Here is a 57,671-nt window from a genome sequence, read left to right as displayed (position 1 = left end):
TGCTCTTTCTCGGATTCTTGGCAGGAGCTACGATCGTCCTGTACAATACGTTCGAGATCCAGACGAGCTATCCAACACTACTCGCGACGGGCGGGCTTCTCGGCGGCCTCGGATTCGTTCTCTTTGCCGAGTTCATGTACTCGTTCGACCGTGTCAACGCCGAACTCTCCTATCGATCTAGCGGCGGTGCTGTTTACCTCGAGGGGATGCAGTACTCCTCCTGGCTCGACTTCCTCGTCGCCGCTCCAGGCCGAGCGATCTACTTCCAATTCGCGCCGTTCCCGATGCACATCGAGACGGTGTATCACGCACTCGCGTTCATCTCGACAGTGTACATCGTTGTCTTCGTCATTTCCGCTGCCCGATCGCTGTACGTGTGTGAAACCGACGAAGTCGTACTCGTTATACTCCTCGTCGTCTATCTCGCCGGTATTACCGGCTATGGGCTCATCAACTCTAACTTCGGAACGAACGTCCGGCACAGAATCCCGTTTACGTTTTTACTGCTCGTCTTCGCCGCGCCGGTGATCCAGCGCTGGGAGCTATCCGTTCGTCACCGGCTCAGTGTATGGCCAGACGAGAACCAACAACACGGTCCCAAGCAACGCGAAGCTGAGAAACTGGATGGTGACGTGTAGTCCCGACATCAGTATCCGAGCGAGGCTCACTAACACGAACAAAATTGCGCCCGACAGGAGCACACGCTGGTTGGAAAGTGCGGACCCGAGCGGACTCGAAGCGGCCCGTCCCCAGATGGATGCGATTCCTTTGCAGAACAGAGAGTTTGAGACAATGATTTGGAGGGGTACGCGGGATTCGTCATCTGCTTCGGAATCGTTCCCTGTTTCGGAGTTGTGCTTGTCTATCGGCAGAGCAATCGCCTGATACAGATGCGATTTCTTCAGTGCACGTTTCAGAACGGAATCCGCTGCCATGATATCACTGTTCCCGACTGTTCTCTTAGCGGTTACGGTCGGGTATGTCGAACCGAGTCGGGTTTCAGTACGAACTCGCGAGCTCGTTCCGGCAAGACATCGCAGGAGAGCCAGTTACCGTCTGGGGCAGGCCAACACGCACACTCTTTCTAATGTCACGTCGATTGTAGCGAATACAGCTGCGAGTACTGCCCATCATTAGAAACCAGGTTTCCGTGTGGCCCCGATTCGACGATCTCGCCGTCTTTCATCGCGTAGATACAGTCCGCGTTCGTCACTGTCGACAGACGATGGGCGATGACCAACATCGCGTACTCCCGATCCATAGCCTCAATTCCCTCGTGGACTTCTTTCTCGAGCGACGTATCCAAATCACTCGTAGCCTCGTCCAAAATCAACAGATCGGCGTCCTTCAACAACGCTCGAGCGATCGCGACCCGCTGGCGTTGTCCGCCGGACAGTTTCACGCCCTGATCGCCGAGTTCCGTGTCGTATCCGTCGGGGAGGTCCTCGAGGAATTCGGTCACCTGTGCGATCTCGCAGGCTTCTTCGATCTCAGCTTGGGACGCATCACGGTTCCCGACCGTCACGTTTTGGCGAAGCGTATCGTTGAACACGTGTGGATCCTGTCGTACGATGGTCACTCGAGACCGCCAGTCTCGGATATCGAATTCGTCTATCGGAACTCCATTTGCTGTGATGTCACCGTCAGTCGGTTCGTACATCCGTGCCAACAGTGACGCAATTGTCGATTTTCCAGCGCCAGATGGTCCGACAAATGCAACGAATTCTCCCCGATCAAACCCGAACGAAACGTCGCGAAGGACCGTCTCGTCGTCCGGATTATAGCTGAAGCGCACCTCGTTAAATTCGGTTCGTTCGATCGGAGTTGGCACCTCTTTTGCGTCAATATCTGGTTCACTGTTGTGCTCCAGTTCGTCGATAAACTCCTGTGTTCGGACCAGATGCGGCAGCTCACTCTCAACACGATACACGTACTTATTGAGATTACTGACTTTCGGCCCGAGTTGGAACATCGCAAACAGGAAGACGCCCAATTGACTGAGATTCATCGCTGAAAAGGTGAGAGCAAGATAAATCAGAACAAAAACTGTCACCGCAGTCGTGAGCTGGTAAAAGTTGGTAATCGCTGCACTATTGCGTTGGACTTTGATTCGGTTCGTTTCGAACTTCTCAGCAGATTTAGAGAAACCGCTTCGAAGTTCGTCAACGATACCAAACAACTTCACTTCTCTCACACCCTGGGTTCCAGCCTGAGCATTCGACTGAATGCCCTCCTTCGCATCGGCAACTTTGTCCCCGAGTGAATACCCGGTATCGAGAACGGACCGGAACAGAATCGTCACGCCACCCAACAAGACGATCGTGAAAACAGTCAGCGAAGGTGAGAGAATCATCGCGATCGCCAGATACATTGCCGCTAACAGTCCCTGTTCGATGACGTTGATTACATACCTGATGACTTTCCCTGCGTATTCCGCTTGCGTTACGATTGCGTTGAGAATATCATCGGACCCCTCCTCATCGAAGTACGCGATTTCGGCATCGAGTGCGTGGTTAAACGCTTCTTCTTGTAAATGTCGAACATACTTCGTCTCGATCGCCGCTCGAAGCCATCCTACTAAAAAGGAGGTCGTGTACCGAACGGTCATGATCACTGCGACGCCAGTAACAAGGTAGCCGAGGGAGAACGGGATTCCAAGAAACTCGTAGACAGTCAAAAACGCCTCGAGAATCCCATCCGCATCCTCCGGTTGGCCACCGGACTCCGCAACCTCGACGATCGGCATCAGGAAACTCAGCCCGATCCCCTCGAGCAGTGCCGCAATCACAGCCAACACGATAACGCCGGCTGCGAAGAACGGCTGGAACGTCGCGACTCGATACAGGGCCTGGCCTTTTTCGCGCCAGGTCAGATCTAGGGTGCCGTCATCAGTCTCGGACATTGGAAGAGAGCTACCCGCGCGGGGTCGCACGAGTTGAATTAATCGATATTCGCGTATCGCAGTATAAAGTCTCGTCGTTCTTTTTGGGATTGAAACGAGAAGGGGGAATCCTACCGAATTGTAATTCCAGAAACGATTCGACTACTCGAGCAAGTTTCCACTCACTCGACAGCCACAGGGGTTGGCTTCGTGGTCGTGCGGACCGCGACTCGTGACGAGAAGTACGGGCTCACCACAGCGGGGACAGAGCGGAAACGGACAGTCGTCCTCGCTCTGCTCTTCGCCCTCACTCATCGCGACGCACCCGTGTTTCGTCGGGAGTCACAACCAGCGGAATCCCCTGCACCTCGAGTCGGACTTCAATTGACTGATCGGCAGAACAAACCAACCGCTCGAGTGCCTCCGGATCGAATTCGGTTCCGAGCTGGTAGGCGTCTCGAGCAAGCCCATGTTCCTCGAGGGTCCGCACGATATCCACAACAAGAGTATCAGTAGTTGCGGTCATGCCTCAGCAACCCTCGTAGCGTACCGAGAGCGTGCGGCAGTGGTTCGACTTCGATTCGTCTGTCGGACGGGATGTTTAAGCCCGCGGAGAAGATATCCAATCATGGCAACCGATCCTTCATGGGGTTGGAAGCCACGTCTCGGGTGTCATGAGCACCCGGGGCATTTCAACGGAAACGCCCATCTGCGCTATTCATGGCTTCCGTTTGACCTAATGCCCTGTAGTGTCATATAACTACTGTTATCGGTTGGAAATTATCTCTCGAGAACAGCCATTCGAGTCCGAATCGTCGACAACAGAAAGTTAGTCCTCTGACTCAAGTTCCGAAACGTCGAGGTTGCCTGCCAAATAAGCTTCTCCGTTCGAACTGATCGCATAATAGCCAGCCTCGTCGACTTTCTCGATCAGGCCGTAGTCCTCGAGGACACCCAATCGTTGCCGAACCGTCGAGTAGCCGATCTCGTGGCCGTGGCGATTGAGATTCCGATAGAGTGGCTTCGCTGGTAGTTCGAGATCGTGCTCAGCGAGGAACTCGAGGATGAGCCCGTCTTTCAACGACATCCATTCTGGTCGAGGACGCATTCGGAGCAGTGGTCCCACCGACGCGCATTAACTTGATTTGGTTTTGTGATATCGTAGCTCATTCAGTACCTAATAATAGCGTAAATACGCTAGTCTATAAGTGGGTGGGATTTGTTGGGCAACTGTACGGAAGCTACCGCTCGGACTCATCGCTCAACAGTCCAGATAACGGACTGGTGTTAGCCCCACCAGTCCGCGAAAAGCTCCCGTAACCACTCTACGGAAGCCATGTCAGATGACAACCCACGGGGTAATGAAAGCCCCGACCGACAAGACGCATCGAGCGAGACTGACCACGCGACGCGACTCTTTCGAGAACGCCTCGAGACCATCGATCACCTCACAAACATCCTCCTCGAGGAGACGACCCGACCAACAGCACTCGAGCACCTCGAGTCGGCCGAACAGAGAGCTGTCCGCAGACGCCTGCGCGAGATCAGCGCGGAGACGAACCGCACTCTCTGTCTCGTGGTCGGCCCCGAGGCGACGATTCCAGAGCCCGACAACGACCCGCGAGGTGAGCGAGATGAGTGACGACCGATTCGCCGCCCTCGAAAAGCGCGTCGAACGCCTCGAGGCCGAACTCGAGACCAAAACCGACCGTATCGACGACTTAGAGCGCGACCGCAACCGATTAACGGAGCAGGTCCAGTCCCTCGAGGAGCAACTCGAGGCGTGCGAACGCGAGCGCACGCGCTGTGAGAGCGCCGTCGATGCGGCGTTGAACAAGGCCGGGACCAACAAGGAACGGATCGAGGAACTCCAGGCGAGAGAACTCGAGAAGGGTGCCCACCTCCGCGCCGATCGCGTCGACGCACACGAACTCGACGTCTCCGGCGATCAACTCGAGCGGATTACCAAGGAGGGCGGGGAATCCCACGTCCGTCTTCCCGAAAGCGCCGACCCGCTCGAGAACGGAGGGGTCTCGCTCGCCTACGCCGACCTACTGCCGATCCAGCAACTCGCCAGGATGGACGAGGACATGCGCCGCTCGACGGCGAACGCCTTGCCCTCGAGACTCGCCGCGAAACTCTGGGAGGCCCGAACCGATCCGAGCGTCGGCGACGATCCCTGGAAATCCGGGTGCAAGAGCGTCGCGGAGTACGTCACCGCGAGCGATTTGAAACACTGGATCCGACGACGGGAGCCGGGCACGAGCGAAACCTATGCGAAGAAACTCGTCTCGAGAACTATCGACGCGATACTCGAACTCTCCAAGCACCGCCTCGCGGTCCGCAAGCGAACCGAACGAAAGAACGGCCTCGAGTACACCGAACGGCGGGTAGTGCTTCCCGCAGATGCACAAATCCCGGGAGAGTAACAGCCGGTGACAGGGAGAGCAACAGCCGGTGACAGCTGGTGTCCTCGGATGACCGAGGACAGCGGGGAAGCGGTGGCCTCGAGAGGGGTTGAGTAAGTCTCTCCGACACCGATCTCACCGGATACGCGGGTGTAGAAGGGGCGGGTAGTCGTGGGTCTATCCCTCGAGTGGTCGTCGCTGGTCACACTGACGGACAGGAAGTGAAGGGGATCCTGAAGACAACAGCTGTCACTGGAGCCTAAACTTGTTGTTCAGCTCGAGGTCACACTATCAGTGGTTGGTAAGGCGATTTCTTTATTCAGACCAGCTCATGAAACTCGCGGTAAGTACACCTGCTTACCGATCACCGTTGACTCTATGAATTCCTAGTGGTACAGGGACTGATGCGCTGAATAGAAGGCGCGAATGAATGTTGCATGAGTTGAGGTCGATTTGCTAAGAGTGGTGATCAGTCAATACAGGCGATTTTTAGATTACCGATTGGAAAGAGCCATGTTAATTGAATCGTAAAGAGCGGGCTCTAATCCGCTATCCCGGTACCCTGCGGCGAGATTGATGTCTACGGCCCAGAATTGGTCTTCGTTATCTTTGACGAAATCAACCCCGACGCCCCGGAGATCGAGTCGGTTGACGAGACGACGCAAACGTCGAGTAAGCGTCAGTCTGGGGCGCACCTGAGTTAGGAATCGCTTGGGGCCGTAGAGTTTCGAGGTGACGACCTTGGCTGCCGTCTGGACTCGTGTTCCATCGTTTACCGCGTAGTATTTGTAATCGACAGGCATCGTGTGGATCAACTGTTGATAGAAATCCCCTTCGCTGTTCAGTTCGGGATTGCCGTCCCAGATATAGTAGGGTTTTGCAACGTATTCAAACTCGGGTTTCTCGAAGGATAGCCGAGGAGTGCGAAACCCGACTGCCTCGAGCGCTCGTAGCCCGATTAGTCGTGAGCTCAAGGCCATCGTTGCGAGGAGGTTGTTCCACAAGGGCGTTCCCTTTTGTCGTGCAAACCTGAGAGCGGGGAGATTGAGTGGGAATACCTGCTTATTGACGAGCAAAGCGAGATCGTTGATCTGACTCGGAGAGAGTTCGGATCGCGGCTCGAAGAATCGAACGGTATATCCCGCGTCCCGAAGTCGGCTGGCGACGGCAGTGAAGACCGGCTGATCATCCTTACAGAGAATCCCGATTTGCTCCGCGTTAGCCGTCTTCATCGATAGCAGATGTATGTGTGTCAGGTAGAATAATCCTCCGTGCAGTCTCGCCGCCTGCTACTTCAGTCAAAACAACCAGCAACTGCGTCGTCTGTACTTACCGTTCGTCGGGTGGTCGCAGAGAGGACACGCAAACATTCTTACTGACTGCCAGCCGCAATCTCGAGGAGCTGTGTAGTGAACTGGACGCGCATCTCGAACGCTTTGAAGTTCCAGCAGTGGGCGTTCCGAGAAATCCAACGTCGAGTCGAATACAAGGCCGAAGAATACGACATCGAAGTCGATACAGTTGCGCCCCAATTCACGTCGCAGCGGTGCAGTCACGGTGAGTATGGGTTCACGCACGAGGATAACCGTGATGGCGACGAGTTCGAGTGCTTGAAGTGTGGAAAGGAGTTGCACGCGGATTACAATGCTGCTCGGAACGTCGCGTGGCGTCTTGTCCAAAATTGGCTCAAGTCTGGTTCTGGACGGGCTACCAGTCAACGAGCCCTGAAGTCAGGAACGGTGAACGCGAACGGCGATTTCAACGCCTCCGCAGTATAGCGCCAGAGCGGGAGTTCACTGACAAGTCCCGACCCTTGAGGTCGGGGTTGTTGACCGGATATGGGACGGTAGTGACACGCCCAGTGAGTTAGACTCCGAGTGAGTGTGAAGCTGACGGCTATTTTTGAGAGCTTTTCGAACCGTCTTGAGGGATTCGTCGACAAGCGTTACTCCCTGCGATTTCCTGCCCGGCACCCTTATTATGCACACGATCATATGATCGCATGCATAATGATTGACCGCGACGAAGAACTCGAGTGGATTACGTCTCATCTCACTCGAGACGAGCGACAGCTGCTCGTCGTCTATGGTCGACGGCGGGTTGGGAAGACGACATTAGTGACAGAAGCGCTCGAAACGCTTCAGTCGGAGTCTGTGTACTACCTTTGCGATCAGCGCGGATCAGCACACAACGCCGCGCAGTTTGCAACGCACTGTGCGGAGACGTTCGATGATATCTCGCCGAATGTCGACGGGTTTGTTGATGCGTTCCAGTATCTCAAAAGTCGGGTTGAAGGGCCGTGCATCGTCGCTCTGGATGAATTTTCATACCTCGTTGAGGCCGATGAAACGATTCCGTCTGTGTTTCAAACGATCGTCGACGATGTGCTCGCGGAGACGGAGATATCGCTTGTGCTCCTCGGATCTTCGATTTCAATGATGGAAGAGGGAGTATTGAGCTACGAAAGCCCACTGTACGGTCGACGGACGGGACAATGGGAACTGGCCCCGCTTTCGTTCGCGGATATGCGGGCGTTTTTCCCTGCCAAAGATATTGATACGCAAATCCAGATATACAGTGTTCTTGGCGGAATTCCGGCGTATCTAGAACAGTTCGATCCCGAGCAACCGCTCATGCAAAGTATCGAGACACACGTTCTCTCGAAAGGTGAGTTTCTGTACGGAGAGCCCGAATTCCTCTTGCGACAGGAACTCCGCGAACCAGCAACGTATATGGCCATCCTCGAAGCGATCGCCGGGGGTGCAACCCGCGTAACGGACATCGCGAACGCTATCGGAAAGAATTCGAGCGGGATTTCTCGCTATCTCAAAAACCTCTCGAAGCTAGCACTCGTCAACCGAGAGACGCCGGTGACTGATCCAGACGGGCGTGGCGTCTACCGGATAGCGGATGATTTTCTTCGGTTCTGGTTCAGATTTGTCGCTCCAAACAGAGGGACGCTTGAACAGGGACGAACGGAAACAGTTCGAGACTCCCTCGCAGATTCGCTCCCGATACATACGAGCCAGACGTTTGAGGAGGTCTGTCAACAGGCGGTCCAGACAGCTTCGTTTCCGGTCGGGTGCTCGCGTGTCGGTCGGTGGTGGTACAAGGAAGCCGAAATCGATGTCGTCGGACTCAATCCACAAACGAATACGCTGTTGCTCGGCGAGTGCAAGTGGACCAATACTCCTGTCGGAACCAGTTTGCTAACCGATATCGAAGCGCTCGAATCGGACGTGCAGTGGAACGGCAGTGATCACACTGTTGAGTACGCGCTATTTTCGCGTTCTGGGTTCACCGACGAGTTGGAAACGCTTGCTAACGAACGTCCGGACCTTTATCTGTACTCTCCGGGAGAACTCGCTGCTGTCTTTGCGTCGGATTGAGCTTGTGTCTCTGCCTGTTGTGCGGCCAACAAACCATAGACGCGCTTTTGGATCTCTCGAAGAATCCCCCTCGCGGTGAGACGGAACCGAGGCCCGGACGAAGGAAAACTCCCTCTCAACGCCGTCGGTAGGCGTTCGCTAATTATGGTGATCGAGAGTGGCGGTACGGTATGTCACCGCAGAGCCCGTCACCACGCGGGACACGCCGTTGTCGAAGCGCCGACAACCAAACTCCCGGTCGCTCGATACCGCGACCGCTGACACCACGCGACTCGAGAGAGCCATGCCACTGATCGACGACAATGGGAAGCTCTTCGGCGCGGTGAACATCATCGACGCGCTTGTCGTCTTGTTACTCGTCGCCGTGCTCATCGCGGGAGTCGCGATCATCTCGGGCAGTGGTTCGGACGAGCCCGGGGAATCGCCCGAGTCGGAAACGAGATACGCGACTATCGAACTCGGCGAGCAACCCGAATACGTCCTCGAGGACCTCGACGAAGGCGACGTCCTCGAGACCAGCGGCTGGGACGGGGACGGCACAACCGCGGACGGAACGGTAACGGGGATCTACGACACCGCCACGGTCGAAACCGAATCGAACGCCTCGCTGGCAAGCGGCGCGAACGCCTCGCTCGCGGACGGTGCGAACCTGACGATCCACCTCGAGATCGAGGGGGTCGCCTCCGAGGACGATCACGGGAGAGAGCGGTTCGAGGTCGACGGCGAGCCGATACTCCTCGGGACCAACCTCACGCTGGAGGGCGGCACCTACGTAACCAACGGCACGTTGACCGCCCTCGAGCGGGACGAATCCACTACCAACCTCGAAACGACCACGACCGAGGCCGAACTCGAGGTCCGGAACGTTTCCCCCGCAGTTGCGGCCGAACTCGAGGAGGGGCTCTCCGAAACCGCAAGGGGTGAGACGGTAGCGACGATCCAGTCTGTCGAAACCGAACCCGCAACTGTCGTCCTCGAGAGCGATGACGGGGAGCTTCACGAACGGGAACATCCCCGGAACGAGGACGCGACGATAGCGGTCGAACTACACACCACGGAGACCGGGGCGGGGCTCTCCTATCAGGGCGATCGACTCGAGATTGGTTCCTCAATCGTTCTCGATTTCGACATGGTGACCGTCGAAGGTGAGGTCACCAGCCTCGAGTGAGGCTACCGTTTGACTTTGAGGAACAACTCTGAAAGCACTCGAGGAGAGTGATCTTCCGGTACCGATAGCGAGTGTCGACAATAGTGAGACAACGCACAGCGTCTACACGACCTCTCCTCCCACTTCTACTCGAGCGGATACAGTTGGACTGGGGTGTGTCCATCCCCCTCCAGAATACAGTTGGAACGAAGTGTCCCCCAACCTGGAAGGCTAGCCGTTAGATTTCACTGCACCACGCGAAGCGAGCGCGACACCCTCACTTCGTTCGCATCTCGGATAACGAGGGGGACGTACGAGACTCGGCCTTTCCCACGTCTAGAGATCTGGACCTCAGTGGTACCGAGATCGCTAAATTATTCCGCCCAACCAGAATCGAACCGTTCCTACTACCAACGGAAACATACCGAACCAAACCATCTGTCAAGCATCCAGACAGCTCCGAGACAAAAAGCCACAGGAGTTATCTACACTCACTCGTGAATAAATTCCAATGAACAGTGAGGAAACGTGACTGTCATCGACGAAGACGGGAATCTCTTCGGTGTCGTCAACGTCGTCGACGCCCTCGCCATCGTCCTCGTACTCGCGGTCCTCGTCGCAGGCGTCGCGGTCGTCGGCGTCCTCGGAATCGGCGACTCGAGCGAGCCCGATGAATCCTCGATCGACCCCGACGAAGACCTCGAGACCAGACACGTCACGATCGACCTGGGCGACCAATCCGAGTACGTCGTCGATCGAATCAACGAGGGCGATACCGTCACGCATGAAGACAGCCCACACAACCTCACGATTACGGATGTCTACGTCACGCCGAACCTGTCGAACAACGTCGAACCCACCGTTACGATACGAACCGAAATCAACGGCGAACTGACAGACTCCGACGACGACTCCTCGAACATCCAGTACGCCGGCGAGGAACTCCGCGTCGGAACCGACCTCCAACTAGCCACGGCCGAGTACACCACGCAAGGAGAAGTGACGGACGTCGACTTCGACAACCCGGCCCTCGAGACCGACACAACCCCGGTCCTTCTCGAAACGACGGTAGACGACCGAACTGCGGCCGAACTCGAGTCCGGCGACACGGTCGCGCTCGGGCCGCACGAAACTGCCACCGTAACCGCCGTCGATCTCTATCCAACAGGCGGCGATCAGTACCGGGCGTTCGTCGGAGCCGAACTCGAGACACTCACCGAGGGCACCACGCCGACATACGGCACCCAACCGGTAACCATCGGAACCCAACTCACGCTCCAGACCGACGCCTACGACCTCGAGGGCGAAATCCGCCAGCGAGGAACCGACGAGCAGGCCGGCGAGCCGACGACGACTCGGGCCACGATCGAACTCGACTCAGTCAGCCCGAACGTCGACGAAAGCCTCGAGGTCGGACAGACCGAAACGGTCCGCGGGGAAACCTTCGCGACGGTCGAGTCCGTTCGAAGCGAACCCGCCGAAGTCGTCCTCGAGAGCGACGACGGGAACATCCACCTCCGCGAGCATCCAACGAACCGAGACGTGACCCTCGAGGTCGAACTTCGGACCCTCGAGACCGACACGGGCGTCAGGTTCCACGGCGACCAACTTCGAGAGAACGAATCGATCACCCTCGAGTTCAACCGGATCGATGTGAACGGGACGGTTACCGAATTCGAGTGAGATTTCGCCACCAACGCGGTCCTTTATTCGTCTCCCTGCCGCTCGGGAGTCCCGTCCGATCATGCCATGCGTGCGCTATCGTCGGCCTCAAATCGTCTCGCCATCGGTCTGAGAAACGCCTCTCTCTCGATGCCGGATGGAGGGCCGACTGGTGAAGTGCCTCGAGGTCAAGCCCCGTAGCATTCGCCTTGAAGATCTGTAAATCACGTCGCGTTCTCGAAGACGTGACTGTTACCGCCTCGAGCCCCTCTCGAATCTCAGAATGCTAACTGCGGGGAAAGCATAATCACGCCGCGTCAGGTCGTAGGCGTAATGGCCGAGGATCCGGGCCCCGCCGAGGTTGCCACCGCGGCAGCCACCTTCCGTGAGGAGCGCGTCGACGGCGAAGAGACGCTCGAGACGCTCCTCACCGTCGACGACGAGCACGAGACGTGGGTGTTCGACGACCTGCCCGTCGATTCGGGGACCTTCGGCGAACTGGTCTCTCGAGGCCTCGTGACCAAGATCGACGGCGAGTACCGGGTTTCGAATCGCACGGGGGTTCGAGCTGGACTCGAGGGGGAGGAGGTGGTCGGCGACGGTAGCGAAAACGACAATGGATTCGAACTGCGGGCCCCGATCGCGTTCGATCCGCGGGCCGCGCTGGCCCTGGGCGGCGCGCTCGTGGTTCTGTTCTTCATGCGGATCGTGAACTACCAATCCGTGTTTCAAGGTGGAGAGGTCGTCTCGCCGGAGAACGATCCCTACTACTATCGCCACTGGATGGAGGAGTTGTTGAGCGAGTCTGACGGCGTAACGGATTTCGGCGTGATCGCTGACATGCCAGACCGGGCCGCAGACACGCGACCGTTCACGCACGCCGCGAACTGGTTTTTTGCGGAACTGGGGGGCGGCGGTCAGTGGGCGGCGGACGTAGTCGCCGCCTGGTTACCGGTCGCGATGGCACTCGTCCTCGGGGTCGTCGTGTACTGGCTCGCGATCGTCGTCACCGACGACGTTCGCGTCGGCGTCGCGTCAGTCATCTTGCTTGCACTGACCCCGATTCACGCTGTCTACTCCGGAATCGGCTTCCTCGAGCATCGCCCGCATCAGTATCTCTGGCTCGGGGTGACTCTGGTCACTCTGGCTTGGCTCGCCGTCGATCTCGAGTCTTGTCGAGAGTCTCGGACGGAACAACGGACTTCCTCGCGGATCCCGGGCCTCTCTCCTGCGATCCGCGCTCACCTCCGGTCGCCCTGGACGTGGGTCGCGGCGGTCGTCCTGGGGATCGCGCTGACCGTCTCCGCACACACGTGGGGTGGCTCGGTGTTGCTGTTCATCCCGGCCGCAGCCTACGTCGGCTTCAAAGTCGCCATGGATGCGCGAGCGGATCTCTCGCCCGCGCTCGCGAACGCGCCGGTGGTGCTTGGGCTTCTTATCGCGGGCGTGTGTTCCGCCAGCTTACACGTTCGCTGGGGCTGGCACGACTCGTTCATCGCGATTATTCCGATGCTCGTCTTCGCCGGAGCCCTCGGCGTGATCGGGCTCGGCGAACTCTGGCGGCGTCTCGAGTGGCCTGTCGGAAGATTAGTCGGCCTCGAGGGCGTGTTGGTTGCTGGTAGTGTACTCGCGTTCAGTTATCTGCGCCCGGAGAACTGGGCGACCCTTCGGGCCCGTGCCGACGACGTCGTTTTCAGGGAGGGTGCGACTGAAACGGCGTCGCTGTTCGCGTTGGATCAAGCGGTGGTTCAGGGGCCGTTGGCGCAACTCGGCGTTCAATTTTACGTCGCAGTCGTCGTGTTGGGGTGGGCCTGTTGGATCGCGTATCGACGGTACGAGCCGGCCTGGTTGTTGCTTTCGACGTACGTCGCGTTCTGGCTTGCGATGGCTACGTTCCAGGTTCGATTCGCGGCGCAGTTGGCGGTACCGCTCTCCGTGCTCGGCGGCTTCGGACTCGTGTATCTGATCGCGTGGCTCGATGTCGGTCGCCTCCCGGCGCCGTTTCGCGAGCGTGATGAAACGACCGAACGGAGAAGGCGCGACCTCACCGCCGACGGTGGAACGAAAAAACCGTCTATCGTCCTGCCGCGTGACCTCTCGACGGTAGCTCACCTGGCCCTGATCGGGCTGATTATCTGCGGGATGAGCCTGGTCTTCGCGCCGTCGTTTGCCGCACAGACGGCCTACGACGACGCGCAAGTCGAGGCGACGATCGCGATCGCCGAGCACGCCGAGGACGTCGACCGAGAGTATCCCGAGAGTTACGTGCTGAGTCAGTGGGGCGACAATCGGATGCACAACTACTTCGTCAACGGACACGCTGACGGGTACAGCTACGCCGACAGAAACTTCCAGGAGTTCCGAACCGACGACGATCCGGACGGCTGGTACGACCAGTTCGAGGACGACGATGTCGGTTACGTCGTCTTGACCGATTCTGCTGGGGAGTCTCCGGACGGTTCCGCACAGGCAACACTGCACGAGGAACTCGGCGCAGGCGGCCACGAAAATGACGGGCTCGAACACTACAAACTACTCTACGCTGACGACGACGCGACGGCGTTCGCGATCGTTCCGGGTGCGACGCTCGAAGGACCCGTCGAGGCGACCGACCACGTCACGGTGAGTACCGAAGTGGAGGTCGACGGGGAAACCGTCGAGTACGAGCGGGAAGTCGACGTCGGAGACGACGGGGAACTCGAGGTCGTCGTCCCGTACGCTGGCGACTACGCGGTCGACGGGACGGAAGTGACCGTGGATGAAACTGCCGTTCTCGACGGGGAAGTCGTCGAATTTGAATGAGACGGGCCGACGAACCGTACGGAACGGCGGGGAACCGACCAATCGAGCGCGGCGTTCTCCCAGGGGATCGACGGCGAGCCAAGCCAGAGTGGATACACCGCGACCACGCCCTGTCCCTGGTACGCTTCGTGCCAACGGCAACCCGAACTCGGAGGGGTGGCCTGAGTCTCGTCGGTCGACACATAACACTTCGTGAATTAGGGTTAAGCCCGTCTCTGACAATCTTCTTGAATATGAGTTCCCGCGTGCCGCTCTACAAAGTCGAGAACGTAATCGGAGACGAAGTCCTCGAGCCGATCGGAGAGGTGTTGCAATCGGGTTGGCTGACGCTTGGGCCCTGGACGGAGAAATTCGAGAAGCGCTTTGCGGCCCGTCACGACGCGGCCCACGGGGTCGCCGTCAACTCGTGTACCTCGGCGCTTTACGCCAGCCTGCGCGCGGGAGGCATCGGTCCCGGTGACAACGTGATCGTTCCCGCGATCACCTTCGCCGCAACCGCGAACGTCGTCCGGCACCTGGGTGCGGAAGTGATCGTTTGCGACGTCAAAGACAACGGAAATATCGACCCCGCCGTACTCGGTGACCTGCTCGAGCGATACGACGTTTCCGCGATCGTTCCCGTCCACCTCTACGGACTTCCCTGTGACATGCACGAAATCGTCGCGCTGGCGAGGGAACACGACGCGACGGTGATCGAGGACTGTGCGCACGTTCCGGGTGCCGAATTCGATGGAAAGGCGGCGGGGTCGTTCGGGAAGGCGGGCTGTTTCAGCTTCTACGCGACGAAGAATATGACGACCGGTGAGGGAGGAATGATCGTGACGGACGACGAGGAAGTTGCCAACGAGGCGAAACGAATCAGAAATCACTATCAGACGAAGTCGCCGGCAGAGAAACGAGAAACCTGGGGGTACGACGTCGATGGGATCGGGCTCAATTTCAGGATGAGCGAAATAGAGGCGGCGATCGGTCTCGGTCAGTTGGACCGCCTGGAGTCGATGAACGAAAGCCGTCGAACCGTTGCGAACGCCTATATCGATGCGATAGAGGAGATTCCGGGGATAACGTGGAACGGCGGAACGCCCGAAAAAACGCACGTGTTCCACTTGTTCGTCGTTCAGGTGCTCGAGGACCATCCGTTGGACAGAGATCAGGTGTACGACCGCCTCTCAGACGCCGGAATCACGACCGGCGTCCATTACCCACCGATCCCCGCACTGTCGTCGTACTCGGCGGTCGAAGGCGAGTACGGAAACGCCGAACGGTTCGCGGAGCGAATCCTTTCGGTCCCGATGTATCCGGATATGAGCGAGGATACCCAACAGCGGGTAGTTCAGGCGCTCGAAGCAGTCTGACTCGTTCGCGACGGAACGGATCGGCACCCGGTGTCCGCGACGAGTCGAGTCGGCCGGGACATCGTAGAAACTCGACCGGCAGAACGTGTGGCTACGAAAGGTGGGCGAAAGGTGGGACTAATACGAAAAATTTTCAGGAAAATCGCTCTGATAGCGTCGCCACGGCGAGGAAATATATCAGTTTTCGTGGTCCCCGGGGTACTTTTTTACCGGTTGTTATGGTACGTCGTTTCATGGTAAAAGTACACACTCTGTTGACATATTGGATTTCGGTTATCAAAACGGGTACGTCCCTGGTGAGGAGGGGAGGCGATGTCTATCAGGAAGAAGGGCTCCGAGCGGTGCTCAAGAAGATCCCGCCGACGGTACGATCCTTTGCGGGCACCGTTTTCCGCGATATCAAAGCGATGTTCGTTGATTCGGAGGAGATTCGAGAAATCTGGGTATCGAAGGAAGGCAAGTACTCGCCGGAGTACTACGCATCGAAGGGAATCGACGAGACGAGCGAACTCGTTTTAGACGTCATCGAGTCCGCCGCCGAGCCGGACGACCACATTTTAGAAATCGGGTGCAGCTCGGGACGGCACCTCGCCCACCTCTATCACAACGGTTACGAAAATCTATCGGGGATCGAAATAAACGAGAGATCGGTCGAGGTCATGGGCGAACATTTCCCGCAACTGTCCTCCGACGCTCGGATTCACACTCGTGCGGTCGAAGACATCGTAGAGTCGTTCGAAGACGGTGAATTCGATGTCGTCTACTCCGTAGAAACGCTCGAGATAATTCCGCCGAAGAACGATTGGGTCTTCGGCGAGATAGCACGAATCACCGACGACGCGCTGATAACGGTCGAAGAAGAGCCGGCGAATCCGACCGGACGCCCCATTCAGAACCGTCCGGTTCGAGAAACCGACGGGTTCCCCGTCTTTCGAAGACGGTGGAGCGATATTTTCTCCGAGTACGGGTTCGATTCGAACACCGTGGTCGAACAGGTTTCGGTCCCCGAAGACACTGTTCGTGTGTTCCGCCGATCCGACTCGTAAAGCGAGCAGGGTGGGTAACTCCCAGATTCCGTCGCATCGCTTTCCGATTCGGACCCACAAATCGCGACGGGAGCTCTGTATCGCTTTGTGGTAGGCGGTCACAGATCCGTCGGAATGAAGTGGTTACGAGCGCAATCGATCCCGCTACTCTAGTCGCCGTATTCGCCACCGCGAGCAACGTTCTCCTGTAGACGAATATCCTCGTTCATGGTATACAGGTTTTATTAGCGGCCGTCTGGAGGGGCTCGTATGCAGATTCTCGAGTCTCTCGCCGATTCGACGTGGAGATCGGTCGCCGAACAGTGCGATTATGCGACGTTTTTTCACACCCCGATCTGGGGGAACATCGTCTCGGAGACGTTCGACGAGTACTCGAGTGCGCCGATCGGAGCAGAGTTGGACAACGGGACTCGCGTTATATTACCCCTCGTAAAAAAAAGCCGAGTCGCGACCAAGTACGGCGTCTCTCGAGAGATTTCCCACCTCGATTCGACGTTCGCGGGGTGTTACGGCGATATTATCGCAGACGGCCCGTTGACCCCGGAGTGGACCGACGTGTACGACGCGGCCCTTTCGAAGGGTGACACGCTGACCGTCGTGGACAACCCGTTCGCGAACGACCGGTCGAATATCGGAACAGAACTCGGCGACGTGGTCGAAAAAACGGACGATTTCACCCAGGTTACGGATCTACGGACCGACTTCGAGACGTTGTTCGAGGAGTTTCAGAGCGACGTGAGAGAGAACAGCCACAAAGCACGCGAGATGGGTGCTTCGGTACAACCCGTGACGGAGAAAGCGAGATATCGGGAGTATTTTGCCGTATACCAAGATTCGCTCGAGCGGTGGGGCGAGGATGCGACGAACGAGTACCCGTGGGAGTTATTCGAAACCGTGTGCGACTACGCCCAGCGACACGGCGAGAACGTCAAGCTCTGGGGGACGGTGGTGGACGGTGACCTCGCGTACGGCCAACTCACGTTTTACTGGAACGACCACGTCGTCCCGTGGCACGCCGCCTCGAACAGCGACTATTTTGCGTACAACCCGTCGGATCTACTCGACGTGGAAGTTATCAAAGACGCCATCGAGCGCGGCTACGACTGGTACGATTTCAACCCGAGCGGGGGACACGAGGGGGTCGTATCGTACAAGAGTAAGTTTGCGACCAGGAGGCGTGATGTCACGCGTTGGCAACACACCGCGGCGAAATTACGCTACGCAAAGAAAGTGTTCGAGACGATCCGGTAGGCTTCGTGGCGGTACCGAGAAACGATTCGAGGGCCACAATCGGAGTACTGTATCAAACAGGCATCTCGTCTCAGAGAGATGAAAGAAACATCAAATTACAGACCAGTCGCGCAGATGTCGACAACCCCGTTCGAAACATCACGATGAATCCCTAGAGCGTTTTCGCCACGTAGTACGGCCACGGATCGGTATAGACCGAAAAGCTGTCCTCTTTCTTGATAACGTCGACGGGCTCGTAATCGCAGTTGATGAGTTGGCGTTTCTGATGGAGCGGAGTACTGTAGTAGGCGTCGCCGCTCCCGAACTCGTGGTCGTCCGATTTGTAGTTCGACAGAGCGTTCTTCGTAGAACGGTTTTTCGCCCAGAAATTCGCCAACTCGACCCATGTCCCCGGGGAAAACGGCCGCGCTCGAAGGAGAGTATAGTACAACGAATTTCGGGAACTAAACGCGAACGTCCCGCCCGGTTTCAACACGCGACGAATTTCTGCCAGCGCCGCGTACCGCCCCGTCTCCGGCGTGATGTCGTCGAGGCCGTTGAACGAAAAGAGAACGTAATCGAACGTGGAGGTCTCGAAGGAGAGGTCGGTGGCGTCGCCCACTCGAACCTCGAGGTCGGGAAACAGCGAGCTGGATTTTCGGATCATCGGTTCGCTAACGTCGACGCCGACGACGTCGAATCCGCGGCTCACGAGTGCCTGCGTCGTTCTCCCCGCGCCGCATCCGAGGTCCAACACGCTCGCACCGTCCCCGGTGAAATACCGATCGACGACCGTCTTTTCCTGATCGAACAACCCTTCCTCCGCGAGGGCGGCGTATTTGTCGAGAGCGCCGTCGTGAGAGTAATACTCGTCCACGTTGCCCCTCCACGTCTGCCTCGAATCGGACATACCCCAGCCACCATATCAGCACTAAAAAAGCTATGTCGTGACTGCAACGGTAGTTCCGACATTACACGCTCTCCGACGGCCCAATGGGACGGTAATACGTTGTTTCGGCCGGATGCTCGAGGCGTGAATTGGCGGCCGTCCGGAGTAGCACTTGAATACCCCGGAGATCACAGCCGATACTGATCGAGGTGTTCGATGAAGTGTTTGCGGTCAGCCTCTGACAACTGCTCGAATCCGAGCGTTTCCTCGCACTCGAGGCCCGGACAGGTCATCAACACCGCTTCCTCGAGTTCGTTTGCCGCCACGATCGTTCCACAACTGGGACAGGTGAGAGCGATGATTCGCATGGTCAGAGTGTGATGATCGAGTTCTCCCCGACGGTCAATCGTGGACTGTCGGCGGGCATACCGTTCGCACTTTTCACCGTTGACCCGCGCCCGAGCAGGCTGTTAACGACCTCGTTTTCGGTCGTGATTTTCGAGTCCCCGATGATCACGCTGTTCTCGATGTGGGCGTTCCGAACGGTCGTTCCCGGGCCGATCGAGGTATAGGGGCCGATGGATGCACCATCGCCGATTGTGGTGTCACCGGCGATCGAAATTGGGCCTCGAAGGACGGTGCCGTCTTCGACAGTCGCTGATTCGTGAACCTCGACGCCGTCCGGTATTTCGGATTCGTCGACTCGTTCGTCGGCCCGAGCGGGTCCGTTCGTTTCGAGGAGGTGACGATTCGCTTCGAGGACGTCTTCTGGTTTCCCGACGTCCATCCACCATCCGTCGACGACGTGTGACCGGATCGTGAGTCCGTCCTCGAGCAGAAGCTGGATGGCGTCCGTTATTTCGAGTTCGCCGCGCCAGGACGGTTCCAGGCGTTCTATTGCATCGAAAACCTCCCGCGAGAACGCGTACACGCCGAGTACGGCCAGGGAACTCGGCGGGTCGTCGGGTTTCTCGACCACTCGAGTCACGTTCCGCTGGTCGTCCACGTCCGCGACGCCGAACCGTTGTGGGTTGTCGACGTTCCCGAGTGCGACGCTTGCAACCGCCTCGCTGTTCGCAAACCCCGTTACGAGTTCGGAGAGATCGTCCTCGAAGATGTTGTCGCCGAGGTACAGGACAAAGTCGTCGCTCCCGACGAACGCTCTCGCACAGCCCACGGCGTGGGAGAGGCCGAGCGGATTGCCCTGGACGATGTAGGTGATGTCGACACCGAACTCCGAACCGTCGCCCAGAAACCGCTGTATGCGCTCACGGCCTTTGTTGCCCAGAACGACGCCGATTTCGGTAATTCCCGCCTCCCGAAACGCCTCTATGCCGTACTGAATCACCGGGGAGTTAGCGACCGGGACGAGCTGCTTCGGTCTGGTATTCGTGATCGGACGCAGCCTCGTCCCTCTCCCTCCCGCTAACAGCACGCCTTTCATGGTCTGGCTGTCCACAGCTCCTGTGATAAACCTAGCCTCGTGCTTCAGGAGACGATAGATCCGTTCTCACCGAAAACGCCCTCGGACTGTGAATGAACGGAGACCGCATTACATTCCCGACGTGTCTGTCTCGCGCCCGTTGGTGTTCGGGCGGAGGAAACCGACCCCGACGTGAGGAATCCTGCCCCCGTAGCGGGGGGAGAATGCCGATCGCTCCTCGTCTGTGTCCGTCAATCGCTCCTCACCTGCGTACGTCAATCACTCGTCATCTTCGCACATCAATCACTCGTCATCTGCGTACGAGCGAGCACCCGAAACCGATCAGCGAGTTCCCTGACTCCCTGGTCGATCGAATACGTCGTCTCGAAGCCCTCCTCTCGAATCTTTTGGTCCGAAACGACGTAGGAGAGTTGGTTGAGCTGTTCGGCTTCGGTGTAGCCGATTTCGACGCCCGGAAAGTATCGTTCTATCGCGTCGACGATATCGCGAAGCCTCCCGTTCTGTCCCACGACGTTGTACGCCTCTCCGTCGCCGAGGTTCGTTGAAGCGAACAGCATCGACTCGACGGCGTCTCCGACGTGAAGGTACGGTCGTTTCTGGTTTTCCGCCCCCTCGTACACCGTCAGGGGTTGGCCCGTCGCCGCGAGATACGAGAATTTGTCGACGACGGTGTCGAACCGCATCCCGGTCGACCAGCCGTATACCGTTCCGAGGCGAAGTGCGGTCACCGACAGCTCCCCCTCGTACTGTTCTAGCAGTTCTTGTTCCGCCGCCAATTTCGCCTTTCCGTACGGGGATTCCGGTTCGCAGTCGAAGTCCTCCTCGATTTCCTCGTCGGTCGGCCCGTAGACCGAACACGACGAGACGTTCACGAAATCGTCGACGCCCGCGTCTCGAGCCGTTCGGTAGATGTCCATCGTTGCATCGTAGTTGACCTCCCACGTCTTTTCCGGGATGTCGAACGTTTCCGTGGCGTTCGTGATAGCGGCGAGATGGAAAACAGTGTCGACCCCTTCCATGATCGATTCGACCGTCTCGAGGTCGCGGACATCGCCTTCGACGAACTCGTACTCAGCGTGGGCGGGCAGGTCCCAGAGGGAGTGATATCGCGGTTGGCGAAGGTTATCGAGAATCCGGATCCGATCGCCGGCGAACGCTGGATGATCCGGGAGTTCCCTAATCAGCCGCGATCCGAGATAGCCGACGCCACCCGTGACGAGAACGGTCATTTCGCATCACTCATACCCATACGGCCACTGCAAAGTACAAAAGGGTTCTACCGTTTTTCACTGGTCTGAATCGACGATCCGTCGAACAACGTCGATCGTCCGCGGGTGTTGCTCGTATCGGAAGCTTACAACCCCCCCCTCGGTCCGGTCGGTTCCGGTTTCAGCCCGGAACCGAGCCACACAGCTTTCCTCGAGTACTCGCTTCAAACCGTTGTAAATTCGCGGACGGCTCGCTCATCAGTCGCTGGTCGCTCACCAACTGCCGGTGGTCACTTACCGGTGGCTGTCGCGGACTCGCTAATGACGTCCTGTAAATCGGGATGATCGAGTAACCGCGTCATCTCGTCCGACAATTCGTCCGCGTGATCGACGGTCGCTACGGTTTCTCGGATCTCTTGCCAGCGTTTGTGACGAACGAGGACGCGAACGGGGACCTCGTCCAGTTCCAGTAGTTTCGCTATCGAGAGTCTATTTCTACAATCGTCCAACACGAAGGTGCCGTCCCGAGCGATGTTTACCCGAATTTCATCGTACTCAGGCGGCCCTTCTTTCATCACTCGCGCCGATTCCGGAAGCTCAGCCTGGGTTTTGTACCCGTTGGTGACGATCGAGTCGTAGAGGTCGTCGACCGAGCGCCGGTAGCGCTCTAACTTCGACGCCGATACGCCCGATGTCCGCTGAGACTGGTAGTACTCGGTTTCGGTCCAGTCTTCTCCCTCGAGAAGGTACGAGCGTATCGCTCGATAGAAGCCGTACCTCGAGAAGGGGGCCAGAACGGGTAGGTCGCCGTCCATTCGGTCGACTAATTCCTTGTAAGTCGCGAACGACGTATCGACGATCGTCCCGTCCCAGTCCCCGTCGATGACGTGTGTCCCCCTGTTTATCAGATCGTCCTTGATCGACGGGACGATCAGGTACTCGATTTCATCCGGGTCGATCCACAGCAGCCGATACGGTTCGGGTGAACTGTCGTTCCAGCGGAGGTCGTATCGGACGTGACGCAATTTTGTCGCGGGTATCTCGAGTGCGCTGTTCGCGTATCTGAGGCCAGAATGTACGAGAGAAAGAGCTCCCTTCGAACGGAAAATAGTGAAGGCGCGACGTGGTAATCGAGCTGGCGGCGTCGGCATTACTCTGCCAGAGATCAACGTAATACATAAATCATTTTTCACCATTTCGAAAAAGTAACGTACTGATAGCCGTTCGAACCCGCTTACCCTCAAGTCGAACGGCACGCGAAGCGGCTTTGAAAGTACGCAACGACCACCGTCAACCGGCTCGACTTATTCGTACAGCGTCCGCGGTTGGAAAATCCGAAGAGCGGTGAATCTTCGGCGTTAGGAAGTGCGAAAGCTCACCTTCGTTACTCGACCTCAACTTTGTCACCTATTTTCGGCTCGTCTCGAGGAATGTCTGGGTGGTCGATGTACCGTTCCGGTACGTTCAGACTGTCGAGCGAATCGGTGCGATAAAATTGCTCTCTGATGTGCTGCCACCGCCGATGTCGATACCGTATTCGGACGGGGACTGATTCGACATCTAAGAGTCGCGCGACCGTTCGTCGGTGATTTCCGTGGTTCACCATCCACTCCCCCCTTCTCCCTATACTCACGGTGATAACTGAAGAATCGTCGTACCCGTTAGCCGCGACGTTTTCATATAAGGCGTCTAACTCCTCGAGATAGGTACGGAAGTTGTCGACAGTTTGTGGTCCGTCTAGTCGTCCGAGGGACTGTCCCGATCGTAACTTCCGGACGGCAGTTCGGTAATATTCCGTCTCTTCCCACGCTTTTCCGGCTTCGAACCGTTCTCTCAATTCTTCCCAACTCGAATTCCCTTCCCGCCAGTGCGTTTTTTGAAGGTCCCAATCACCCGACAAGACACCGAACTGTGGTGATCCCTTGGGAACGTGTCTCGATCCGAGACTGTAATCGATTCGTTTCGGATCGATAGACACTGTTTCGGTCGGCGTGGGCGCTAGCGCTTTGTACCGCATCGCGTATTTGGCCCTGAGAATCTCTCTGGTGATTCGGGACATCGTGTATCGACTCGAGGAACGTATCAACGGAATTGGACCCTCCTCTCTGAGAATCTTCCTCGCCCTCGCCACCAATCGGAGCGCCATATCGAGGGTGTGGTACCTCTTCGTTGAAAGCTATTCTCTCTAAACGATCCACTAACGATCCGATACAACCCGCCAACAAGCTAATACCGGCCCACTATACACCTACCGACCATCGCTACAGGACCCATTCAGGTGACGGACGTCGGGGTGCGAGGAATAGCGCTCGATTTCGGCGCTTCTCTCACTCGCGTCGTGATCAGCGACCTTCTTGCGTAGACGTTGCCATTTTTCGTGCCTGACGAACACCCGAACGGGTATTCGAGGGATATCTAAAATTTTCGACAGCATTAGCCGATGTTGACCTGCGCCGCCCTGGATAAGCGTCCCGTCCCTTCCGATGCAAAGTATCACTTCGTCGACCTCTGGCGGTTTGAGACCCGTTGGGTGGCTCACTAACTCCCTTTGAGTGCGGTAGCCTCCGTCGCTCATGCGTTCGTACAGGTCATCGAGGTACTGGAACCGCTCGTGGATGTTCTCCGGACCGTATCGTTGTGAGTCCCAGCGCTCTTCCTCAGCCAATGATGCGTATCTGGCGTAGAATTCGGTCTCCTCCCACGGCGTGCGGTTCTCGAACCGTTCGACCAGGAGGTGGTAAAGTTCGTAGTTCTCGAGTCTGAAAACAGCTCGGTGACCGTATACAGCTTCGACGTCCTCGTAGAACGGCAGATAGTCGTCGACTCGAGCGATATCCCAGTCCCCGCCCAGCACGTACGTCCCGTACGTCCCGATATTCGAATAAAACCTCGGGGATAGTATGTGTTCGACGGTAGCCGGATCGACGTGAATCAAGCGATACGGTTCGGGTGCAGCCGATCCGTAGCGGGCTCTAAACCGTACCCGTTGATACGTGTCGCGGGCGTACATCCGTCCAGCATCCTGCAGATGGTTCGCGACTGAGTGTAGTAGCGGGATCGATCCGTCGTTCTGTAATTTTTCGTACGCTCTGTCGATAGTGCCGAGCATCTCTACGCTAACAGTTCGTCGTATCGGCGTTCGAGCTGGTCGATCAACTTCTGGATATCGTGATCGCGAGCCACGTTATCGCGACCGACACGCCCCATCTCCTCGAGTTCGTCCTCGTTGGCTCGACACCACTGGAGGGCGTCGGCGAGTTCGTCGACGGCACCCGGTGTCACGAGTCGCCCAGCAGCGCCGTCTTCGACGATGTAGGGAATATCAGCGTGAGTCGTGGACACGACGGGCTTGCCGCTGGCCTGTGCTTCCAACAGGACGGTCGGCGCTCCACCCTCGGAGTCGCCGGATTCTGCCCGTTTACTGGGAGCCAACACCAGATCGCAGTGTTGAATCTCCGCGAGATACTCCTCGTACTCGAGAAAGCCGGTGAACGTGACCTGATCGCGAACTCCTCTCCGGCTCGCGATTTCCTCGAGTTCCGCTTGCGTACATTCACCCGAGTTCGTTTCCGCATCATCGGATTCCCCGCCGACGATCCGAAGTTCGGCACCCGACTCTCGAGCGAACGCGTCGGCGAACGCTTCGATACCGTCGGGAATTCCCTTCTTCTCGGTGAATCTCCCGGCGGTGAGAATTCGCCACTCGCCGTTTGGCTCGGGATAGTCGGGAGTGATTCGGTCCGTATCGATCGCGATGCGCTGGAGACCGATTTTTTCCTTCGGACACCCCAACGAGAGCAGTTTCTCGCGCATGGATGGCCCCTCGACGAGAAAGAGATCGCCCGTCTCGAAGAGGCGCTCGTACTGGCGTCTCATCGAGTCGTTCCGATGGACCAGTTCAGAAATGTCGTAGCCGTGGAAGGTTGTAACCAGAGGGCGTTCCGGTGATCGGTGCTGGAGGAGTCCCACCGCATTCGGGCCGAAGTTCGCGTGGATGATATCGGGGTCGGTTTTTTTGGCCACGTGTCGATAGTACGTCTGGGTGAGTCCGCGGAGGTTGAGTTTTGCAAGGCCACCGTACAGCCAAAACCGGGGACTCCACTGGGGCAACTCGAAGAAGAGGTACCGCGGTTCGAACGGAAACAGATCCAGATTCCGGGCATCCTTCCCACAAACGAACGGTTCGTATCGTTCGTAATTCGACAGATACTGATAGATGAATGTCTCCGTCAGGGGGAGGTAAGATCCGACAAAGTGGCCGACTGTTCTGGACATGGTCCGGTCGTTCCATGTGGAGGTAATTAAGTAGTGGGTGGTAACAGCGCTGGATCTGTCTGAATGACGGAAAAAATCTCACTCGGTTGTTCAAGCTGCCAGAACCGAACTCATGTGGGGAGAGAGCGCATATTTCACACCGCACTTCGAGCTGTGGTAGTACGAATCTACCAGATAATATGATTTTAGTGCAGTGATAAAGCGGGGATCCACCGGTACTGATTATTGACCGTACCGTACCAGTCGCCGTTTTATCCGCTGAATCGGCCGATGGGTTCGCTTTCCCCCAAAGGCGGCTACCAGGTAGACGTAGTACGGTACTTCGAGCGGGTGCTGACGGATCGCTCGCCCGAAATGGCGTCGGGCAGCGCTGTACCGACCATTTCGCATCGCGGCCCGGCCGAGGTGGTACTCGAGGGAGGCGTCTACCGTCGTCCAGTCGATGTCGTCGAGCTCCGCTGCGATCGGTCGAACCACCTCTCGAAATAGCGGGGCCGTCACCTCGGTTTTTCGGTCGTAATCGTGACTGAGCTGTCCGTTCGGTCGGTTGTGACGAACGACGAGCGGTTCGGGAACGGCGAGAAAACGACACCACAACGACAGCCGGAGGAAAAATTCCCAGTCCTGCCAGCTCGGAAATCGCTCGTCCAGCCCACCGACGCGTTCACAGAGTTCACGCTCGATCATCGCGACCGAAAACGTCTCGAGGAAGTTCCCGTACAACAATCGTTTCGTCACCGCTCCCTCGACTTGTGGAGTGAGGACGGCGTTCGTCTGCATGTTTTCGTCGACGTGTTCGACGCCCGTGTAGACGACGCCGACGGATTCCGGTGCTCTTCCGAAGGCGTTTGCCTGCTTCTCGATTTTTCGTTCGTCCCAGCAGTCATCATCGTCGAGGAACGCGACGTACTCGCCACGTGCTTTGTGAAGTCCGGTATTGCGCGCCACGTTCGCACCCCGATTCGCATCGTGACGGACGATTGTGACTGCCTCGAGCGACGGGTCGAATTCGGAGAGCACGTCGGAAGCGGGAACCGGTGAACAGTCGTCGACGATTACGAGTTCGATTCGATCGTACGTCTGCTCGGCGACGGTCTGTACAGCTCGGCGGAGCAGTTTCGGTCGATCGTACGTCGGAACGACGACGGTGACCAGTTCCGCTTTGCTCATCGAGTCGACTACGATTGTACACTCCCTTTGTTATGGGAATCATTTCTCGTCTTTCGGACGGGATTACCGTTCTCTGCTTTCTATCCCGGGGTTCGCTGAGTAACTCGCACTTATATCGCGGTTCGAAATATGCCGCAAGTACTCCCGATCAAACGGTCACAAATCGATCGATGGGCCGAAATCGACTCGTTGTACGCCATCTGTCGCATCTGTTTGCCGTGATCTGGGCGGGTCCAGCCGGGTGAAAGCAATCCAACCTGGCGAAGTCTACTTACGAGGGGCCGTTGAAGCCCACAAAATGTGGGTACGTCCCGGCGTGTCGGTCCAGTTATTCGTCTTTTCGTTCACCGTGGTGAGCGTCGTCTGGGTGTTGCGATCCGATCTCGAGGCGAGCGTTCAGTTCGCCAGCTTCGTTGTTCTGTTCGTGCTCGTCGTTTTGCTCATGTGGCCGATCACCGATCCGCTCGAGGAGTGAGCGATACCACCGCGTGAGAACGGGTGCGGCAACGATGACAAGGAGAAAATCGAACAGGACACGATGTCTCGTCGTCGTCCCGAAATTGCTGCTAAAGAGTCCGTAGCCGACGATCCCACCGACATACGTGAAGACGAGAATCGACGTGACGACCGTCTTTGTCTCTCGCCGATGAAGCGAACGAACAGCGCTCACGAACAACACCATCACGATCACGTTGTACGCGCCGGCGGCGAAGTGGATCGGTGAGTCGACGTGTAACGGGAACGGTGCAAATTGGAAGTGGATCGACGTTATCGGAATCGAAAGCGCGACGTCGAGCCACGAATCGTACGCGAGACCCTCGAGATACACCGCGTTTCCCCCGCTTCGAATTTCGCGCTGGTCGTTCAGCGTTTCGAGCGGGAAGTACCGACCGAACAGGACGGATCCCAGAGTAGCACACAGAAGTGCCACGGATGCGTCCCTCCAATCGAACCGACGGTCCACAGTCCGGGCCAGCAGTCGAGTCCCGACGCCTCCGAGCGCCGCAAGGACGAGAAGTAACGCGATTTCAGTCCGAACCAGGTAAATCAACCCGACCAACGGGACCGCCAGTGTGGCCGAGCGGATCGACGTCTCGAGAACGCATCGAACGACGAGAGCGAGCGCGGTGAATGTCAGTACTAATACGAAAGCGTCTCGCATGGGAACGGAGGTAAAGAAGGCGGGCAACGGCAAGAACAGGACGAAGATGGTTACGGCGTTCGTCCCGTTTACCGACGGATAGAGGTGGTTTGTGAGGGAGGACGCCGGAATTGCGACGAGTACCGCGAGGAGACTGTTGAATACGATCAAAATCTCGACGGACGGTTCGAAGAGGAGGTACAAGAACGCCTGAAACGTCGAGAACGCGACGACTTTTTCGGAGGCGTCAGTGGGAGTTCCCTCGAGGAGATCGACCGCCGTCGAATGAAAGTCGATGATATCCCATTGGTAGGAAACGAGCGGAACGATCAGTAGACCGATACCCAGATGCACGAAAAAGGCAATTGGTGCAACTCGTCTGTACAGCGGATCGTCGTAGACCACCACCACCACGACCAGTAACAGAAACGCTGTTACTATCGATGCGAGCAACATCACGGTTCCATGCCGCGTCGGTGTAACTCCGGGCGTCGCTGGCGCGTGACGAAACCCCAATCACTATCAAAAGTTCGCATGGTCAATCGACAATCGGTCGAAAGGGTGAGTTATCGCCGCGGCCGATACCAAATTCATACGACTCCCTCGTGGATCGCTCGTTCGAACCGTTCGACGAACACGTCCTGCGTATAGCGGTTTTCGACGATGTTTCGGCCTCGTTTGCCAAACCGTTCCCGCTTCGAGGGGTCTTCGGCCAGTTCTCGAATTGAGTCGCAAAAGCCCGCGATATCGGTTGGGTCGTGCAGGAACCCGTTCTTGCGCTCAGTTACGGTGTAGTTGATTCCCCCGACCGCGCTCGCAACGACCGGAAGGCCTGCGGCCATCGCTTCGACGACGGTTATACAGAGCCCCTCGTAGTGAGAAGGTTGGACGTAAACGTCGATCGACTGAAGGAACTCGGGCAGATCATCGACTCGACCGAGCAGTTCGACATTATCGATACCCAGTGATTCTATTTGACGCTCGAGTTCGCTCCGCTTCGGACCGTCACCGGCGATTTGGAACGTGATATCCTCGCCAGCGAGTTCGTCGGCGACGGTGAGCAAGGTAGCGTAATTCTTTTGCCCGGAGAGGACGCCGACGCTCCCGACGACTATGTCATCGCTGTTGTGGTGAGTTCTGGCCTGGAACTCGCTCAACGAGATGCCGGCGATCGGGAGCGTTTTAACGGTTTCAGAGGGGAGGTCCAACTCTTCGCAAAGCATCTCCGCGACGGGTTCGGAGTCTGCGAGTGCCACGTCGCTCAAGAGACTCGTCGTCCCGACGATTCGTTTTCGCAACGGCGTCTTGAACCGTTCGTTGTGCTGCCAGGTAGCGACCGTCGCCTGCCGGTTGACGATTCCGGCGAGTCGAGCGACGAGCACGGAATGATAGAGCGACCCGATGATAACGTTCGCGTTAGCGATGGTCGATACCAGCCGCGAAATATCGTCCAGACTCCGGATCTGTTTACAATCGAGTATCGTCGCCTCGGGGATCCGTTGCCGGACGAACGCCTCCTCGTACCCGATGAGAGTCACAACCGTTATTTCGTATTTGTCTTCGCTTAGCCCGTTGAGCAACCGGCACATGCCGACCTCTGCACCGCCCGTGTGAAGGGCGTTGATTATATACACCAACGACGTTTTATTCGTTTCATCTCGCGACCGCGATGGGAGGGTCGACGGCGTCGTGCTGTCGCCTTCGCCGACCCGTTGAGTACGAGCAGACGTGCGGTTTTGTGACCCAGAACCGAACCAGTGCGACCGAAACCGAGCGAGTAGGGAAGAGTAGTTCATGGTCGCGTTAGTGAGCGATCACCTTCAGGTGATCAGTCGCTTGATCGACCGTGCTGTCCCACGCGTACCGTTCGTCCACCGGTTCGACGGGCCGATCGAACGCGATCCACTCCTCGAGACTCTCCGCGAAAGCTGATCCGGATTCCGTGCCGACTAACGCTTCTCGCCCCTCCAGGAGTTCACGAAGCTGGGTGAGCCGAGAGCACACGGCCGGGACACCCGATGCGATCGCCGCGAGGACCGATCGTGGAACCCCCTCGGACCGACTCGGTAACACCAGAACCTTGCCGCTCCGGTACACCGCCTGCATCTCGTCGTACGGCACGTGACCGAGAAAATTCACGTCGTCGTCGATACCCAACTCGGCGGCTTGTCGCTCGGGATCCGTCCGAGCCGTCACCACGGTTACGTCGTGACCCATCTTCGCCTGGTCTCGACTCATCGCGTGGGCGTGGTAGGGACCGCCACCGTTCGCGTCGGGATAACTCTTCTGCGCCACGCGCAAAATCCGCATGAGTAGGTATTCCCGAGTCGGTATTATGTTATTCAGTCCGAAACAGCTATCAGACGATCTGTCCGTGTTCCCGGAGACCGTTACGGGTCTCCGTAAACGTCTGTTACTGCGGGTTCGAGCGCCGTCGACGGGCACGGCCTATCGAATCGTCTGCAGCGTATCGACGAAGACTTTCCATACCTGTCGGATAACTATCTGCAGATCGAATCTGAACGACTGGCGGCGAATGTACTCGAGGTCGTAGCGGAGCTTCTTGTCCGGCTCCGTGCTCTTCGCGTCGTTTATTTGTGCCAATCCCGTCAATCCGGGTTTGACGAACCAGCGTTTGCGCCAGGAAGCCGTCTGCTGCTCGAGAACTTTTTCCTCGTCGGTCCAGGTCGCCCTCGGCCCGACGACGCTCATTCGCCCCAATAAAATCGCCACCAGCTGTGGCAGTTCGTCCAGGTGCGTCTTCCGGAGAACCCGTCCGATTCGAGTGATTCGATCGTTCTCTCCGTCCGCAGAAGGTGTCACGGCTTCCCCGGCCAGTTCCATCGTCCGAAACTTCGTCACCGTGAACGTCTCGCCGAAGCCAGCCGTCCGATCTTGCGTGTACAACACCGGTCCGCGACTGTCCAGCGCGACCGCGAGTGCGATGATCGCCATCAGCGGGGCGAAGAGGACGATTCCGACGACAGCGAACGTCACGTCGAAGATCCGTTTGAACAGGTAATCCTGCGGATCCCACGGCTCGAGGTCCACGTCCACTAACTCGCCGATGTCGCCGTCCGAAACCAACACGCTGTCGACGTATTCGCGGTGAACTTTCGCATCGACCCCATGCTCGAAACAGGTGTCAAGCGCCCCGAAGAACTCCGCCCGATCGGGCTGGTGAAACGCCAGTATGACCGTATCGATGTCGTAGTCGACCAATACGTCCTCAGTTCTCGAGAGGCCGCCGATATGACGAAGATCGTCCAGCGTACCGGACTCGCCGGCGGAATTGTCAACCCCTCGCACGCCACCATCGGAGGCCATCGCTAGCCGTTCGCGTTCCCCACTATCGGTCAGCCGCGATGCGAGGACGTTAGTCGGACAGAGATACCCGAGCACCGGGGTATCGAGTTGCGGTGTGATTTGTTTGATCTGGTCTGGGTCGTCACCGACCACGAGCGTTCGACCCGGATGCCCGTTCGGGCGGTTACGCGTCCGAACGAACCAGATCGGCAGCAATAACGTTAGCAACCCGACGGTCATCACGAGCGTCGCTCGAGGCAACCTGTGAGACCAGTTGAAAAACCCGAACGTCGCCATCACCAGTCCACCAGTTATCACGCGTTTGTGGGTGAGAAAAATTGTTTCGAGGGCTCGGCGTGGTCGAGGTTTGTACAGCGGAATAAGACAGCAGAACATGACAGCAGAGCAAAACAGAACGGCCCACACCAGCGACCCTCCGGTCAGCGTCACCACGTCTAATCGATTAAACACCGGAACGTACGTCGCAAAGAGGTGCTGTGCAAATGAGTGGTTAGCGAGGAGGACAGCGGTGCTCGAGAGGAGAATCACACCAACGGCGCTCGTCACTCGATAGTGCCACCCGGTCAGCATTCACCTTGGATACTGGATAAAAACGGATAATAATACCCCGTATCGTGTGATCGTCGAAAGTTGATATTTACGTGATACTACTCGTCCCCCTCGAGGAATACAGCGCAGTTACGGGGAGAAATATCGTCCTACAGTTATTCTACGAACCGCGTGACGTAGCCGTGTTTGGAATCCTTGCCAAGTCACTCGTGTAGTAGTGCTCCCGAACGGACCGGTGGTCCCAATTACGGACCGTTAGATTCACTCGACCGAAGGAAACGCTCTCGTCGATAGCAGTGGATTATCTGCCGACCTGTACCGAATAGAGCGAGGCGTAGGTACCAGCGTTCGAAAGCAGTTCCTCATGGGATCCTGATTCGCGAATTGTCCCGTCTTCCATGGCGTAGATCCGGTCGGCGTTCGTTACCGTCGAGAGCCGGTGGGCGATCACGAGCATCGCGTACTCCCGATCCATCCGTTCGATGCCCTCGTGGACGGTCTTCTCCAGGGACGTATCCAGATCGCTGGTCGCCTCATCCAAGATCAGTAAGTCTGCGTCTTTGAGCAGCGCTCGAGCAATGGCGACTCGTTGTCGTTGACCGCCGGACAGTTTCACCCCCTGGTCACCGAGCACCGTGTCGTATCCGTCCGGAAGATCATCGAGGAATTCGGTCACCTGTGCGATCTCGCAGGCCGAACGAATCGCCTCCCACGAGGCGTCTCGATTGCCGACAGTCACGTTTCGCCGAAGCGTGTCGTTGAACACGTGCGGATCTTGCCTGACGACCGTTACTCGAGAACGCCACTCGCGGATATCGAACTCGTCGATCGAGATGCCGTTCGCGGTGATCTCCCCGCTGTCGGGCTCGTACAGTCGACCGAGCAGCGAGGCAACCGTTGACTTGCCGGCACCCGATGGCCCGACGAACGCGACGAACTCGCCCTGGTCGAACCCGAACGAGACTTCTCGGAGGACAAGTTCGTCCTCGGAACCGTAACGAAATCGGACGTCATCGAACTCGGTTCGCTCGATCGGGCTCGGCACCGGCTCCGCGTCCGTATCCGGTTCGCTATTCCGCTCGAGTTCGTCGATGAAATTTTGCGTTCGCACCAGGTGCGGTAGTTCGCTTTCAACCCGGTATACGTACTTGTTTAGGTTACTCACCTTCGGTCCGAGCTGGAACATCGCAAAGAGGAAGACGCCGAGTTGGCTGAGATTCATCGACGAAAAAGTCAGCGCGAGATAGATCAAGACGAAGACGGTAATCGCGGTCGTCAGTTGGTAAAAATTGGTGATCGCCTCGCTGTTTCGTTGGAGCTTGATTCGGTTCGTCTCGAATTGCTCTGCGGCGTTTGAAAACCCGGCTCGAAGCTCGTCGACCATGCCGAACAGCTTCACTTCGCGCACTCCCTGCGTCCCGGCCTGGGCGTTCGACTGGATCCCCTCTTTCGCATCGGCCACCTTGTCACCCAACGAATACCCGGTGTCGAGGACGGTGCGGAACAGCAACGTAACGCCGCCGAGCAACACCACCGTCAGAACAGTCAGCGCGGGAGAGAGGATCATCGCGATCGTGAGGTACATCGCTGCCAGTAGGCCCTGTTCGAGGACGTTGATCGCGTATCGAATGACTCTTCCTGCGTACTCAGCCTGTGTGACGATCGCGTTGAGGATGTCATCGGATCCCTCCTCGTCGAAGTACGCGATTTCCGCATCGAGCGCGTGGTCGAAGGATACCTCCTGCAGGTGTCGGACGTATTTCGTCTCGATCGCCGCCTGAAGCCAGCCCACTACAAACGATGTTGTGTACCTGACGGACATCACCACCGCGACACCTGCAACGAGATAGCCCAGCGAGAACGGAACGCCGAGGAACTCGTAGAAACCGAGGAACGCCCCGAGGATCCCATCCGCATCCTCGGCCGGCGTTTCGGCCTGTGCGATCTCGACGATCGGCATGAGAAAGCTGAGACCGATCCCCTCGAGCAAGGCTGCAATTACGGCGAGAACGACGATGCCAGTTGCAAACACTGGCTGGAACGTCGCCACTCGATACAACGCCTGACCTTTCTCGCGCCAGGTGAGATCTACGGGAGGGGTATCAGTTTCTGACATTGAAGAGAGCAACCCGGGCGAACTCGCGGGACGGGGTACTGTTTACTCCCGTAGCGGAGTATAAAAATCCGGTCGTATTTTTAGAATTCTGAAACTCAGGAGGAGCCCCATCCTGAAGCGTAACACTGTCGATTGGCGATTTGGATACCACTTCGAGAGAGACATCAATAGGAATCGGTTCTCCCCGTCGAGCGAGATCGGATCGAGATCGCGACGACTGCTCACGGGATGAATTGGACCACCGCGACTGTATCGAAACGCCCGACTACCGACTTCTACGGACGAACTACCACGCGGCCGAGACAGTCAGGTTTCTGCCAACGAACTCGTAACTAAACCTCGCTCGAGCGAACGCGGCGCTACCGTGTCACTGCGCGTTCCGCTCCTCCCCGAACCGATCCGCTGGCTTCCAGCTGGTGTCGTCGCCGGGTTGATCTGGTACTGGTCGCTCGTGACTGCGCCGCCGGCCAGTCTGGCACTCGAGATGGCGTCCCTCGAACATATACCGTTCGAGACGATGACCACCGCTGGCCAGCCGCTCGAAGGGGGACCCACAGCCGGTACCAGGGCCGCGACAGCGAGCGGCTTTTCCGTCTCGTCGGAGTGGATCTCTCGAGGCGCGGCCCGCCATGCCGTCGCCTACGCAACGCTCGCGCTCTGTCTCGTGTACGCGCTCGTCGGTCGCGGGGGGTCGATGGCCCGCATGGTTGCCATCGCCTTCGTCCTCGCGACTGGCTACGGGATCGCTATGGAAGTCGGCCAACTGTTCCAGCCCGACCGCGTCGCCTCGCTCGCGGACGTGGTAATCAACGCGCTCGGAGCGACGGCCGCGCTGAGCTGGTACGGCCTCGAGCGTCGGGTGACATTTGTCCCGCTCGCGGAGTTCCGTCGAGAGAGTCGCCAACTTGCCTGATGGAGAACTGCCGCACCGTTGCTCGAGGCGTGTTTTATTGGATCTGCCCCATTAACAGAATCAGCGCGCTGTTCCGGGTTCAGTAACTCGCCGCCGTCGACTCACCGCCGCCAACTCACCGCTTGGTATCACGCTCTAGGACCGACTGGTCGCCGTCTCGAGTCGATAGCTCGACGGACTCTTCCTGATCGAACACCGCCGCGAGTGCGAGTCCGGCGATCGCGACGAGGACGAGTGCTCCACCGAATACCGTTATGACGGAGAGTCCGCCGTAGAACAGACTGCCGACCAGGATCACGGCTCCGAGAACCTGAACGAGCAAGAGGACGTCGTAGCGCAGTACCATGCTGTCCATACACGATAAAACGCGCCGAGATACGATAAACAAATCCTCCGGAAAATTGCTTTCTCCGACGATCTGAGCATTTTAGCGTCGAATTGCAAAGAAAGAGAACACTCGCTTTGGGCTCGAATCAGTTTCAAATCGATCCAGTTTCACTTCGGTTGGGTTCCTTCAGCCTGTCACGCCTGATCAAATTCTACGAGAGATCATCTGGAATATTGAAACTGGTATGCATCTGTCTACACTGGAACTAGCGGTGAGAACGAATGGGGTTGTGGTTTTCTCACGCTGACTGGTATTACGATCCCCTCCTCTCGGTGCTAACAGCATATTTGTGCCGTCTCTACCGAGAGTACTGTATGGATGTCGGTCTCATTGCAGGTGTCGTTGCGATAGGGTTTATTCACGGTGTGCTCCCGGATCACGGGTGGCCGATTGCTGCGACCTACGGGTTGAATCGGTCGCGGACGTGGCTCTATGGGACAGCAGCAGCGCTCATTCTCGGGGTTGGGCATCTGATTAGTAGCGTCGTTCTGGTACTGGCATACTTTTGGTTCAGTCGCTTCGGTGAATTCGCTGAAGGCCCGTGGATGGGGTATCTCGCGGGGACCATGCTTATTCTACTGGGTATTCACGAATATCGGAATGGCGGACACGGGGCGGCACACGATCACACCCCCGACGAGTCTCACCGCGACCACGCCCATGCTCACACTCACGATCATGATCACACCCATTCGCCCGACCACAGCCATTCGGGAGAACCCTCCCAGCCTGGGACGGTGACTCGGATTCGGGAGCGACTGTTCAGCGGAGGGCACCGTCATTTGAGCGAAGAAGACGCTGAACGGGGATTGATGGCCCTCGGGGCGACTGCTCTCCTTTTGGGATTTGCCCACGAAGAACCGATTCAAATTCTGGCGATCTGTGCGGGGACGGTCTACTGCTTGGAGCTGATGCTCGTTTACTCGTTAGTAGTTATCATTGCAATCCTCATTCCGACGCTCTTCCTGATCGCTGGCTATGAACGCCACCAGGAAACAGTTGAACGATATACGCCATACCTGCCGTTGCTGACAGCGACGGTACTAGTGGGCATGGGACTGGCGTTCATTATTGGAATCTTCTAAGGAATCCCGTTCCTGACCGAGATACTCTCTTTAATATCAGTCTGTTTCTGTTTGTCACTATGCCTGCTGAATTGGATTTCAACAGAGCCGCTTGTCGGCCACTATTCGGAGCATCCTCCGTTCAGGCGACGAAGTACGCCTATGGTAGTTAGGGCTGATGAAAGATAGCCCAAGTAATATGGCGCATGCTCTCGTCGGAGAACAGCAGGATACCCGAACCCAGACGAATAGGACTCGACGGCGTCTCGCATCGAGCGCGCGAACCACCGGTAGAACAGGTGACTCACATGCATCGACGAACGGCCATCGGCGTGATCACAGGCACGGGTCTCACAGCCCTCACAGGGAGCAACGTCGACAGGAACGATGAGCAGGTAATCGAGCCCAGTAATCCCCCCTCGGACCTCTCTCGAGGTGATCCTAACATTGCGGCTGAGCGCGACGACGACACCGCGGAATCGGACGTGAGCTTCGAGTTGGCCCCCTACGAATTGAGCCGGTGTGGCACCACCTGCGGCGAAGCGACTACGACCGTCACCCACACGGGAAACACGGACGCGACTGGCGTCCGTGTGACCGTACAACTCTCCGCCGATGGCGCTCTCCTGTGGGAGACCGACGAAACCATCGATCAGTTCGAAGCCGGGGCTTCGATTACCCGGACGGAACGCGTCGACCTCGGTTTCAGCGATCTCCTCGCTGTTCGGGAGAACGATGGTCGGGTCACCATCACGACCGTAATCGAATCGGATCAACAGACGGAGCGGATCGTCCGCGAGAAAGAGATGTAGCCCGTTCTTCCCGGTCGATCTTCATCACGCTTGGAAGGGCTACGCGGAACGAGACACAAAGCGCGTGGGAAGGATCCGAATGAGACGAACGACTGCAAAGAGCGCAGGCGTACCGGTCGAGCTTTCGACTCGCCCCTCAAGCGGTACGCTGGCTTAAATTCAACAATTACGCATCCAAACGTTCTATAGGATTGGTTCGACACATTCTGCTATGGTCAACCTCCGGGCGGTGAAGCTCGCGGTCGTCGTTTTCGGCTTCCTTCTCGTGGCCCTGATCGCCGGACAGGTCCTCCGTCGGCTCACCTGGATGCTGACGTGGGGGCTGACGATGGCGATTCTCCTCGCGATGGCCTACGGCGCGTACGAAATCTGGTCCGGCTGGACGGCCGGCGGCGATGACGAACACCCTCGCCGCACTCGAGAATCGACCACCTCGAAGTCGACTGCAACCAGCACTTTCGACTCCGTCGACGACGCCAAAGCGGCCTACACCGACGACGCGTTATCCGACGAGGAGTTCGAATCGGAACTCGAGGATATCATGGACGCCGATTCGAGGGAACTCGAGCGCGACTATAACTGACTCTGGTCTCGAAGATGAGCGGGTACAACCACCTACGAAAGGGGGCAACTATCTACGCAAACGGATTCGTTGCTCCCTCACGAGCGCTGTTCGATGAGATCGTCCCCGCGGCTTTCCCCGGGCAGGATATCGCCGAGCGTGGCCCCGACCGCAGCAGCCGTCCAGATGACGGCGACCCGAGCGAACGCCTCGAGCCGTGTCGGGTCCTCGGCGTGGAGTCGCCCCCAGAGGAACATCGAACCCAGCGCGACGGCGAACGAAATCAGCAGGATGCCGGTCAATCGCTTTGGAAGCACTCCGAACAGTAGTCTGGGTTTGACCTGTCGGATGTCCGTGTAGTGTAACAACCCGGCGACCAGCAGGACGGTACAGAGGATATTCACCAGCAAGAAGACGGGGACCGGTCCGACCGCCGTCGACACGAACCACTCGGCGATTTCGAAGACGCCGTCCTCGACGAGCAGCGGGAGCGAGAAGATTATCCCGCCGACGAATCCTTCAGCCACGTCTCGAGTCGTGTACTTCTTGATCCGTTCCGAACCGGGAACTCCCTCGAGCATGCGTTTGACCGACCGAACGTCCCGTCGCTCGGCCGGGCTGGAGACGGACTCCTCGAGTTCCTCGAGTTGGTCCAGAACGTCGCCGATTTCGTACTCGTTCGGTAGCTCGGTCTCGCTCAATCCCTCCTGTGACATACGGTGGTGTTTCGAAAGCCCGGGGAAATAGGTGCTTGAACTGCATCGTGGCCTCCCTCGGGTAAGCGAGGGGCTGTCACAGCCGAAACGGCAGCCATCTAAAACAGCGTTCGAGCAGTAGATCGCTCGAGCGCAACGACAGCAATATATTCCAAATCCCGCACATATCTAATAAGCGAACACAGTGAAGATATATTATAATAATCGCCCAGAGAGTATTTCAATAAGCCATCGAAATAGGTCGAACCATAGTATCGGTGTCGTTTCGATGAATGCGAATCCGCCATCCACCCTGCAAGCCACCCTCTCCAGAGTCACCACTATGCCCACGAACGTCTGGTCCCGTTCTATTCGGTTGCGTCGTGCGTCCCAGTTTGCGGAACACGCTCTCGTTGGATTGATCGTGAGTCTCGTGGTGGTCGGGGCGGTGCTTGGTGCCGGGACTGGCATCGGGATGGGGGCTGCAGATAGCGACGATGAGTCCTCGCTTGAGGGGTCCGGAGAGGCATTCGACGGGCCGACGGACGAAACGACGGCTACGCTCGCGAGCGCATCAGACCCGCAGGATGACTTCGCCGTCGTTCAATTCGAGAACAACACTGTCGTAAGTGGGCAGGCAACGAATAACACCCCTGAGCAGGCTTTTATCACGCATAATGACGACTACCTCGTGCTCTCTACGTGGGACGACGATAACCCAGTTCTCCAACTGGGCAGCGAGCCAGTCGAAGTTGGTGAGGAACACGACGACAAGGATGGTAGCCATATCGAACGTAATGAAGACGCTTCGCCGGACTTGCAGGTAGTGGATAGCTCGATCGGCATCGAAATCGACCCCGAAGACGGAACAGTACGGACTGACGATGACCAATCCGCACCCATTGTCACCCGCGGCGAAGGTGATCCGATCATTTACGATAATCACGACGAAGCCGTTCTCGAGCCCGAAATCACCAACGTTAACGAACCCGCTGAAGGGGAGGATCTCATCGTTGACACGACGATCACCAATCACGGCTATAGCAACTACGTCGGCGACCGAACTCTCTCTTGGGGGGACGAGTCTGACAGCCAGGTCGTGAACGTAAACCCTGGCAACTATATCAACGAACCGTTCGTCATTGAAACGGAGGAAGGTGATAGCTCGATTACTGAGGTGGAACTCGAGATCGATGGAGTAGACGACACTCGAGATATCGATATCGCCGAAGCCGAAGTCGTCATCAACGAAATCGGCACCACCACGGCCATTGCGGGTGAGGAACTGGATATCGGCGTCGAAATTGAACGCATCGGAGACGTTCCGGTGGACGATATGACCGTCGAGTTCATCGTCGAGAACGAAACCGTCGAAACGGACGACCTCGAGATCGACCCCGGCGATACGACGGAAGGGGAGATTTCCTACGAAACGAGTTCTAGCGACGTTCCGGAGATCGATGTCGCAGTCGAAATTCCGGAGATAGGCGAATCCGCGGAGACCGAAGCGACCGTTCTTGATGCCGACGACCACGAAAACAATATGGGAGTCGAAGTTCCAGAAATTGAAATCGGAAACCTCAGTGAAGAACTCAAGATAACCGGTGAGTTCGAATATGACGATGATATACCGAACGGCGAAATGGACATCCCGACGGAGTTCCTCGTCAACGGAACCGTCGTCGAAGAACGCGACGTGACTATCGACGAATCGCCGCACGAGGAAACGTTCACGTACGATCTCACCGAGAGCAAACTCCCCATAGAGAACGTCTCGCTCGAGACGCCTGGCGGCTCCAACGTCACGGAGTTCGACCGAAACGTGACCCTCGAGTTCAGCGACCTCGACGAGACGTTCTCCTCGAGCGAGCCGCTGTCGACGACGGTGAGCGTCGAAAACGATGGCGAAGTACCCGAGTTCCAGAACCTCACCGTCGGAGTCGAGGATTCGAATACCGTCGAATCGGATGCCACCCAGAGCGAGGAGTTCCTGCTCAACGCCTCCGAAACCGTCGAGCACTCGTTTGAGTTTCAGTTGACCGCCGACGCGTCGTCGGGCGTCGAACTCACCGCGAATACGAGCACCGTCTCCGAGACGGTGACGACGAACAGATCGGTCTTCGAGGCCGCCGACGTCGAGTTACGCGGCGCTGATGACCCCGATTCGGAGCTCTCTATCGCCGGGAACGTGACGAACACGGGAGAGCTATCGGATACGCAAACCGTCCAGTTCGTGTTTGACGGTGAGACGGCGGCCGAAGAAGAACTGACACTCGAGCCCGAACAGACAGAATTGGTCACAGCCGCGGTTGACTCGCCGGAAGAAAGCGGCGAGTACACCTACGGAATTACGACCAACAACGAGTCGCTGAACGCCTCCACAGCCGCGGAACGGACGGCGACGATCGAAAATCAACCCGATCAGTCGCTGCTCGATCGGATCTCGCCGGTACAGTTCGGACTGCTCGTGATCGGACTACTTGCAGTCCTTGGTCTTCTCCTCAAATATCAGGACGATCCGGAGGCGTTTCAGGCGCGCGCCGCCGCGCTGACGGCCAGAGCACATCGTCGCGCACAGAAGGTCATCGGCGGGGGCGACACGGTCGTGATCGAGAACGGACTCTCGCGCGATGCGACGGTCCGGCTCCGGGTACGGGACTCGGACGAGGTCGTGTTCCTCGAGGATGTCAACCTCGCCGACGGGGAACAGCGCGAGTTCAATTGCCTTCCCGATAACGGCGGGTTCGAGGTCGGCGCGGGCGTCGACGATATCGACTCTCACGCGGAAGTCTTCCAGGAGAAACCAAACGGCGTCGGGGTTCGCCTCGAGCCGGACGGCATCCACATCCTCGAGCAGTAATTATTGGGTCGTTCGTAATTCTCTCCCAGCGTAGATACTCTATCGCCGGTTTCATCCCCCGAACCTCGTTCTCTGCTCAGACTGGCTGAAAATAGTTGCGAACGACCCTATTAGAAGTCCTCTCGTGGCCATTTCTCGCGTCGGGGCTGGCTTCGCTGTCTGATCTGTTGGATGTCTTTCGTCAACTCTCCGTAGTGGTCGATCAAATCCTGCGTCGTGAGGATTCCCTCGATTTCGAGGCCCGAAACCACGACGAGTTTCTTGATCTCCTCGTCTCGCATTCGCTTTGTGGCGAGACGAAGCGTCTGCGTCGGTTCGACGGTCACGACCGGATGGCTCGCGACTGCTCGCGTCGGGATCTCCGCGAGCGGCTTACCCGTTTTGTACGTCGCGAGGACGATGTCCGTCTCCGTGACGATACCGTAGGAGTTTCCGTCAGTCGTGATGACGACGCTTCCGATCCCGTTCCGGAGCATCCGTTCTGCAACCGCCTCGAGGGACGTGTCGGCCCCGCAGGTGATGACGTCCTCGGTCATCACGTCGGTGACTCGAGCGCACATGTGGTGTTGTTCAAAGCGAAGTCGCTTAATCGACAGGGCCGTTTCGCGAATTTCGACGACTTCCCTCGTCCAAACTAATTTCGAGAACCGAGTCCGCATCCGTTATATTCACTGGAGGAACCAGAGGATGGCCATTCCGACGCCGACGGTCAGGAGCATGTTTTCCGTGTACCAGGCAACGACGAACGCAACCAGCCCGGCCATCAGCTGCTCGTTTCTCGGCGAGAGGACCAGAAGTCCATCGAGGTAGGCCAGATCGGGGGTGATCAACGCGGCGAAGACGGCGATCGGAACGAACGGCAGTACGGTACTGATCGCGGGTGGGATGTCCCCCAACCGTTGGATGCCGAGCAAAAACACGCTTCGAAGGACGTACGTTCCGATGGCGATGCCGACAATGGCGATCCAAATGATGGTCGAGTCTACGTTCGCCATCGGAGTTACGCCCCACCCGGTCCGGTACGTAGTCGGTCGAATAGCGTTCCAGCGGCGATGCCGGCTCCCGCGGCGACGAACAGCCCGAGGTTGAACGGAATCCCGGCGGCGGGCACCGCCACCATCCCGGAGGTTACCGCGACGAGGACGGGGCCGCGCCGTTTGAGCGCCGGTGCGAGCAACGCGATAAAAATGAGCGGAATAGCGAAGTCGATGTTCAGTCCGTCGCCGATGGACATTCCCGCTACCGCACCGACAGCGGTCGCACCGACGAACGAGATAACGAACGGGACCGTCAGCCCGAGGTAGTACCACCCCTGATGGACGGTCGCGCGGTCGCCGGCCGAGCCATCGGCGGGGTCGTCGGCTTCGTCATCGGCAGGATTGGCGCTCGAGTCATCGGCGGGGTCGTCGCTGAACTTTGCGATAGCGAGGGCGTAATTGACATCCGACAGCGCGTATCCCATGGTTGCTCGCCAGCGAGCGGGGAGTTCGCGAACCGTCGGAGCGAGCGACGCGCCGTACATCATGTACCGAAGGTTGAGCACCAGAACAGTCGTCAGGACGACCGACAACGCCGCGTCCGCCCGCAATAGATCGACCGCGGCCATCTGTGCGGCCCCGGCGAAGACGAACAGCGACATGGCCGTCGCCTGTCCCGGCCCGATACCGACCTCGATGGCCGTCGCGCCGAACAGCAGTCCGAACGGGATATTTGGCGGCAGAGCGGGCGCAACATCACGCACCCCTGACACGAAGTCGCCTTGCTCCATACCGTAGGCAAGAGAGTCAGCAACTATAATGATAAGTTTCGAGGAACGCACGAGACAAATAGTTGATACTATCCGGAGTTCCGCCCTCGAGACGGTTCCAAAAATACGTCTGGGACTCCTATATCTCGAGCAAACCGCCCGTATCTCCCGAGGTCGCCGCGCGAAGATCGGGTTCTCGAGCGTCGCCGACTCGGCCGGCCATTCCACTGGACTCCGAGTGTCGAACGGCTACGGCCGAAGGTAGCCGTATCCTTCTTCTTGCAGTCGGGTCACCTCGACGGCCCCTTCGGGAACGGTTTCGACGCCCTCGAGGAGATCCGACTCCTCGAGATCCATCATTTCGAGCGTGTTCGAACAGGCGCGGACGGAAACGCCGTCCTCGAGTAACGCTTCCACGTCTTCGACGGAATCCCCGTCGGCCGTGACGGTCGCGATTCCCTTGGACTGGACGACGATCGCGACGTCGTCGATACTGTCGGTTTCGTCCTCGAGAAGGTTTCGTGCGATTGCGAGCGCGGTCTCCTGTTCGGCTTCGTCTCCAGAGAGGAGGTGAACGACGGTCTGCATGTCCGGACGGATGGCTATCTGTGGTGAGTAGCTGGTGCTTGCAGGGACAGCCGTTCCCGTTCAGGCGCTTCCGTCTCGAGAGTCGTCCTGATCGGCGGCGACCGCGGGGAGTGTCAACGAAAACGTGGCCCCCTCGTTGTATTCGGAGTCGACCCAGATCTCCCCGCCGTGGCGCTCGACGATCCGTTTACAGAGGGCGAGCCCGATTCCGGTCCCGGCGTGTTCCTCGTGGGTGTGAAGACGCTGAAAGACGTCGAAAATCGCTTCGTGCTTGTCGGACGGAACCCCGATACCGTTGTCGCTCACGGACACCCGCCATTTCGAACCCGTCGGCTGGACCGAGACGCGAACATGCGGCGGCTTGTCATCAGTGTATTCGATGGCGTTGCTCAGCAGGTTCTGGAACACGTGTCGCAGTTGTCGTCGATCACCCATCACGCGGGGGAGCTTCCCCAGTTCGACCGTGGCATTGCGTTCGTCGATCCGAAGCTCGAGGTTCTTCAGGACGGTACCAAGCACCTCCTCGAGATCGACGGGTTCCAGCGGCTCGCCTCGCGTTTCGATGCGGGAATACTCGAGCAACGCGTCAATCATCTCTTTCATTCGCTCCGCGCCGTCGACCGCGTATTCGATGAACTCCTCGCCGTCCTCGTCGAGGTCGTCGCCGTATCGGCGCTCGAGCAGTCGGAGGTAGCTCGTGATCATCCGGAGGGGCTCTTCGAGGTCGTGGGACGCGGCGTAGGCGAACTGCTCGAGTCGCTCGTTCGACTCGGAGAGCTGGGTTCGTGTCTTCCGAAGCTCCTGATTTCGGCGGGCGACCTCGCGCGCTCGCGTTTTCGCTCGTGCGTCGTGAGAGCCGACGCTGAATCCGGCGACGCTGCTGAGTGCCGAGAGGATCAGGATACTTCTATCCGGGTTGTTGAGGCTGTCGGCGGGTTGAACGTGGTAGATCGCGAGAATTCCGAACATGATCCCGATTGTCCCGAGACACCATCGACCGATCACCAGGTAGAATTCCGGATCGATATCAGTCCGTGGCAGTCGATATCCACCCCAGAACAGGCCGAACCCAGGGATAGCAACAAACAGAGAAACGAGCAATACGTTCTGGAGGGGGCCGCCGTCGATAGTTTGGATGAGCCCCCATCCGACCGCGAGGACGACGTATAGTACGCCGAGGGCCATGATGGTTCGTCGACCTCCGACTTTCGAGATGACGGAAGTCCCAGAACCCATTGTCGCTACTCGGAAGGGTGCTATTATAGGGGTTTTTCTAGCCAAAAATGAAATATCAACTATTGTCGGGGAGCGACTATTCGGGTTTCATGCCCCACCGAAACCCCCTCCGCTCCGGTTGGATAGTGCGGAGACGTGGGCAGAACACGTACCGACCGTGAACGTTCAGGCTGCGGCGCAACTGGCCTATTTGGGCTGGTTCGGAGAACACTCCCTATGGCCGACGAACTCCTTTCGTTCGAAACGACCAGTTCGCGAGCGGACGTTGCATCGATGTTACACGCCATCGCCGACGAATTCGACGACGGTGAGACGCTTCGGGTGAGCCTCGGCGATCAATCGGTATCCCTCGCCGCGGCCGAGTCGTACTCACTCGAGTTCGAGATCGAACGCGAACCGGGCGACCACGAGGACGATTCCGCGGACGAAATCGAGATCGAAATCGAAATCGAGTGGCGAGAGCCACACAACCTCGAGGATCGTACCGATACCCCTTCGGCGGATGAACGGGAACGAGATTCCGAATCGGAAGAAACGGCGAATCGAGAGGCTGGGACCGTCTCCGACGATGAACAGACACGGCAGGCTAGCGAGAGTCTGGGAACGTTCCAGTTGTTTGAGGACCGTGCAGGCGAGTGGCGCTGGCGGCTGGTTCATCGAAACGGAAACATCATCGCGACCAGTGGGGAAGGGTATACGACCAAGCAAAATGCCAAAAAGGGCATTCGAAGCGTACTTCGGAACGCCCCCAATGCCGAGGTGACCGAGCAGTCCAACTCGCCCTCCAACTGATCGGCGTTCACCGAATCCGCATTCGCTCGTTCGACAGTACCCTGATTCGTCATGTATCTGCGAGAGTGGGATTGGGTAGCTCCTTTTCGGGCGAAATTACCGAGACGACGGCCCGCGTAGCGAGCGAGTCCGCGCCGAACGTACGCAGAGGGCTTATAATCCATGCTACTGTATACCACCCATGGTTCAGGATGACGATCGAAATTCGGAAGCTCCGGAGACGGGCCACCGCGTCGAGGCGACGGTCGATCACGGGCATTCCACCCCGCGATTTCGACTCGACGAACTGACCGAAGACGACGCGTGGCTCTCCATTCGGTGCAGTGCGGTGGTTTCTCTTCAGCAGTGGAACTGACTCGGGACCCGCGACACCCGAATACGCACCCATATCGCGCCTCCTCGATCGACGCCAGATGTCGATGCGAGCGGCCGCGTATCAATTGTCGAACTCTCGGAGTTTCTTTTGTATCTGTGTGTAAACTTTCGGGTGGAGATTCATACCTTCGTTTACCAGATCGTAGAGAAGGTCGGTTGCCGTTTCGGAATCTAACGTCCCCTCCTTCGTACACTTCAATAACAATGTTGTCACCCACAAACAGTCGACTCCGTGGCTTTGGGCGACTTCTATGAGTCCCTTATCGTTAGCGACGAGGGCGTGATCGTTGTCCTCGGCGAGTAAAATTACTGATGCATCTGCAATCGCTATCCCCTCGAGCGTTGCTACTTCAGTAGCTTCGGTTGGGGTTTCACAGATAGCGACTTCTTCGAGGAACGCATCGAGTGCCGTTGTGCCGCGTTTTCCTTCTGTCAGGACTTCCGTCCGAACGGCTTCGGTTGTCCGCAACTCGTCGAACGTTGTCGATAGGAGATCGAGACGACCGACCCACGCGAGCGGTATTAACGCGGATGAATCGACTACTGCCATCAGATTCGATCGAGATCGCGTTCGAGGTCTTCGGTCGTGTACCCGACATCGATGCCTTCCTCGGCGACGAGCGAGAGCATCTCGACGTACGTTACGTCGGCTATTTCAGCTGCCTTACGGAGCGTTACGTTATGTTCTCGGAACTCCTCGAGCGCTTTTTCTTTCCGCCAGTCTGTCAACCCTTGTTTGATGAGTCGACGAAGCACTTCGGATCTGTCCGCACTCATTTCCTCCTCGAGTTCGGAGAGGACATCCTCATCAGTTTCCGGAATGCGTGTGGTAACAGTTTTCATCGTTACGAAGTACTACGTTACGATACGCAATAGATGTAACGGATGGCTGAACGGCTGGCGAGTTCGGTCGGATACGATATGCTCCGCCGTAGCGGTCGCGGCCAACGCGTCCCTCCGCGTCACCTACCCGAACATGGCGGGGCGGGGGCTTTCGGGACCATATTTCCCGAAAACCAGTATCGCAATTCGAGTTATCACTGACTGGCCCACTCGAGCATCCGCCGATACACTGGGTCGGTTTCGAGCGCGTTCGAATCGCCCACGAGCACGAGCGCCCGTTTTGGTCGCGTCAGCGCGACGTTGATCCGGCGGTAGTCCTCGAAGATCGGTCCCTCGAGCGTGTCTGTCGCGGTGAACGAAACGATGATGACCTCCTGGCTCGAGCCCTGGAATCGGTCCACGGTATCGACGGCGACCTCGTCGGGGACGTGATTCGAAATGTTCGAAACCTGTGCCCGAAATGGCGCGATGACGCCGATATCCGACCGCTCGAGGCCGGCTTCTTCGTAGCGTTCGATCAACTCCGCGATCCGAACGGCTTCCTCGTCGTCGGTATACTGACCGTCGTCGCCCTCGACGGCAACGAAGCTAACTGGGTCCCGAAGCTGGGAAAGAAGTTTCTCGCGGGAAACGCCCTCGAGGTCGTCGAGCGTTCGCGTCGCGACCTCGGGCTCTGCGGGGCGAAGTTCGCCATCGTAGAACTCTCGAGAAGCGAAGGCCTGAATCCGCTGGTTCATCCGGTACTGCCGATCGAGCATGATGCCCGCGTCGGGGTGTTCCTCGACAAGGCGTTCGAACAGCGATTCGGTGAGGTCGTTCTCCGCTCGGACGACCGGCGGAAGCTGTTCGTGGTCGCCGACGAGGACGAACCGATCCGCTAAATTCGCCGCGGCGTAGGTTCCGGGCTCGGTCAACTGCGCGGCTTCGTCGACCAGTGCCACGTCGAAGGCTTGTTCTTTCATGACCCGCGACCCGCAGGTCGCCGTCGTCGCCGCCACGACCTGCGCGTTCTGTAACTCGGCGACGCGCTCCTCGGGATCACCCGCGTAGTCGAGTCGGTACGCCTGCATGTCCTCGCGGACGCCGCTCTCGGAGCCGACTCGAACTACGTCGGTCGTGTCGATCCCCTGCTCGAGAAGCGCCTCGAGCGCGTTGTCGACCGCTCGGTTCGTAAACGCCGAGAGAAGCACCCGCTCGCCGCGCTCGACCATCGCGCGGATCGCTCGAGCGATGGTGTAGGTCTTGCCCGTCCCGGGCGGGCCGTGGATCAGCGCACAATCCTGTGCGCCCACTGCTTTTCGAACGGCTTCGTCCTGGGCCTCGTTGTTGTCGATGAACGTCTCTTCGGGATCTTCGAACTCGGGTTCGGCTCGCCCGAAGAGAACGTCCTTCCGTCGATCGCTTCCTTTCAGCAGCGCGTCGTGCAGCGCTACGAGGAGTCGGTCGGTCGTGATCTCGGAGGGATAGACGTCCAGTCGCGTGACTTCGACCGGCTCGTCGGTCGAGAGGACGATCTCGTCGTCGAGACGCTCTATTCGGGCAAGCTCCGAATTGCCGCCCACGGGATGGCCGTCGCTCGCCAACACGAGATCCCCCTCCCGAAGCTTGGAGGTGACCGCACCCTGCTGTCGGGCCCGAAGCTCCCACCGCCCGCCCTCGAGTTCGCGGCGCTCTACGAACTCGAGATCGATAATCGCTCGGTCGTCGTCGGCCCGTTCCTGCGCGCTCTGTTCCCAGAGCTTGGCGTACTCCTTGTGGACTTCCCGGCGTTCCTCCTCGATCGCGCGGTAGAGCCGATCGAAGTACTCGAGTTCGTCCTGGGGGAGCGACTGTCCGATCTGCCCGGCTTTCGACTCCTGGTCGAGGCGACCCGAGACGACCATGCAGGTGTCCTGTTCGAAGCAGTACTCGCACTTTGCATCAGCCTCGTATCCGGTTGGTACGTCCCCGGAAACCTCCATCGCCGCGATCTCGTTTCGCACGCGAACGACGAACTTCAGCAGGCCGTCGCCCATCGTGAACTCCTTTGCGGGCGTCAGATCGCCGGTTTCCTCGTTTCGGTCGAGTGCGGAGTTTTTCGTGTACAGGAGCGTTCCCATGTCGATATCGCCGCCGTGTTCCTCGAGCAAGAGCGCATAGCAGGCGGCCTGCACCTTGTCCTTGAATCGCGGGTCCTTGCGCAGGTTCTTGCCGGTCTTGAGCTCGACCGGTGCACCTCGACGGACTGCGTCGGCTCGGCCGCGGATGCCGAACGTCTCGCTGATGAGCAACTGTTCGGAGCGCCAACTATCCGTTTCGGTCAATCGGCCTTGCTCGAGCCAGCCTTCGATCGCGGCGGCGTTGTCCCGAACGTCCTCCGCGACCGCCTCCGGCGTTTCGCCGAGTAATCCGAGCTCGAGCCCGCGCTCGTCGATTCGCTCGTCGATTGCGGCCTCGAGGTCCCTCCCGCGGAGCAGGTCGCCGAAGACCTCGTGGACGATGGTCCCCTTCAAAACGGGGTAGTTCAACGGAACCCCGGAGAGTTTATTGAGATAATAGAGACGCGGACACTCGACCCAATTGCGAACATCCGTCACGTTCACCAGAAAGCTCGGCTCGACGACGACGTAGGAGTTGCCCGTCGTCGAGTACTGGGTTTCGCCCTGATATTCGTCTTCCTCGGCGTTCGTCACGAGCAGTTCCATCCCCTGCTCGAGCAGCTCCGCCGACTCGGTCCACTTGCCCCAGAGGGTGACCGTCGTCGCGTCGGAGCCCTCGAACGAGCCGGGGTCCTGATCCTCGAGATCACCGGAGCGTTGGCCCTCGAGCGGGTTCGACGACTGCTCGAGGCGATCGAACCGGAGCGGAACCTCCGCGAGCTCGCTCTCGCCGTAGCTCGTCGTCACCGTTTGCACGTCGACCTCGCCCGCGACGGTACCGCGTACGTTCACGGATTCGTGAAGGGGGTGGCGGTGAAAAATGCTGTCGGTCGGGGTTCGTCTTACACGGGGTCCGGCGGGTAAGATATCTGGATCCCGAACACGTCGTTTTTGACTGAACGACGAGTTAGCAACGCACAATGGGGCCAAAACTCGAAGCCGATTCGCTCACTCGAATCGTCGACGGCGATCCGATCGTCAATTCGGTATCGCTGCGCGTTCGGGAATCTACCGTCGTTGCCATCGTCGGTTCGTCGGGGTCCGGCAAGTCCTCGTTTCTCCGATTGCTCAACCGGCTCGACGAACCGACTGCCGGAACGGTGTACCTCGACGGAACCGATTACCGGGAGATCGATCCGCAAACGGTGCGCCGTCGAATCGGGCTGATACCGCAGGATGCCGCACTCAGCCGCGGAACGGTCTTCGAAAACGTCTCGCTCGGTGCACGAATGCGGGACGAGCCGATCGACGGCGTCCGCGTGGGGGCGCTCCTCGAGCGGATGGGGCTCGAGGGGTACGAGGATCGTCCCGTCGAGGAACTTTCCGGCGGGGAGCGCCAACGCGTCTCCATCGCGCGAACGCTCTACGTCGAGCCCGAGGTGCTCTTGCTGGACGAACCGACCGCGCACCTCGATACGGCGATCGAGGCCCAAATCGAGGATCTGCTGGCCGAACTGATACGTGAGGAATCGCTTACATGCGTGCTCGTCACACACGACACCGCACAGGCGAGACGACTCGGACAGCGTATCGTCGAGTTTGACGACGGGCGGATCGTCGCGGAGGGGACGCCCGAGGAGGTACTCGAATGACCGACGCAGCCCTCGAGACGTTCGTCGAGCAGGCTACGGACCCGGTTATCCTCACGGGCTTCGTGCAGATTATCGTCGCAACCGCGCTCGCCGCGATCGTATTGGGCGTCGTGTACGCCCGGAACCTCGATTTCGGCCGCGAAGCCGTGACGACATCGGGTCGCGGGTTGATACAGGTCGTCGCGGCAGGGGCGGTTATCGGCGTCTTACTGGCGGCCCACCTCGCGTGGGCGACAGTCGTGCTCGCGTTCATGATCTGCGTCGGCGGCTGGATCTCTCACAAGCGCGGCGGTGCGATCCCCGGCGTGTTCCGTACGTCCGTTATTTCGATCGGATTCGGTGCCGGACTCGTGATCGTAATGATGACGCTCGCGGGTGCCATTGAGACGACGATGCGCGACCTGATCGTCATCGGAAGTATGATCATCGCCAACGCGATGAAGACGAACTCATTGGTTTTAGATCGCTTCACGGGGGAATTGGCCTCGAACCGGGCGGAGATCGAAGCGATGCTGAGCGTCGGCGGGTCGCCCGAACAGGCGATCAACCAGTACGTGTCGACAAGCGTCTACGCTTCGATCATCCCGATCCTCGACAGCATCAAGAGCCTCGGAATCGTCCAGATCCCGGGATTGATGGCGGGAATGATCATCGCCGGCTCGAACCCGATCTACGCGGCCCAGTACCAGTTCGTGATCATGCTGATGATCTTCGCCGCCGGGGGTTTGACGGTCGTGATAAACACGATCCTGATCAGCCGCCGCGTCTTCACCGATGCGAAGCAACTCGACGGTGACGTTCTCGAGGAGATCGACGTCTGAAACTCCGCCACCCACTCGACAACGTTATTACTGTCGGACGTAGTATGTCATCATATACCACGATGTACGATCGAATCCTCGTCCCGACCGATGGCTCGGCGGAGGGTGAGCACGCACTCGAGTACGCCATCGAGCTCGCGCGAACGCACGACGCGGCGATTCGTGCGGTGTACGTCGTTAACGCCGCGAGCTACGGGGGGCTGCCGATGGAGACCGCGTGGGACGGCATCAGTGACGCCCTTCGGGAAGAGGGGGAGACGGCCGTCCGGCGGGTGAGAGAGCTCGCACCGGAGGATGTCCCCGTGGAAACGATCGTGCTCGAGGGGTCGCCCAGTCGGGTTATCGTCGACGAAGCCGCACCCGAGCAGTGCGATCTCGTCGTGATGGGGACCCACGGCCGCGGCGGCATCGATCGATTATTACTCGGGAGCGTTACCGAGCGCGTTGTCCGCCAGTGTCCGGTCCCCGTCCTGACCGTTCGCCTCGATGCGGACGAACAGGAGTCGTCGGCGACCGAGGCTCAGGCGACCGTCGAGTGAGGAGATAACGGCGAGGTCGAACGCGCCGCGTCCTCAAGTGCGACTAGTAACTCATCAGTAGAGTAACCCAAGTTGCACTATAACCGGTAGCAACCGCTCGTCGCAGTTCTGAAATCCTCGAACGCAGTCGCTAAGAGCGTCGAACAGATCCATCAAAAAGCAACTCCGTCCCGAAACAAATCGAGCGAATCACTTTCACCGCGGTAGCGCACAGCTTTTAGCCCCGCCGCTAATAAGAGGAAACGATGACGTCGTTCCAGTCGACACTCGGCGAGGAGGAGGGGATCGCCGAAGAGCTGGCTGAAAACCAGCGCGCGATCTCCATCGCCGAGTTCTTCGAGAAGAACAAGCATATGCTCGGCTTCGACAGCGGTGCTCGGGGCCTTGTGACGGCCGTCAAGGAGGCCGTTGACAACGCACTCGACGCCGCGGAAGAAGCCGGTATCCTTCCAGATATCTACGTCGAAATTCAGGAGGATGGAGATTACTACCGGCTCATCGTCGAGGATAACGGACCGGGATTAACCAAGGAATCGTTACCGAAGGTCTTCGGAAAACTGCTCTATGGCTCCCGATTCCACGCTCGGGAGCAATCGCGCGGACAGCAGGGAATCGGTATCTCAGCGGCGGTGCTTTACTCCCAGCTGACCAGCGGGAAACCCGCCAAGATCACGAGCCGAACGCAGGGCTCGAGCGAGGCGGAGTACTTCGAACTGATCATCGACACCGACGACAACGAACCCGAGATCAGCGTCGAAGAAACCGCTTCGTGGGACCGTCCCCACGGTACTCGCATCGAACTCGAGATGGAAGCGAACATGCGGGCGCGAAACCAACTCCACGATTACATCAAACACACGGCGGTCGTCAACCCGCACGCCCGTCTCGAGCTCAAAGAGCCAAGCGCGCACTTCAAATCCGAACGGGCGACCGACGAGCTCCCCGAAGAGACCGAAGAAATCCGTCCCCACCCACACGGCGTCGAACTCGGCACCGTGATGAAGATGCTCTCGGCGACCGACTCCCACAGCATCTCCGGATTTCTCCAGGAGGAATTCACTCGAGTCGGCAAGAAGACCGCAACCTCGGTTATCGACGAATTCCGCGACCGACACTTCGGTCGGGAAATGTCGTGGGAGCCGCCGGAGGCAACCGAAAGCGCCGACGTTGCCGGTGCAATCGAGTCTGCGACGGCGAACAAAGGTGCGACCGCGACGGCCGACTTCGCAGAGACCATCGCGACGACGGTCAGTAACCGCGAACGAATCTCCCACCACAAGCTGGTTGATATCGTCGAATCCGCGGCCGAAGCGACCGAAGACGACCACGGAACGACCTTCGGCGACACGGTGTGTGAGAACGCCGTCGAGGCGGCGTGGCGCGAGATCGTCGGACTGTCGAACGAAATCGACGACGACGGCACCTCATCGGCGGACACTGAATCGGACGCCGACTCTCGGATCACGGCCAATATTCACGCACTCGCCGACGACGCGACGAGTACGCGAAAGGACGACGAAGTGATTCACGCCTTCGCCGAGCGGCTGGCTGGCAAGTTCGAGGACGCCGAAGACGTGCGCCATCGATTCACCCACGGGGAGCTCCAATCGGCCGTCGACCGCGCCGCGGAGCTGACCGAGGAGTACGACGAGGCCGCGTTCGGCGACACCGCTCGAGAGAACGTCGTCGAGAAAATCTGGGCCGCCATGCGAACGGTTCCGGACGATCCGCCGCTGGTTCGGGAACTGGCGGAGAGCCGGGACGCCTCGAGCCAGCTGGTCGACGGAATGCGTGCAACCGACATCATGGCACCGCCGACGCGGTGTCTCTCGCCGATCACCGACGAACTCATCGAAGCCGGTCTGCGAAAGGAGTTCGACGCTGACTTCTACGCGGCGGCGACCCGCGACGCGGAAGTTTCGGGCGGCGATCCGTTTATCGTCGAAGCGGGGATCGCCTACGGTGGCGACCTGCAAGCCGAAGGGAGCGGAGACGTGCTCCGCTTTGCGAACCGCGTGCCGCTGGTCTACCAGCGCGGGGCCTGTGCGACGACCGACGTGGTCAAACAGATCGGCTGGCGAAACTACGGGCTCGAACAGCCTGGCGGCTCCGGCATTCCGAACGGTCCCGTCGTGATCATGGTCCACGTGGCATCGACGAACGTGCCGTTCACGAGCGAATCGAAAGACGCCGTGGCGAACGTTCCCGAAATCGAAGACGAGATCGAACTCGCAATTCGCGAAGCGTCTCGAGAACTCAAGAGCTATCTCAACAAGCGCCGTTCGATGGAAAAACGCCGGCGCAAACAGAACGTTCTCGGGCAGATCCTCCCAGAGATGGCCGAAAAGGTCGCCGAAGTGACGGGCAACCCCGAACCGGACATCGACGACGCCGTCGCTCGGATCATGAACAACGTCCTCGTCGAGCGCGAACTCGAGGAGAACGGCGACGGTCAGGCGGTCTCCGTCATCGTCGAGAACCACACGAGTACGACCGAGTCGTTCGAGTTAACTGATATCGTTTCGGCCGAGCCGCGCGGGCTCTCCGACGGCGCGACCGTCGTCGAAATGGACGGCGAGTGGTTCGTCAAGTGGGACGGCGACGTCTCGAGTGGGGACGAAGCGGTTCTCGAGTACGAGGTCGACACCGACGCCTCGTTCGATCTCGACGTCAGTGGCGTAGAAAGCGAGAAACTCACCGTGACAGACCAATGAGTACGGACACCAATCAGGAAGCAAGAGAACAGTTGATCGACCTCGCCGCGGAGTTTTACGATCAGTTCGAGACGGGGGAGATTCCGAGTATGTCTCTCCCGACGCGGACGAAGAGCAACATCGAGTACGACGAAGAGAAGGGGGTGTGGGTCTACGGCGACCGCACCTCGACGCGATCGGCGAACTCCGTTCGAGGCGCGCGGAAGCTCCTCAAGGCGACGTACACGATCGAGTTCCTCGCGGATCAACTCGAGGAAGACCGCTCCTCGACCCTGCGTGAGTTGTACTACCTCTCCGAAAGTTGGGACAACGACAACGCCCAGTTCAACGATCAGGACGAGTCGAACGGTCTGGTCGAGGACCTAGAGATCGTCTCGGGGGTCACCCGCGAAGACTTCCACATGCGTCCGGAGGAATCCGGCGCAAAGGTGATGGGACCGATTCACATCCGCGAGCAGACGAAACGCGGCGATCGAGACATCCACTGTCAGCTCGATGTGGGACAGGGCGGGTACCAGATTCCGAACAACCCGGACATGATCGAGTTTCTCGACAACGACGCCGAGTTCGTCCTCTGCGTGGAGACCGGTGGTATGCGCGATCGACTCGTCGAGAACGGCTTCGACGACGAGTACGACGCGATTGTCGTCCACCTCGGCGGCCAGCCCGCTCGGGCCACTCGCCGACTGACGAAGCGGTTCCACGACGAGCTCGGTCTCCCCGTGGTGGTCTTCGCTGACGGCGACCCGTGGTCCTACCGGATCTTCGGTTCGATCGCCTACGGCTCGATCAAGTCCGCCCATCTCTCGGAGTACCTCGCGACACCGGAAGCCCAGTACATCGGGATCCAGCCCGCCGACATCGTCGAGTACGACCTGCCGACCGACCCGCTCTCGGATTCGGATATCAACGCCCTCGAAAGCGAACTCTCCGATCCCCGGTTCCAGACCGACTACTGGGAAGAACAGATCGAGCTCCAACTCGAGATCGGGAAGAAGGCCGAACAGCAGTCACTCGCCGCTCGCGGACTGGACTTCGTGACGGAGACGTACTTGCCGGAGCGACTCGAGGCGATGGACGTCATCTAGGCCGTCGTACTCACGGCGGGTTTTCTGCCGTATTGATCTCGGACAGCGAATCGGCCTCGTCCGCTCGTCGCCAGCGTTTCAAAACCGCTCGTGCGACCAATCGCGGTTCTTCGACGGTAATGCACGATCGCTCGCCGACGTGGGATTGTGAGTCTGGAGGCGCGTGGACTGTTTTGCGGGCGCATGCGGGTTTGGATGGCGATCGAATCGCCAGTTCACGTCAGCTAATTTCGTGTAGTGAAACGAGTACGCGCCGGACGTATACCAGACGACATTGATTCGAGGCATCACGGGGTCGGGGACGGATTTCGTTCTCGAAAGTCATCCGCGACCGTTTGCATTCGCTCGAACTCGACACCGTCTCGAGAGAGCATGTGCTCGAACAGGTTCTCAAGGCGCGAAATCCGATGGGCCTGTCCGATCACTTGCGGGTGGAGCGTGAGAACGTAGACTCCGTTATCGACGTTTTCGACCATCCAGTCGAACTGGTCGCGCCACTTCCGGAAGATCATCTCTTCGTCGGTGTAGCCCATCCGGTGGGGGCTCGCCCACGTGTAGGTAAACGGCGGGAAGTCGTCGCGCTCCCACGACGGTGGGAGTTCAACTATATCGGTCGGCTCGCCGCGTTCGTACGGTGCGTCCTCGGGCGCTCGCCAGCCCCGGCGGAGGTAGTGCGGTTCGAAGTCCGCGGCCATCACGCTCGAGTCCCACTCGAAGCCGAGTTCGAGCAGGATGTCGAGCGTGTGTTCCGAAAAGTCCCACGCGGGTGAGGCGTACCCGGTCGGGCGTTCTCCCGTCAGCGCGACGATGCTCTCGATGCCGCGTTCGATGTCCGCCTTCTCGGCCTCCCTGCTCTCGTAGCTCGAGGGACCGCGGTGGGTCCAGCCGTGGTGCTGGATTCCGTGACCCGCGTCGGCGACCGCCTCGCAGGCCGCCGGGAAGCTCTCGATCGTGTGCCCCGGAATGCACCACGTCGAGGGCAGATCGTAGTCATCGTGGAGGCCGAGCAGTCGAGGTGTTCCGACATCCGCGCCGTAGACTCCTCGAGAGTGTCGGGTCGGCATGTCCCAGGCGTCGAACGCCCAGAGCCACGTCGAGACGGCATCGAAGTGATACGAGACACAGACCGTTGCGTTGGTCATGTCCGACCGTCGACCTGGAAGAGAATATAGCTATACTGCCGGCTGTACGTCGTTCGGGATTCACGCCGCCCGGGGGTTCGAGAATCTTCACAGAGGTACAGCCGGCAGTATATCACGTCCCGCAGATGAACGCAGGCGTTCGCGATAGCGCGCGAGTCTCCGACATCCAATCACTTACCTGCATGGCGACCCGCCGATAGACACGAATGCCAGCAGCAGATTTACAGTACCCGGAGCCGGGTGCTGACGAAGGCCATCCGCCCGTCCAGTGTGATGCGTGTCGGTCCGCCTTCGAATCTGATAGTCAACGGGCCATCTCGTTTCTCCTCTTGGACCAACTCACGATTCCCGTTATCAGCTGTGACGACCACGTCGAACGGTTCAGTTCGGTCTGTGGGTTGACAACCGACGGGTCGATCGATCTCCTGCATCACCACCCAGCCGGCGGAATCCGTTGTCCCGGCTGTCGTCTCGCACCGCACAACGCGGCCCAACCCATGATACCGGTTCAAGATGGGGCAGTCATCGTCATGGCGTGTCCCGAACACCAATCGAAGATCATGCAACGGTTCCAGACAGGGCTCCAGACCCAACAGTTTCTCACCTCGAGCGTTAGCTCGACTCCGAACACGTCGCTGTAGTCGGTGTTGAATCCGGAGCAACTACCTGAAACGGACGTCCGGAACAGGAATCCGGAGTCCCTCAGTCGATCGGTTGCGGTTC

53 protein-coding genes and 1 pseudogene (2 of these 54 only partly in view) are annotated in these 57,671 nt (G+C 58.5%); 24 read left to right on the top strand and 30 right to left on the bottom strand.

Annotation, left to right across the window (positions count from 1 at the left end; translation table 11 throughout):
* Window positions 1-638, top strand: partial view of a hypothetical protein gene (locus tag QNM96_RS07920; protein WP_283835537.1) — the 3' portion only. The gene continues 463 nt to the left of window position 1, outside the view; only the last 638 of its 1,101 coding nucleotides appear in the window; the start codon falls outside the window, past its left edge; it ends in the stop codon at window positions 636-638.
* A gap of 452 nt (window positions 639-1,090) precedes the next feature.
* On the opposite strand, the gene QNM96_RS07915 is transcribed toward QNM96_RS07920, so the two are convergent.
* The 4 genes from QNM96_RS07915 to QNM96_RS07900 form a co-directional block, all read right to left on the bottom strand.
* The gene (locus QNM96_RS07915) at window positions 1,091-2,902 is read right to left on the bottom strand and encodes an ABC transporter ATP-binding protein (RefSeq protein ID WP_283835536.1); all 1,812 of its coding nucleotides are present in this window, start codon (window positions 2,900-2,902) and stop codon (window positions 1,091-1,093) included.
* A gap of 141 nt (window positions 2,903-3,043) precedes the next feature.
* The gene (locus tag QNM96_RS07910; protein WP_283835535.1) at window positions 3,044-3,196 is read right to left on the bottom strand and encodes a hypothetical protein; all 153 of its coding nucleotides are present in this window, start codon (window positions 3,194-3,196) and stop codon (window positions 3,044-3,046) included.
* Window positions 3,189-3,407 (bottom strand): hypothetical protein, encoded by a 219-nt coding sequence (locus QNM96_RS07905; RefSeq protein WP_283835534.1) that lies wholly within the window; start codon window positions 3,405-3,407, stop codon window positions 3,189-3,191. Before QNM96_RS07905 ends, QNM96_RS07910 begins: the two co-directional genes overlap by 8 nt.
* A 303-nt stretch (window positions 3,408-3,710) precedes the next feature.
* The gene (locus QNM96_RS07900) at window positions 3,711-3,968 is read right to left on the bottom strand and encodes a winged-helix domain-containing protein (protein ID WP_283835657.1); all 258 of its coding nucleotides are present in this window, start codon (window positions 3,966-3,968) and stop codon (window positions 3,711-3,713) included.
* A gap of 249 nt (window positions 3,969-4,217) precedes the next feature.
* Here QNM96_RS07900 and QNM96_RS07895 point away from each other — a divergent pair, with 249 nt between their 5' ends.
* Window positions 4,218-4,523 (top strand): hypothetical protein, encoded by a 306-nt coding sequence (locus QNM96_RS07895; protein ID WP_283835533.1) that lies wholly within the window; start codon window positions 4,218-4,220, stop codon window positions 4,521-4,523.
* Complete coding sequence (locus QNM96_RS07890; RefSeq protein ID WP_283835532.1) at window positions 4,516-5,310, top strand: hypothetical protein; 795 nt, start codon at window positions 4,516-4,518, stop codon at window positions 5,308-5,310. The genes QNM96_RS07895 and QNM96_RS07890 overlap by 8 nt, the downstream gene beginning before the upstream one ends.
* 473 nt (window positions 5,311-5,783) lie before the next feature.
* Here QNM96_RS07890 and QNM96_RS07885 read toward each other — a convergent pair whose 3' ends face one another.
* A complete protein-coding gene (locus QNM96_RS07885; protein ID WP_283835531.1) occupies window positions 5,784-6,521 on the bottom strand; it encodes a hypothetical protein in 738 nt (245 codons plus the stop codon).
* A gap of 189 nt (window positions 6,522-6,710) precedes the next feature.
* On the opposite strand from QNM96_RS07885, the pseudogene QNM96_RS07880 reads away from it, so the two are divergent.
* The 8 genes and pseudogenes from QNM96_RS07880 to QNM96_RS07845 form a co-directional block, all read left to right on the top strand.
* Window positions 6,711-7,067, top strand: a pseudogene (locus tag QNM96_RS07880) (transposase); the annotation flags it as partial.
* 231 nt (window positions 7,068-7,298) lie between these two features.
* Entirely contained in the window at window positions 7,299-8,678 is a 1,380-nt protein-coding gene (locus QNM96_RS07875) for an ATP-binding protein (protein ID WP_283835529.1), read from the top strand.
* A 157-nt stretch (window positions 8,679-8,835) separates the two neighbouring features.
* Window positions 8,836-9,846 (top strand): DUF4330 family protein, encoded by a 1,011-nt coding sequence (locus tag QNM96_RS07870; RefSeq protein WP_345782528.1) that lies wholly within the window; start codon window positions 8,836-8,838, stop codon window positions 9,844-9,846.
* 507 nt (window positions 9,847-10,353) lie between these two features.
* Entirely contained in the window at window positions 10,354-11,508 is a 1,155-nt protein-coding gene (locus QNM96_RS07865) for a DUF4330 family protein (protein WP_283835528.1), read from the top strand.
* A gap of 312 nt (window positions 11,509-11,820) precedes the next feature.
* Window positions 11,821-14,289 (top strand): MFS transporter, encoded by a 2,469-nt coding sequence (locus tag QNM96_RS07860; protein WP_283835527.1) that lies wholly within the window; start codon window positions 11,821-11,823, stop codon window positions 14,287-14,289.
* Between the two features lie 233 nt (window positions 14,290-14,522).
* Entirely contained in the window at window positions 14,523-15,644 is a 1,122-nt protein-coding gene (locus QNM96_RS07855; RefSeq protein ID WP_283835526.1) for a DegT/DnrJ/EryC1/StrS family aminotransferase, read from the top strand.
* Between the two features lie 233 nt (window positions 15,645-15,877).
* Complete coding sequence (locus QNM96_RS07850) at window positions 15,878-16,690, top strand: class I SAM-dependent methyltransferase (RefSeq protein ID WP_283835525.1); 813 nt, start codon at window positions 15,878-15,880, stop codon at window positions 16,688-16,690.
* A gap of 249 nt (window positions 16,691-16,939) precedes the next feature.
* Complete coding sequence (locus tag QNM96_RS07845) at window positions 16,940-17,941, top strand: GNAT family N-acetyltransferase (RefSeq protein ID WP_283835524.1); 1,002 nt, start codon at window positions 16,940-16,942, stop codon at window positions 17,939-17,941.
* 151 nt (window positions 17,942-18,092) lie between these two features.
* Here the strand turns inward: QNM96_RS07845 and QNM96_RS07840 are convergent, their stop codons facing one another.
* The 13 genes from QNM96_RS07840 to QNM96_RS07780 form a co-directional block, all read right to left on the bottom strand.
* Complete coding sequence (locus QNM96_RS07840; protein WP_283835523.1) at window positions 18,093-18,797, bottom strand: class I SAM-dependent methyltransferase; 705 nt, start codon at window positions 18,795-18,797, stop codon at window positions 18,093-18,095.
* Window positions 18,798-18,997: 200 nt separating this feature from the next.
* Complete coding sequence (locus tag QNM96_RS07835) at window positions 18,998-19,177, bottom strand: hypothetical protein (RefSeq protein WP_283835522.1); 180 nt, start codon at window positions 19,175-19,177, stop codon at window positions 18,998-19,000.
* 2 nt (window positions 19,178-19,179) lie between these two features.
* Window positions 19,180-20,253, bottom strand: a complete 1,074-nt coding sequence (locus tag QNM96_RS07830; RefSeq protein WP_283835521.1) for a glucose-1-phosphate thymidylyltransferase — start codon at window positions 20,251-20,253, stop codon at window positions 19,180-19,182.
* A gap of 278 nt (window positions 20,254-20,531) precedes the next feature.
* Window positions 20,532-21,482 carry an NAD-dependent epimerase/dehydratase family protein gene (locus QNM96_RS07825; RefSeq protein WP_283835520.1) on the bottom strand — a complete coding sequence of 317 codons (951 nt, stop codon included), beginning with the start codon at window positions 21,480-21,482 and terminating at the stop codon, window positions 20,532-20,534.
* A 269-nt stretch (window positions 21,483-21,751) separates the two neighbouring features.
* Window positions 21,752-22,486 (bottom strand): hypothetical protein, encoded by a 735-nt coding sequence (locus tag QNM96_RS07820; protein WP_283835519.1) that lies wholly within the window; start codon window positions 22,484-22,486, stop codon window positions 21,752-21,754.
* A gap of 1,223 nt (window positions 22,487-23,709) precedes the next feature.
* Window positions 23,710-24,570, bottom strand: coding sequence for a hypothetical protein (locus tag QNM96_RS07815; RefSeq protein WP_283835517.1), 861 nt, complete (start codon window positions 24,568-24,570; stop codon window positions 23,710-23,712).
* Window positions 24,571-24,572: 2 nt separating this feature from the next.
* Window positions 24,573-25,736, bottom strand: a complete 1,164-nt coding sequence (locus tag QNM96_RS07810; protein ID WP_283835516.1) for a glycosyltransferase — start codon at window positions 25,734-25,736, stop codon at window positions 24,573-24,575.
* A gap of 222 nt (window positions 25,737-25,958) precedes the next feature.
* On the bottom strand, window positions 25,959-26,906 hold the full coding sequence (locus QNM96_RS07805) for a glycosyltransferase (protein WP_283835515.1): 948 nt from the start codon (window positions 26,904-26,906) through the stop codon (window positions 25,959-25,961).
* 328 nt (window positions 26,907-27,234) lie between these two features.
* Window positions 27,235-28,503, bottom strand: a complete 1,269-nt coding sequence (locus QNM96_RS07800; RefSeq protein ID WP_283835513.1) for a hypothetical protein — start codon at window positions 28,501-28,503, stop codon at window positions 27,235-27,237.
* Between the two features lie 134 nt (window positions 28,504-28,637).
* The gene (locus QNM96_RS07795) at window positions 28,638-29,681 is read right to left on the bottom strand and encodes a glycosyltransferase family 4 protein (RefSeq protein WP_283835512.1); all 1,044 of its coding nucleotides are present in this window, start codon (window positions 29,679-29,681) and stop codon (window positions 28,638-28,640) included.
* A gap of 169 nt (window positions 29,682-29,850) precedes the next feature.
* A complete protein-coding gene (locus QNM96_RS07790; RefSeq protein WP_283835511.1) occupies window positions 29,851-30,357 on the bottom strand; it encodes a glycosyltransferase in 507 nt (168 codons plus the stop codon).
* A gap of 138 nt (window positions 30,358-30,495) precedes the next feature.
* Window positions 30,496-31,944 (bottom strand): sugar transferase, encoded by a 1,449-nt coding sequence (locus QNM96_RS07785; protein WP_283835510.1) that lies wholly within the window; start codon window positions 31,942-31,944, stop codon window positions 30,496-30,498.
* A 280-nt stretch (window positions 31,945-32,224) separates the two neighbouring features.
* Window positions 32,225-34,039 carry an ABC transporter ATP-binding protein gene (locus QNM96_RS07780; RefSeq protein ID WP_283835509.1) on the bottom strand — a complete coding sequence of 605 codons (1,815 nt, stop codon included), beginning with the start codon at window positions 34,037-34,039 and terminating at the stop codon, window positions 32,225-32,227.
* Window positions 34,040-34,403: 364 nt separating this feature from the next.
* On the opposite strand from QNM96_RS07780, the gene QNM96_RS07775 reads away from it, so the two are divergent.
* Window positions 34,404-34,952 carry a VanZ family protein gene (locus tag QNM96_RS07775; protein ID WP_283835508.1) on the top strand — a complete coding sequence of 183 codons (549 nt, stop codon included), beginning with the start codon at window positions 34,404-34,406 and terminating at the stop codon, window positions 34,950-34,952.
* Window positions 34,953-35,067: 115 nt separating this feature from the next.
* Here the strand turns inward: QNM96_RS07775 and QNM96_RS07770 are convergent, their stop codons facing one another.
* Entirely contained in the window at window positions 35,068-35,307 is a 240-nt protein-coding gene (locus tag QNM96_RS07770; RefSeq protein WP_283835507.1) for a hypothetical protein, read from the bottom strand.
* Window positions 35,308-35,654: 347 nt separating this feature from the next.
* Between QNM96_RS07770 and QNM96_RS07765 the strand changes: the two genes are divergently transcribed.
* From QNM96_RS07765 to QNM96_RS07755, 3 genes are all read left to right on the top strand, one after another.
* Complete coding sequence (locus QNM96_RS07765; RefSeq protein ID WP_283835506.1) at window positions 35,655-36,425, top strand: ABC transporter permease; 771 nt, start codon at window positions 35,655-35,657, stop codon at window positions 36,423-36,425.
* A gap of 287 nt (window positions 36,426-36,712) precedes the next feature.
* A complete protein-coding gene (locus tag QNM96_RS07760; protein ID WP_283835505.1) occupies window positions 36,713-37,216 on the top strand; it encodes a hypothetical protein in 504 nt (167 codons plus the stop codon).
* Window positions 37,217-37,427: 211 nt separating this feature from the next.
* Window positions 37,428-37,799, top strand: a complete 372-nt coding sequence (locus QNM96_RS07755; RefSeq protein WP_283835503.1) for a hypothetical protein — start codon at window positions 37,428-37,430, stop codon at window positions 37,797-37,799.
* 77 nt (window positions 37,800-37,876) lie between these two features.
* Here the strand turns inward: QNM96_RS07755 and QNM96_RS07750 are convergent, their stop codons facing one another.
* Window positions 37,877-38,494: a DUF2391 family protein gene (locus QNM96_RS07750; protein WP_283835502.1), complete on the bottom strand. Its 618-nt coding sequence runs from the start codon at window positions 38,492-38,494 to the stop codon at window positions 37,877-37,879.
* Window positions 38,495-38,897: 403 nt separating this feature from the next.
* Here QNM96_RS07750 and QNM96_RS07745 point away from each other — a divergent pair, with 403 nt between their 5' ends.
* A complete protein-coding gene (locus QNM96_RS07745; protein ID WP_283835501.1) occupies window positions 38,898-41,333 on the top strand; it encodes a hypothetical protein in 2,436 nt (811 codons plus the stop codon).
* A 110-nt stretch (window positions 41,334-41,443) separates the two neighbouring features.
* On the opposite strand, the gene QNM96_RS07740 is transcribed toward QNM96_RS07745, so the two are convergent.
* The 5 genes from QNM96_RS07740 to QNM96_RS07720 all read right to left on the bottom strand — a co-directional run bounded on the left by QNM96_RS07740 (window position 41,444) and on the right by QNM96_RS07720 (window position 44,904).
* Window positions 41,444-41,893 (bottom strand): CBS domain-containing protein, encoded by a 450-nt coding sequence (locus QNM96_RS07740; RefSeq protein ID WP_283835500.1) that lies wholly within the window; start codon window positions 41,891-41,893, stop codon window positions 41,444-41,446.
* Between the two features lie 108 nt (window positions 41,894-42,001).
* Window positions 42,002-42,328, bottom strand: a complete 327-nt coding sequence (locus QNM96_RS07735) for an AzlD domain-containing protein (protein ID WP_283835499.1) — start codon at window positions 42,326-42,328, stop codon at window positions 42,002-42,004.
* Window positions 42,329-42,333: 5 nt separating this feature from the next.
* Window positions 42,334-43,101, bottom strand: coding sequence for an AzlC family ABC transporter permease (locus QNM96_RS07730; protein ID WP_283835498.1), 768 nt, complete (start codon window positions 43,099-43,101; stop codon window positions 42,334-42,336).
* A gap of 228 nt (window positions 43,102-43,329) precedes the next feature.
* Entirely contained in the window at window positions 43,330-43,668 is a 339-nt protein-coding gene (locus QNM96_RS07725; protein WP_283835497.1) for a DsrE family protein, read from the bottom strand.
* 60 nt (window positions 43,669-43,728) lie between these two features.
* Window positions 43,729-44,904 carry an ATP-binding protein gene (locus tag QNM96_RS07720; protein ID WP_283835495.1) on the bottom strand — a complete coding sequence of 392 codons (1,176 nt, stop codon included), beginning with the start codon at window positions 44,902-44,904 and terminating at the stop codon, window positions 43,729-43,731.
* A 216-nt stretch (window positions 44,905-45,120) separates the two neighbouring features.
* Here QNM96_RS07720 and QNM96_RS07715 point away from each other — a divergent pair, with 216 nt between their 5' ends.
* Both QNM96_RS07715 and QNM96_RS07710 read left to right on the top strand, forming a co-directional pair.
* A complete protein-coding gene (locus tag QNM96_RS07715; RefSeq protein ID WP_283835494.1) occupies window positions 45,121-45,696 on the top strand; it encodes an HVO_2922 family protein in 576 nt (191 codons plus the stop codon).
* A 181-nt stretch (window positions 45,697-45,877) separates the two neighbouring features.
* The gene (locus QNM96_RS07710) at window positions 45,878-46,051 is read left to right on the top strand and encodes a hypothetical protein (protein WP_283835492.1); all 174 of its coding nucleotides are present in this window, start codon (window positions 45,878-45,880) and stop codon (window positions 46,049-46,051) included.
* An 81-nt stretch (window positions 46,052-46,132) separates the two neighbouring features.
* On the opposite strand, the gene QNM96_RS07705 is transcribed toward QNM96_RS07710, so the two are convergent.
* The 3 genes from QNM96_RS07705 to QNM96_RS07695 all read right to left on the bottom strand — a co-directional run bounded on the left by QNM96_RS07705 (window position 46,133) and on the right by QNM96_RS07695 (window position 49,844).
* Complete coding sequence (locus QNM96_RS07705) at window positions 46,133-46,621, bottom strand: hypothetical protein (RefSeq protein WP_283835490.1); 489 nt, start codon at window positions 46,619-46,621, stop codon at window positions 46,133-46,135.
* The gene (locus QNM96_RS07700) at window positions 46,621-46,914 is read right to left on the bottom strand and encodes a UPF0175 family protein (RefSeq protein WP_283835489.1); all 294 of its coding nucleotides are present in this window, start codon (window positions 46,912-46,914) and stop codon (window positions 46,621-46,623) included. The genes QNM96_RS07705 and QNM96_RS07700 overlap by 1 nt, the downstream gene beginning before the upstream one ends.
* Window positions 46,915-47,108: 194 nt before the next feature.
* Window positions 47,109-49,844, bottom strand: a complete 2,736-nt coding sequence (locus QNM96_RS07695) for an AAA domain-containing protein (RefSeq protein ID WP_283835487.1) — start codon at window positions 49,842-49,844, stop codon at window positions 47,109-47,111.
* A 128-nt stretch (window positions 49,845-49,972) separates the two neighbouring features.
* On the opposite strand from QNM96_RS07695, the gene QNM96_RS07690 reads away from it, so the two are divergent.
* The 5 genes from QNM96_RS07690 (at window position 49,973) to QNM96_RS07670 (ending at window position 55,806) form a co-directional block, all read left to right on the top strand.
* On the top strand, window positions 49,973-50,644 hold the full coding sequence (locus QNM96_RS07690) for an ABC transporter ATP-binding protein (RefSeq protein ID WP_283835486.1): 672 nt from the start codon (window positions 49,973-49,975) through the stop codon (window positions 50,642-50,644).
* Window positions 50,641-51,465, top strand: coding sequence for an ABC transporter permease (locus QNM96_RS07685; protein ID WP_283835485.1), 825 nt, complete (start codon window positions 50,641-50,643; stop codon window positions 51,463-51,465). Before QNM96_RS07690 ends, QNM96_RS07685 begins: the two co-directional genes overlap by 4 nt.
* A 62-nt stretch (window positions 51,466-51,527) precedes the next feature.
* The gene (locus tag QNM96_RS07680; RefSeq protein ID WP_283835655.1) at window positions 51,528-52,004 is read left to right on the top strand and encodes a universal stress protein; all 477 of its coding nucleotides are present in this window, start codon (window positions 51,528-51,530) and stop codon (window positions 52,002-52,004) included.
* A gap of 245 nt (window positions 52,005-52,249) precedes the next feature.
* The gene (locus tag QNM96_RS07675; protein WP_283835484.1) at window positions 52,250-54,718 is read left to right on the top strand and encodes a DNA topoisomerase VI subunit B; all 2,469 of its coding nucleotides are present in this window, start codon (window positions 52,250-52,252) and stop codon (window positions 54,716-54,718) included.
* Window positions 54,715-55,806 (top strand): DNA topoisomerase IV subunit A, encoded by a 1,092-nt coding sequence (locus tag QNM96_RS07670; protein WP_283835483.1) that lies wholly within the window; start codon window positions 54,715-54,717, stop codon window positions 55,804-55,806. The genes QNM96_RS07675 and QNM96_RS07670 overlap by 4 nt, the downstream gene beginning before the upstream one ends.
* A 287-nt stretch (window positions 55,807-56,093) precedes the next feature.
* Here QNM96_RS07670 and QNM96_RS07665 read toward each other — a convergent pair whose 3' ends face one another.
* A complete protein-coding gene (locus tag QNM96_RS07665; protein WP_283835482.1) occupies window positions 56,094-56,948 on the bottom strand; it encodes a polysaccharide deacetylase in 855 nt (284 codons plus the stop codon).
* Between the two features lie 206 nt (window positions 56,949-57,154).
* Between QNM96_RS07665 and QNM96_RS07660 the strand changes: the two genes are divergently transcribed.
* Window positions 57,155-57,589 carry a hypothetical protein gene (locus tag QNM96_RS07660; RefSeq protein ID WP_283835481.1) on the top strand — a complete coding sequence of 145 codons (435 nt, stop codon included), beginning with the start codon at window positions 57,155-57,157 and terminating at the stop codon, window positions 57,587-57,589.
* 61 nt (window positions 57,590-57,650) lie between these two features.
* Here the strand turns inward: QNM96_RS07660 and QNM96_RS07655 are convergent, their stop codons facing one another.
* Window positions 57,651-57,671, bottom strand: partial view of an MBL fold metallo-hydrolase gene (locus QNM96_RS07655; RefSeq protein ID WP_283835480.1) — the 3' portion only. 747 nt of this gene lie beyond the right edge of the window; only the last 21 of its 768 coding nucleotides appear in the window; its start codon lies beyond the right edge, outside the window; it ends in the stop codon at window positions 57,651-57,653.

The sequence above is a fragment of the Halostagnicola sp. A-GB9-2 genome (genome assembly GCF_030068615.1).
GTDB lineage: Archaea > Halobacteriota > Halobacteria > Halobacteriales > Natrialbaceae > Halostagnicola.
The sequence above is the reverse complement of the archived record's forward strand: the minus strand, read 5'-3'. Positions and strand labels throughout refer to the sequence as shown.

What these genes read in the sequence shown, in the direction of transcription:
- QNM96_RS07915 (WP_283835536.1), bottom strand. Translation starts at nt 2,902, where the DNA reads ATGTCCGAGACTGATGACGGCACCCTAGATCTGACCTGGCGCGAAAAA.
- QNM96_RS07685 (WP_283835485.1), top strand. Translation starts at nt 50,641, where the DNA reads ATGACCGACGCAGCCCTCGAGACGTTCGTCGAGCAGGCTACGGACCCG.
- QNM96_RS07710 (WP_283835492.1), top strand. Translation starts at nt 45,878, where the DNA reads ATGGTTCAGGATGACGATCGAAATTCGGAAGCTCCGGAGACGGGCCAC.
- QNM96_RS07730 (WP_283835498.1), bottom strand. Translation starts at nt 43,101, where the DNA reads ATGGAGCAAGGCGACTTCGTGTCAGGGGTGCGTGATGTTGCGCCCGCT.
- QNM96_RS07690 (WP_283835486.1), top strand. Translation starts at nt 49,973, where the DNA reads ATGGGGCCAAAACTCGAAGCCGATTCGCTCACTCGAATCGTCGACGGC.
- QNM96_RS07910 (WP_283835535.1), bottom strand. Translation starts at nt 3,196, where the DNA reads ATGAGTGAGGGCGAAGAGCAGAGCGAGGACGACTGTCCGTTTCCGCTC.
- QNM96_RS07675 (WP_283835484.1), top strand. Translation starts at nt 52,250, where the DNA reads ATGACGTCGTTCCAGTCGACACTCGGCGAGGAGGAGGGGATCGCCGAA.
- QNM96_RS07905 (WP_283835534.1), bottom strand. Translation starts at nt 3,407, where the DNA reads ATGACCGCAACTACTGATACTCTTGTTGTGGATATCGTGCGGACCCTC.
- QNM96_RS07850 (WP_283835525.1), top strand. Translation starts at nt 15,878, where the DNA reads ATGGTAAAAGTACACACTCTGTTGACATATTGGATTTCGGTTATCAAA.
- QNM96_RS07715 (WP_283835494.1), top strand. Translation starts at nt 45,121, where the DNA reads ATGGCCGACGAACTCCTTTCGTTCGAAACGACCAGTTCGCGAGCGGAC.
- QNM96_RS07780 (WP_283835509.1), bottom strand. Translation starts at nt 34,039, where the DNA reads ATGTCAGAAACTGATACCCCTCCCGTAGATCTCACCTGGCGCGAGAAA.
- QNM96_RS07885 (WP_283835531.1), bottom strand. Translation starts at nt 6,521, where the DNA reads ATGAAGACGGCTAACGCGGAGCAAATCGGGATTCTCTGTAAGGATGAT.
- QNM96_RS07895 (WP_283835533.1), top strand. Translation starts at nt 4,218, where the DNA reads ATGTCAGATGACAACCCACGGGGTAATGAAAGCCCCGACCGACAAGAC.
- QNM96_RS07740 (WP_283835500.1), bottom strand. Translation starts at nt 41,893, where the DNA reads ATGTGCGCTCGAGTCACCGACGTGATGACCGAGGACGTCATCACCTGC.
- QNM96_RS07800 (WP_283835513.1), bottom strand. Translation starts at nt 28,503, where the DNA reads ATGTTGCTCGCATCGATAGTAACAGCGTTTCTGTTACTGGTCGTGGTG.
- QNM96_RS07860 (WP_283835527.1), top strand. Translation starts at nt 11,821, where the DNA reads ATGGCCGAGGATCCGGGCCCCGCCGAGGTTGCCACCGCGGCAGCCACC.
- QNM96_RS07680 (WP_283835655.1), top strand. Translation starts at nt 51,528, where the DNA reads ATGTACGATCGAATCCTCGTCCCGACCGATGGCTCGGCGGAGGGTGAG.
- QNM96_RS07770 (WP_283835507.1), bottom strand. Translation starts at nt 35,307, where the DNA reads ATGGACAGCATGGTACTGCGCTACGACGTCCTCTTGCTCGTTCAGGTT.
- QNM96_RS07700 (WP_283835489.1), bottom strand. Translation starts at nt 46,914, where the DNA reads ATGAAAACTGTTACCACACGCATTCCGGAAACTGATGAGGATGTCCTC.
- QNM96_RS07845 (WP_283835524.1), top strand. Translation starts at nt 16,940, where the DNA reads ATGCAGATTCTCGAGTCTCTCGCCGATTCGACGTGGAGATCGGTCGCC.
- QNM96_RS07815 (WP_283835517.1), bottom strand. Translation starts at nt 24,570, where the DNA reads ATGCTCGGCACTATCGACAGAGCGTACGAAAAATTACAGAACGACGGA.
- QNM96_RS07835 (WP_283835522.1), bottom strand. Translation starts at nt 19,177, where the DNA reads ATGCGAATCATCGCTCTCACCTGTCCCAGTTGTGGAACGATCGTGGCG.
- QNM96_RS07670 (WP_283835483.1), top strand. Translation starts at nt 54,715, where the DNA reads ATGAGTACGGACACCAATCAGGAAGCAAGAGAACAGTTGATCGACCTC.
- QNM96_RS07825 (WP_283835520.1), bottom strand. Translation starts at nt 21,482, where the DNA reads ATGACCGTTCTCGTCACGGGTGGCGTCGGCTATCTCGGATCGCGGCTG.
- QNM96_RS07760 (WP_283835505.1), top strand. Translation starts at nt 36,713, where the DNA reads ATGCATCGACGAACGGCCATCGGCGTGATCACAGGCACGGGTCTCACA.
- QNM96_RS07705 (WP_283835490.1), bottom strand. Translation starts at nt 46,621, where the DNA reads ATGGCAGTAGTCGATTCATCCGCGTTAATACCGCTCGCGTGGGTCGGT.
- QNM96_RS07900 (WP_283835657.1), bottom strand. Translation starts at nt 3,968, where the DNA reads ATGTCGTTGAAAGACGGGCTCATCCTCGAGTTCCTCGCTGAGCACGAT.
- QNM96_RS07805 (WP_283835515.1), bottom strand. Translation starts at nt 26,906, where the DNA reads ATGAGCAAAGCGGAACTGGTCACCGTCGTCGTTCCGACGTACGATCGA.
- QNM96_RS07790 (WP_283835511.1), bottom strand. Translation starts at nt 30,357, where the DNA reads ATGCGGATTTTGCGCGTGGCGCAGAAGAGTTATCCCGACGCGAACGGT.
- QNM96_RS07660 (WP_283835481.1), top strand. Translation starts at nt 57,155, where the DNA reads ATGCCAGCAGCAGATTTACAGTACCCGGAGCCGGGTGCTGACGAAGGC.
- QNM96_RS07855 (WP_283835526.1), top strand. Translation starts at nt 14,523, where the DNA reads ATGAGTTCCCGCGTGCCGCTCTACAAAGTCGAGAACGTAATCGGAGAC.
- QNM96_RS07785 (WP_283835510.1), bottom strand. Translation starts at nt 31,944, where the DNA reads ATGCTGACCGGGTGGCACTATCGAGTGACGAGCGCCGTTGGTGTGATT.
- QNM96_RS07725 (WP_283835497.1), bottom strand. Translation starts at nt 43,668, where the DNA reads ATGCAGACCGTCGTTCACCTCCTCTCTGGAGACGAAGCCGAACAGGAG.
- QNM96_RS07665 (WP_283835482.1), bottom strand. Translation starts at nt 56,948, where the DNA reads ATGACCAACGCAACGGTCTGTGTCTCGTATCACTTCGATGCCGTCTCG.
- QNM96_RS07765 (WP_283835506.1), top strand. Translation starts at nt 35,655, where the DNA reads ATGGATGTCGGTCTCATTGCAGGTGTCGTTGCGATAGGGTTTATTCAC.
- QNM96_RS07875 (WP_283835529.1), top strand. Translation starts at nt 7,299, where the DNA reads ATGATTGACCGCGACGAAGAACTCGAGTGGATTACGTCTCATCTCACT.
- QNM96_RS07830 (WP_283835521.1), bottom strand. Translation starts at nt 20,253, where the DNA reads ATGAAAGGCGTGCTGTTAGCGGGAGGGAGAGGGACGAGGCTGCGTCCG.
- QNM96_RS07890 (WP_283835532.1), top strand. Translation starts at nt 4,516, where the DNA reads ATGAGTGACGACCGATTCGCCGCCCTCGAAAAGCGCGTCGAACGCCTC.
- QNM96_RS07750 (WP_283835502.1), bottom strand. Translation starts at nt 38,494, where the DNA reads ATGTCACAGGAGGGATTGAGCGAGACCGAGCTACCGAACGAGTACGAA.
- QNM96_RS07755 (WP_283835503.1), top strand. Translation starts at nt 37,428, where the DNA reads ATGGTCAACCTCCGGGCGGTGAAGCTCGCGGTCGTCGTTTTCGGCTTC.
- QNM96_RS07735 (WP_283835499.1), bottom strand. Translation starts at nt 42,328, where the DNA reads ATGGCGAACGTAGACTCGACCATCATTTGGATCGCCATTGTCGGCATC.
- QNM96_RS07720 (WP_283835495.1), bottom strand. Translation starts at nt 44,904, where the DNA reads ATGGGTTCTGGGACTTCCGTCATCTCGAAAGTCGGAGGTCGACGAACC.
- QNM96_RS07810 (WP_283835516.1), bottom strand. Translation starts at nt 25,736, where the DNA reads ATGTCCAGAACAGTCGGCCACTTTGTCGGATCTTACCTCCCCCTGACG.